The following is a 43,388-nucleotide window of genomic DNA, read 5'->3' on the forward strand; positions in this document are numbered from 1 at the left end:
CACCTGGAAAATGTAGGACATCCAAGACTCATATCCGTGGTTTGTTGTATGTTTGTTCGTGGTCGGCAATTCGGTATAACAAGCATTGCAAGGAGTTTTATGAAAAGCTTCTTTCTCAAGGGAAGGCGAAGAAATTGGCATTGATAGCGGTTTGTAATAAACTTTTGAGAATATGTTTTGGAGTGGTGAAGAATAAGACGAAATATCAACCGGATTATCAAAAAAACTTTAAAATTTTAACCTAAATAATTTGCAATTTAACATAGAACATCAGGGCTAGGGTAGTTGCCATTTCATCAAAGATAGAAATATCCACCCAGTTTCTCATTCCTCAGAAATCTAAGCACAGTTCATTAAAATTTATGTTTGGTTATCCTCTATTTTACATACTTGAAAAAACTTTGTAAGCTTTTATAAGTGAAACGGCTTTGTGAAACTTAAAACAATTGGTAGTCAAAAAAAGACTTAGTGGGCTCGTATTCAAAATTTAAGACTTTAAATTTTATAGTTAAGCGAGCTAAGTACTGCTATCATTTGCTGAGTAGAACGCCATTGCGAACGAAAATATTTAAAATGAGATGCAAAGCTTTAGCGATCGATAGCGTTAAAAAAAGTCAGAATTATTTCAATCTTTTTTCTAATACTATGCCTAGATCCCTACAGGGATGACAAACTTTATGGATACAACATCATCTGTGAAAACTGTGAGAAATAAAATAAGTTTATGTGTAGTTTAAAATAGCATCAGTAATTTACATACAACCTTCTTCGTTTTGCATACATCCACCTCGTGATTTCTGCTCAACTTTGTATCAGTAAAAATAAAAAATATGAGCTTAGAGCAAATAAGATTAGGAAGTCAGGGATTGGTAATTCCCAAATTAGGATTAGGATGTATGGGAATGACAGAGTTTGAAGGAGCCAATATGTACGGAGAATCCGATGAGAATGAAGCGATTGCTACCATTCACCGTTCTTTTGAATTGGGAGGTAATTTTTTAGATACTGCAGATCTTTACGGCCCGTTTAAAAATGAACAGCTTATTGCAAAAGCAATCGGAAGCGATCGCGAAAAATACATTATTGCGACAAAATTCGGATGGGAAATCGATGATCAGGATAAAATAACTTGGGCAATCAACGGATCCAAAGAGTACGTAAAAAAAGCCGTTGAAAAATCATTGAAAAACCTGAAAACAGATTATATTGATCTGTATTACATGCACCGTTTGGATAAAAATACGCCGATTGAGGAAACGGTAGGGGCAATGAGCGATTTGGTAAAAGAAGGCAAAGTAAAATATATCGGTTTATCGGAAGTATCTTCGGAAACCGTAAAAAGAGCACACGCGGTACATCCGATTACGGCTGTTCAGAGTGAATATTCTTTGTTTGAAAGAACCGTGGAAGAAAAAGGAGTTTTACAAACATTGGAAGAATTAGGAGTTGGTTTTGTGGCCTATTCACCGCTTGGGCGTGGCTTTTTATCCGGGAACATCCGCTCTGTCAACGATTTGCCGGAGCATGATTTCAGAAGAGGAATTCCGCGTTTTCAGGAGCAGTATTTCCACAAGAACATCGAATTGGTAGAAGCGATAGAAAATATGGCAAAAGAGAAAAATGTAACTTCTTCACAATTGGCATTAGCGTGGATTATGAGCAAAGGTATTGTTCCGATTCCGGGGACAAAACGCAGAAAATATGTAGAACAGAATATTGCATCTGTCGAAATTCAACTTTCTGAAAATGAATTGCAAAAACTCGAAAGTATCGTACCTTTGGGAACCGATACGGGAGCTCCTTATGACGAATTCAGCATGGGGCTTTTAGATTATTAATATTACATTTACATCATGAAAACGATTGCCTCTGTTTCAGCTTTTCACCGCCTGTTGTCGCTTCCTCAGCCGAAGCACCCTCTGGTGAGCGTTATTAATTTATCGGAAAGTATTTTTATAGAAGATGAAATTTGGAAAGGTTTTACCAATCGGTTTTACTGTATCGCTCTGAAACGTGAAGCGACCGGAAAAATGCGGTACGGACAACAGCATTATGACTATGATAAAGGAGTCCTGAGTTTTACGGCTCCCCATCAGGTTCATTATTTGGATTTTAACTCGTTCGATTGTGACGGAAAAGGATATTTATTGATTTTTCATGAAGATTTTTTGCTGAAACATCCATTGGCACAAACCATTTCAGGTTTTGGATTCTTTTCCTATGCGGTAAATGAAGCATTGCATTTATCGGAAGACGAAGAAAATGATTTGGTTGAAATCTTACATAAAATTGATAAGGAATGCCAGCATATCGATCATCACACTCAGGAAATCATTCTGTCTCAAATCGATTTATTGCTGAATTATTCCAACCGGTTTTATGAAAGGCAGTTTATCACCAGAAAAAACGGAAACCATCAGCTATTAGCGAAGTTTGAGCAATATTTAAATGAATACTTTGATCAGGAACAATCTGCTCAGAAAGGTCTTTTAACAGTTCATCAAATTGCGGAAGTCATGAATCTTTCCCCAAATTATTTAAGTGATCTTTTAAGAATTCATACAGGGCAGAATACGCAGCAGCATATTCATGAAAAATTAATCAGCAAGGCAAAAGAAAAGCTTTCTTCCACACAATTGTCTGTAAGTGAGATTGCGTATGTACTTGGGTTTGAACATTCGCAGTCATTCAGCACGTTGTTTAAGAAGAAAACGAATATGGCGCCATTGGAGTTCAGAGCAAAATTTAAGTTTAATTGATAAGGATGGAAGCTGGAAGTAGGAAGCTGGAAGTTTTTATGCTCTGAAAAGCAATACAGAATCATATTATTTTTCAGTCTAATGGTGACTTCCAGCCTCCCTCTTCCAGCTTTTTTTACTGTTTACGGATTCGGTACAGTTTTCCGGCATCAGTCACCGTATACAGCGCATTATCCAATCCTTGGGTAATATCTCTGAAACGCTGGTTTTCTGTTGCTAAAAGCCTTTCTTCGCCCACAACTTTATTGTTTTCGATCACTAATCGAGCTACATGCATTCCGCTTAATGAAGCTAAGAAAAGATTGTTTTGCCACTCAGGAATTGTATTGCCTTTGTAGAAAGTAATTCCGCTTGGTGAAATCACAGGATCCCAATAATAAACAGGCTGTTCTAAACCATCTTTCTGCTGAATACCATCACCAATAGTTTCTCCAGAATATTCAATTCCGTAAGTAATGGTTGGCCATCCGTAGTTTTTTCCGGCTTGCACTCGGTTAATTTCATCGCCACCTCTAGGCCCATGCTCACTTTGCCATAAGTCTCCGGTTACGGGATGAATCGCAATTCCCTGTGGATTTCTGTGCCCAATACTATACAACTCTGGCAGAGCACCCGATCCTGTAAATGTAGGATTTCCCGGAGCCGGCTGACCGCTCGTTGTAATTCTTAAAATCTTACCGACTGCCGCTGTTACCGATTGTGCTAAAGGTCGCGTAGACAAATCGGAACGTTCTCCTGTGCTCACAAATAAATTTCCTGTGCTGTCGAACAAAATTCTTCCTCCGTAATGCAGGTTTCCGACATTAGCCGAAGGAGTAGCTCTGTAAATAACCGTCGGATTTTCAATAATTGTTTCATCATTTGAAAGCCTTCCTTTTGCTACTGAAGTCATATTTCCACCTGAAACATTTTCGGAGAACACCCAGTAAACCATTCTGTTAGAAGTAAATTGAGGGTCTACACACAATCCCAATAATCCGCCTTGTCCGCCTGAATTTACGGCAGGAAGCCCGGTAATGGGATTACTCACTGTTCCTGTGGTGGTTACAATTCGCATAGTTCCTGTTTTTTGGGTAATCAGCAGTCTTCCGTCCGGTAAATTGGTAATGCCCCAAGGGGAAGTAAGGGATGAAGTTACAATCTCGCTCACATAAGGAGTATTTGTTTTCACGCCGTTCGCCCGGGTTTGTCCAGCAAAAGCAGGTTGGTAATTGGTATTGCCGGGATTAGTTTCTACAGGCGGTAGGGCAGGGCCATTCTGTTCACCGTTTTCGTCAATATTATCATTACAACTTGCGAAAAGCAATGATGAGGCAATCATTACATGGTAAGCTTTCATTTTCATAATTCAATTTTTTGATGATTTTGATAATTAATACGGGTTTTTTGATGCAAATTACTTGCCGTAATTCACTTTTGTGTGGTTTTTAATAAAATTCATTCAATCGATTGCATTTATTTTTTTGCTTAAATATTTAGCAGTAAATAAAATAGACCTCAATCTTGGCGGATTAAGGTCTTATAAAATATAAGCTTATTTTTTTTCAGTTATTGTAAAAATTCTAATGCTTTAGAAACAAAAGCATCATGATTTTGAAAAAATGAAGCATGTCCGGAATCCGGAAAGATCAATAATTCTGAATGCTCTAAATTCTGAGCCATATTCTTCGCATTTTGAACCGATACTGGCAAGTCGTTTTCACCATGCACAATTAGTACAGGATTTTTAATCTGTTTGATTTCCTCCAGAGCGTTACTGTTGGGTTGAGCCCATTCTAAAACGGCCGTCAGCTGAGATAGGGAAGTGGCATCATTCAGAGCAATATCTCTATCTGTGGTACGAAGCTGAATTCTGTTAAAAGCTGCTTTTCCGGCGGCAATACTTTCTGCAGAATTCGTAAATCCAAACTGAAGAAAAGATTCTTCCGGTTTTAATCCGGCTGCTCCGGCGATGATATTTGGAAGGTTTGCCAATCCGATGGCACCTTTTGGTCCGGTTCCTGTTAAAATAACTTTATTAATTAAAGAAGGCTTGGTAAGCACCATTCTTTGAGCCACGAAACCGCCCATTGAAAATCCCATAATATTGATTTTGTTTATATGTAGCGCTTCCACAAAATCTATGGCATCATCTGCCATGGCCTGAATGGTATTTGGTGTTGTACCTTTTGAAGAAGCGACTCCTTTATTATCGAAAATAATGACTTTATATTTTTTTGCCAATCCGTCTGTTACTGCCGGATCCCAGTCGTCCATAGAACCTCCCAAACCGGGTAAAAGCACCAAAGGAATACCGTTATCATTTCCCAAAATACGGTAGGCAAATGTATTGCCTTTAACCTCAACAAATCGTGTTTTGGCGTTCTGATGATTTTCAGCCTGAATTTCCTGAACGGTCATTTCACTTTCTTCTCTGCAAGACATGGATAATGTTGTGAAAAGAGTAAGACATAAAACACTTGTAACTGAGATTTTTCTAATTGTTTTCATTGTAGTTTGTTTTTGTTTGATTATGATGCAAACTTAAAACAGAAGGGAAAGGAAAGCACGCAGAAAGATGTTCAGATAGACAATTTCAAGGCTCAACCGGACGCATGAAAAGTTAAAATCTTTTATAAAAGATAATTTTAACATCAAAAAAACAATTATGGCATAAATATTATTGTATTAATAAGGAAAAGCACTAAAGATGAAACGTATTAAAGAAAATAAAGAATTAATCAGCAGATATTTAACATTAAGTGTTAAACAGCATTTCGGAGTTGATGTAGATGTAAGGAATGAATATACTTTTGCAGAAAATCTAGTTTCTAAAAAGATGATTATCGCCACCACTTTTACCGAAAAAATAGTAGCAAATCCGGAGCTGAAAATGTTTTTATACTCATTAATCAATGAATTGAATAATGAAAAATGCAGCGTTGATTTTATAAGGGAAAAGTTTGATCACCTCAGAGAATCTGATTCTGAAGAAATGGAGAAAATTGTGTAAAATAAATCCCCACCAAATGGCAGGGATTGATAGGTGGAAAAAATTTAATTAAACTTTTTCTTTCAAATATTTTTCAACCTTATCTTCAAGGTCTTCCAAATTAAAAGGTTTTGCAACATAATCGTCTGCCTGAGCCTGCTCGGCTAAAGCTACAATGTCGTTATTTGCCGTTACATAAATCACAGGAATATTTTTAAATTCTTCATGGTTTTTCAAAAGCTTGGTTGCTTCTACGCCACCGATTTTCGGAATCCAGTTATCCATCAAGATAACATCGGGTTGATACTGAGCCACTTTTTCCAAAATATCATGTGAAGTTTCTGAAATTTCGACCTGATAACCATTCTCTTCAAAAATGATGGTGATCACTTCCAGAATTGTTGTGTCATCATCAAAAATCAAAATTTTCTTTTTACTCATTTTAGGTATATTTAACTTCGTTAGGTTTCTTTATTTTTATAATTGATTAATATAATTCGCTAAATTATTCGGTTTAATGATTAAATCATAATCAATTTCATCTACTGCATGCTTCGGCATATAATCTACTTCTGCGGTTTCAGGATCCTGAATCCATACTTTACCGTTATTTTTTTTTATGTAGCCCAAACCTTCGACTCCATCGGCATTAGCCCCAGACAAAAGTATGCCAATCATGCTTTCCCCAAAAATTTCTGCTGCCGATTTAAAGGTGACATCAATAGACGGTCTCGAATAATTCATCTTCTCTGAACTGTCCAGTGACATCGTTTTTTTATCTTCAAATAACAAATGATAATCCGCTGGTGTGATGTATAATTTATTATTCTCGATTTCTGTCTTATCTTCTATTTCAATAACTTCCATTGGCGAAAACTGCTGAAGCAAAGTCTGCAAAATATTGCTTGAATTCGCTTTTCGGTGTACCACCAATAAAATGGCAAAATGAAGATTGTTATCTAAATTTTTTATCATTTCCAGGATCACCTGCAGGCTTCCCGCAGAACCTCCGATAATGATTAATTCTATATTTGTGTTTTTTGTTTCCATTGTTAAATTATCTTAGCTATGGTCTACCTTTTTCCAGATTTTCTGATCGTCTATTTGATTGAAATTTTTATCTAATTTAGAAAATCTTAATGTTTCTTTTGCGCCTAAAGCTAAAAAACCTAAATTTTCTAAACTATTATCAAACAAACGGAAAACTCTTTCCTGCAACCCTCTATCAAAATAGATCAAAACATTTCGGCAGATAATCAGCTGAAAACTGTTGAAAGAACTGTCTGAAACCAAATTGTGGGTAGATAAGATCAACTTTTCCTGCAAAGCTTTATCGAATCGTACACTATCATAATTCGCCGTATAATAGTCTGAAAAATCTTTTTTTCCACCGGATGCGATGTAATTTTCAGAATATAATTTCATTTGCTGCAAAGGAAAAACTCCGGCTCTTGCCGTTTCCAACACAGAAGGATTTAAATCTGTTCCGTAGATCAGCGATTTATGATAAAGATTGGCTTCTTTCAGTAAAATCGCCATCGAATAAGCTTCTTCACCCGTTGAGCAGCCCGCTACCCAAATTCTAATTAGAGGATAGGTTCCCAACTGGGGTAAAATTTTTTCCCTTAGTGCTTTAAAAAAGTGCGGATCACGGAACATTTCTGTCACGTTTACTGTAATTTCTTCTATGAAACGCTTTAAATATTCAGGATCGTTAAGTATGGTGTATCTTAATTCTGCAAAGCTCGTAAATCTGTCAATCAAACAGATACGGTTTACCCTGCGTTTAAAAGACGCACGGCTGTATTCGGAAAAATCGTAGCCATACATTTCATAAACATCTTTAATCAGGTATTCTACTTCTTCATCTTTTACGATACTAGGTTCCAGCATTTAGAGTAATTTTTCAATAGCATTCATTAACAGATCTACATCTATCGGTTTTGAAACATAGTCCTGAGCGCCTGCATCCAAGCATTTTTGGCGATCTTCCGGCATAGCCTGAGCGGTAACAGCAATCACCGGAATATGGCTGATAGATGGTGTTTCTCGCATAATTTTAATCGCCTGATAGCCATCCATTTCCGGCATCATCATATCCATCAATACGACCGTAAAATCATTATCATTTTTCAAGACCTCAATGGCTTCCTGCGCCATCGTACAGCTTTCAATCTGAAATCCACGTGCTTTTAATGTTAATTTTAACGCAAATATATTTCGTGGATCGTCGTCCACAATTAAAACTTTCTTATTCATCAGAACTTTTGCTGTTTAACTTTCATACAACCAAACCCTAAGCAGAGACAACAACTGATCGATATCTACAGGTTTTGAGATATAATCGGATGCGCCTGCTGTGATACATTTTTCACGCTCCCCAATCATTGATTTTGCTGTGATCGCAATAATCGGAAGCCTTGTATATTTTGGCATTTTTCTAATTTCCCTAATAGATTCATAACCGTCCATTTCCGGCATCATCATATCCATCAGAATGACATCTATATCCGGGTTTTCTTTTAATTGCTGAAGGGCATGTTTCCCGTCCATTGCCACCACAACTTCAACTTTATATTTTTCTAAAGCTTTCGTTAAAGAGAAAATATTACGAACATCATCGTCGGTAATTAAGATTTTTTTACCGCTTAAAACTTCCGTTAATGAACCCAATACTTTATTTCGAACATTCTCTATCGAGCTGTTTTTTTCCTCAACCAAATGTAAAAACAAACCGACCTCATCCAAAATTCGCTGATAAGAATGCGCTGTTTTCACCACAATAGAATCAGCATACTGCTTGATTTTCAGCTCTTCAGATTTAGTTAAATTATGTTCTGTAAAGATAATAATCGGAAGGTTTTCCAATCCTTCATAACTTTTGATTGATTCAATGATCTGGTATTCGTTTCCTTTTGAGGCTCCGATGTCCAAAATTACGCAATCTACGTGATCTGTCGTTAATGCTTTTACGCTGTCTTCAACATTATTTTCTACGGATAAGGAAATATTGAAGTTGCTCAAGAAGTAGGAGAGTGCGCTCGCATGTTTGGCATTTTCTTCTACAATTAATACTTTTTGCGGACCTTTTTTCAGGGCTTCTTCAATTTTTCTGAAAACATCAGTCATTTGATCCAACGCTACAGGTTTGTTGATGAAATCAATTGCTCCCTTCATCAGACTTTCTTTTTTCACATGCAAAACAGACATCATGTGAACCGGAATATGTTTGGTTTCAGGATTAGATTTTAATTCATCCATCACTTGCCAACCGTCTTTTACAGGCAGCTGAACATCCAGCAAAATAGCATGCGGGCGATATTGTAAAGCTGCAGAAAGACCGTGATCGCCTCTTACTTCAACTACCGCTTTGTAATTCTGTAAATGGGCGTATTTCAAAAGGGCTTTTGCGAAATTAGTATCGTCTTCAATGATTAAAATAACTTTATCATCCTGTTGAAGATTGTTTCGGTCATCTTCCACATTATCAGGGATTTCAAGCATGTTGATTGGCTCGGAAACTGCAACTTCCTGATCTCCTAAAATATGCTGAATTTCTTCTACATCTTCACGAATGGTTTCCACCAAATCTTTATCCGTTTCGATAGGTTCAACTTCAGCAATTGCTTTGATTGGAATAATCAGGCTGAATTCACTTCCCTCATTTACCTTACTTTTCAATATTAATTCTCCGCCTAATAATCTTGCAATTTCACGGCTTATTGATAATCCAAGACCGGTTCCTCCAAATTTTCTTCTCGTGGAGCCATCGGCTTGTTGGAAAGCTTCAAAGATAATTTTCTGTTTGTCTTCTGCAATCCCAATTCCTGTATCTTTTACCGAAAAGATGATGAAATCTTTCTTTTTAGAATCTTTTTGGATATGTAAATTGATGCTTCCTTTTGTGGTAAACTTCAACGCATTCGACAGTAAGTTTCTCAATACCTGATCTACTCTTAAGCGGTCGGTTTCAATTACCTTTTTAACGTCTTCTTCAATGTTGATGTTGAATTGAAGCTTTTTCTCCTGAAATACGGGATTAAATAAATTTTTAAGGTCTTTCACCACATCATCGATCACCACATCCTGATATTCCAGCGTCATTTTACCGGATTCGATTTTGGCTAAATCTAAAATTTCATCAATCAGGGTTAATAAACTACTTCCCGAACTTTGAATAACTTTTGCTGATTCAATTTGATCTTCATTTAAATTTTCATCAGGATTTTCTGCCATCAATCTTGAAAGAAGAAGAATTGAATTTAAAGGCGTTCGTAGTTCATGCGACATATTCGCCAAGAATTCGGACTTATATTTTGTGCTGAGCGCGAGTTCTTCTACCTTTTTCTGAATCTCATTATTACGCTCGGCAATCATGTGATTTCTTTCTTCCAGTAATCTAGAACGTTCTTCTAATTCTGCATTTGCCTGCATTAATTCTTCCTGCTGCACTTTCAGTTCTTCCTCAGATGCCTGTAATTTCTGAGTCTGAGCTTCTAATTCTGTATTTAAATTCTCCAGTTCTGAATGCTGAACCTGAAGTTCTTCAGACTGAGCCTGTGTTTCCTCCAATAATTGCTGCTCTTTTTCGCGACCTTTTGCTGCACTCAGAGCAATGCCGATATTTCTGCTGCATTCCACAAAATAATCAACTCGATCTTCCTCAAAGTTTGAAGTTGAGCCTAATTCTAAAACACCGATGCTGTGCCCATCAGATAAAATAGGAATCAATAAAATACCGTAAATTTTGATAGTGCTGCTTGCAAAAGTTACGACAAAATCGTCTTCATGAAGATTATTATAAACCTGAGGTTTTTCATTGATAAAGACTTGCCCGACCATTCCTTCTCCAGGTTCGAAAGAACGTTTCATATTACCTTCCAAACCAAACGCTGAACTTAATCTTAAAACACCTTCGTCATAAAGATACAGCGAGCCGTTGATGCAACCTCCGTATTCAATCAATTCATTCAGAGATTCTTCTGAAACTTCTTTTACAGATTTATTTCCGACCAAAGATTCATTTAAAATGGCAAGCCCTTTCTGGCGCCAATCGCTTTTATTAATGGTATCGAACGAACTTTTTAAAGATTCTGTCATATTATTTAATGACTCCACAAGGTCGCCCAGATCATCCTCAGAATTATCAACCACTTTTTGGCTGTAATCTCCTTTTGCAACACGATTCGCAATTTGTTGAATGGCACTTACACGTCTGGCCATTTCAAGATCTTTTGCTTTCAGGGCTTTTTCCAATTTATCACGACGAATAAGATCGGCACGTAGTTTAATATAGAAAAATGCCGTTACAAAGACCGCAGCAAGCGCAGAAAAAATAATAAATAAAACGGTTGTATTTGAAGATTGGTTGAGATCTTTTGTCTTTATAGCCAGCTGTGTTTCTTCATATTGCGAAAAATCTTTAACGATTTGTCGGCATTTATCCATATAAGATTTGCTCTCAACAATTTGCTGTTGCGTCATCATTTGTCCTTTTCTGCGGTTTTCCACAAAAAGTTTCATATTAGCCAAGTTGGCTTCTACATTTTTTTCAAGAGAGTCTAACAACTTTTGCTGATGCGGATCCTGAATATCTAAACTTTTCACATATTCAAAAGTTTTAGAATAATCAATCAGACTTCTTTTGTAAGGCTCGAGAAAACTTTCTCTTCCTGTAAGCTGATAGCCACGATTTCCGGTTTCAGCATCCAAAAGGGCAACCAAAACGTCTTTTACAGCGGTTACTGAACGTCTGCTTTTTCCAACGCTTTCGCGATGGGTCATTTGGTTTTGAATACTTAAATAAGAAGCTATTGAGCTTGCTATTAAGATCAAAAGTGAAAATCCTACTCCAAACTGAAGATTTCGTATGATTTTTTTCGGCATGGAAATTAATTTAATGGTAATGTGAAATAGAATGTTGAACCTTCGTCAACAATACTGGAAACTCCGATGTGACCGTGGTGCTGCTTGATGATTTCTGAGCAGATAAAAAGCCCGATTCCCATTCCCTGAAACTGAAGGGAGGACTCTTCAACACGATAAAATTTATTGAAAACAGCTTCCTGTTTAAAATCAGGAATTCCGATTCCGAAGTCGGTAACATTTACTTTTACTTCCTGCTCTTCTTCGTCTACAAAAGTGGTTACAATAACCTGGTTGTTTTGTGGAGAATATTTGATGGCATTCGTAAGGAAATTAATGAGAACTTGCTCAATTCTGATCTCATCAAAAGGAATTAAAATATCAGGAATGAAGCCGTCTCGTTTTATTTTTACCTTATTTTCATCATGGGTCTGCAAAATAGTTTCAATAGCATTGCTGATAACGTTTTCAAGACTGGCCGGTTTTTTATTGATCTTTAGTTTACCGTTTTCAATTTTAGAAACATCTAAAAGATCGGTAATCAAAGTATTAAGTTTTTCGATCTGATCATGAACTTTTACCATAAATCCTGCCTCGGCACTTTCTTTTTCAAGCTTTAATTTTCGGTCTAACAGCTGAACGTAAGCTTTAATACTTGTTAAAGGTGTTTTAAGCTCATGGCTCGCAATGCTCAGGAATTCATCCTTTTCCTTTTCTACTTTTTTCTGATCATCAATATCGGTGAAGGTTCCCACCCAGTTTTTAATACTATTTTCATCTCGAGCGGGCGTTACTCTCAAAAGATGATAACGATAATCTCCCGTCTTTATATTTTTAATTCGAACTTCAAGTTCCAGAAATTTTCCTTTCTTTTTACAACGTTCAAATTCTTCTTTAATATTGAGGTCATCGGGATGCGTTTCCGGAAATTCCTGTTCAGCGTTGGAATAATCAAACCATTTACAATTTACAAAATCTACGATGCCTTCTTCGTTTAAGGTAAAAGCGATTTGTGGCAAAGACTCCAGCATCAGATGAAAATGATCGATTTGAGATTTCATGATTCCCTGCGATTCTCTTCTTCCTTTCACTTCAAGTTCCAGGCTTTGTTGCGTTTTTTTCATCGCCATATTCTGTTCCTGAAGGTTGTAAAATGTTTTTACCTTCAACATTAGAATTTCGGGATCTACAGGTTTCGTAACATAGTCTTTTCCTCCTGAAGCATATCCTTTGGTGATAAATCTTTTCTCGGTATTTACTGCCGATAAAAATATGATAGGAACTTCTTTCGTTTTGCTGTATCCCGCAAGAGTTTCTGCCACTTCGAAGCCATCCATATCCGGCATCTGAACATCCAGAATAATTAAAGCATAATTGTTTTTTAAAGCTTTTCCCAAGGCTTCTTCACCCGAATCTGCGGTGTCAACTTGAAAATCCTTAGATTCCAGTAATTTTTTTAGTGAATAAAGGTTGCTATGGTTATCGTCAACGATTAAAATCATGAGTAGGTTGTCAAAAATTATTTTAGGTATACTTGTTCAAAAATACTGACAATTATCGGAAAAATAGATATTTTTTAGTCTAATTATCGATAGGTACCACGTTCATAAACTTTTATTTGATATTTTATAGAAAATTTACTTCAAAATATTTTTTATTGAATTAAAAATATATTTCATGCAGCTATTCAATCGTTTAGATATAAAACATCAATGAGCAGTAAAAAAAAATATGAAAAAAATTCTCAAAACTCCCTATTCGCGGCATAATGTTTGAATAGAGAGAAGCAACACTTTTTTCACTTAAACATATATTATTAAATTAAAAACCTCCGATTTATGCGGAGGTTTATTTTATTATTTATACCTTTGCAGGGATTCTCATGTTTAATTTGAGTTTTCATGGTTATTAGTTTTTATCCCCGTCGCAAGTCGGGGATTTTGTTTTTTATAACGAGGAGGTTTTAATCGATTGATTCCGAATTGATAAGTTAAAAAACTTGGGGATTACGCGAAAAGTTTGTATCCATAAAGTTTGTCATTCCCGTAGGGATCTCACCATAGTTTTAGAAAACAAGACTAGAACGATTCTTTATTTTCTCTTTAACGCTATCAAGCGCTAAAGTTTTATATCTTATTTTAAATATTTTCGGTCGCAATGGCGTTCTACTCAGCAAATGATAGCAATATTTAACTCGATTAACTTTAAAAATTCAAAGCTGTTCCACTTACAAAAGACAGTAAACTGACAGTTTGTAATAGTTTATATTAAAAATGAAAACGTATTAACCATTGTTTTTCAGTACGCTAGGAATCATTCCGTATTTTCTTTTAAAAGCAGCTGAAAAATGCCGCGGATTTTTGTATCCCACCAAATCTGAAACTTCACTGACATTCATACTGCCGTTGAGGAGCATGTTTTTTGCCTGAGTCATTTTAGCGGCGTTCCAAAAATTAAAAACTGTGGTTCCGAAAAGTTCTTTAAATCCTTTTTTTTAAAGTAAATTCGTTGGTTCCTACATGATGAGCTAATTCTATAAGAGAATGATTTTTATCTAAATTATTAACAATAAATTCTCTTACCGCATATATTTTTTCTTCATCTTTTTGTATAAGTGAAGATTTTGAAGTTTCATTGGAGAAAAGCTGCTCAAGTTGTAAAAAAAGAAGTTCGCTTATTTTGGCTTCGAGATAATTTTTTTTGAAAAAGGTGTGCAAACCGTTGAATTTCTTGGTTCTGAGTTAAATTGAAGAGATTTTAAAAGATTTTTCCTTTTAACCTAAAAATAAATAATTAGAAGAAAGTATGATATATTCAAATAAAGTAAAATAGTCATTTGCAGCAGGAATTGTAGTGTCTTTATGTTGGCTGATAGGAGACATTTTCGTTGCCGGTTTTGATTCAAATCCTGTCGATTACCCTATTTTTTAGAAAACCTATGCCGATCAGGTAGATGTTACTTTTGCCACCTGAATGTTGGAAGGTTCTACATCAAGATTAATGTTTGGTGCGTTGATTGGCGCATTAACGGGATCTTTGCTACTTCCCGCAACATGACTTGTTTTTCAGTTTTTTAAAAATAGAACAAAAGGATATGCCATTTTTACCTATTGCATTTTGTTGGTGGGAGCAGTTTTGTCTCCGTTGGGGCATGCCGGATTTTTCTATGTAGGTGAAATTTACAAAGCTATTTATCATACAGATGCAGCCGCCCATCCTTATCTTCTGAAAACGGGAAGAGGCTTTATGAAAATGCTGAATATCGCCTGGGTGCAGCAATTGGCGTTTTGGCAATCGGTTGGATTACTTTTGCGGTTTGCATTCTTTTAAACAAAAGGTTGCTTCCAAGATGGATGGCCATTCTTACCCCCTTTGTGTTAACTTTATTCATCATTCCTTTAAAGCAAATATTACCACTTCCGTATTCAGGATGGGTAGGCGGGGCGATTTTCAATATCGCGTACCTTATATTTTTCAGTACGTTGTTGCTTTTATTCAGAAAAAAGCTTTTGGAAAGAGAGGAGTCTTTAAATTAAATACAAATGATCAAAAACTTAAAATAAGAAACTTCTTTCAGTCCAAAATCTAGCGTCTGAATGGTAAATTAAATTTTTTAATCTTTTATTTAGAGTCAGCTGTCTCATTGATGACTCGTGGTTAGCAGGAATAAAATATTCCTGCTTTTTAGCTTTATAATTAATTTTTAAGAAATATCCGTTTAAATAAATTTTTATATCTTGACAATTCTAATCGGAAAATTTTTTCACCTTTTTCGATTTATTTCTGTATTTACTGAATTGTACAATCTGTGAAATCACTCAGATTTTAAAAGTGTTAAAACTTGCTCTATTAATTATTCTTGAATAATTCATGCAGAAAATAAAAATTGATATAACCACTAAAATATGATAATATGAAAATAGGTTTAATTGGATTTGGAAAAGCAGGAAAAGCGGTCGCTAATGTGATCTTGCAACATCCTGATTTTTCATTAGAATGGGTTTTAAGAAGCAGTAAAACCATGGAAAATATTTCTGCGAAAGAATTTCTTGGCATAGATTCTTCAGATCCTGCCCAGATTTTTTCGCAGCAAAACATAGATATTAATACACTATTTGAAAATCATTCGGTTGATTTTATTATTGATTTTTCCAAAGAAGAAGGAATTTATACTTATGGAAAAGCTGCTGTTCAGAAAAATGTGAAAATTATTTCTGCTATTTCACATTATAACGAAAATGAAAAAGATTATTTAAAAGAGTTGTCAAAAGATGGCGTTGTTTTTTGGTCGCCGAATATTACTTTGGGAGTAAATTATCTACTATTTGCAGCGTCGTTGTTGAAAAATATTGCTCCTGAGGTTGATATTGAAGTGATTGAAGAACATTTTAAAGCAAAAGCCGGAATTTCAGGAACTGCCATGAAAATTGCAGAAACACTGGATATTGAAACAGAAAATATCAATTCCGTAAGAGCAGGAGGAATTGTCGGGAAACATGAAGTTATATTCGGATTCCCTTATCAAACGGTTCGTTTGGTTCATGAATCGATTTCGCGGGAAGCGTTTGGTAACGGAGCTTTATTTGTTGCTAAAAATCTTATTAATAAAGAAAACGGACTTTATAATTTTGAAGATATTTTAAAACCTTATTTTTTTAATGAAACAAAAAATAACTAAGAAGAATTGTGAATATTTTTCTAAAATTTACTAGAATTGATTAAAACTTAAAAAGCAAAAGAGACTACAAAACTGCAGTCTCTTTTAATTTAAATATAGTATAGTTAAGATTCGGTGGCAACTAGAAAATAATTGTTTTGTGCGGGTTCTTTCCCGAATAAGCTTCTGAAAATGTTCTGAAATTCATGAATATATTTACATCTGATGTTATTTCCGTAAATTTTCAAGCCTTCAACAATTTTGTTCGAACTTAGATCAATATCATACTTAATAAAGGTTTCAGGTCTTTCATATCTTATTCTCAGTTCTGAACTGTAAGTTCTTGAAAATCCGAATTTTTCAAGCCATTCTTCTGTGATTTTAATCGGCGTAACTGCCTCTGCAGGAACGGAAAAACCTTCATTATCGCTCTCAATCTTTACAAAATATTGTTTGTTATCACTTTGGAAGATTTCCGTAACAGTAAAAATTTGATTTTTATATTCCACAAGGTTTTTAATCTTAAGATCCATGACATTCATAATACTTTGCTTTTTAGGTTGTTATATTTCCTGAATAGGAGAAATTTGGTACTTAGTATGTTTGCAAATACTATGCCTAGGATATTAATATTATTTAAATTTTAAATTATTTTTTAGTTTGAAATACAGATAAATTGTTAATATTTAGTTTAAATAATTGATTTTTAAATGTTTGGTAAAAATGCCCAAAGTTAAATTTGTGGTATGTGTGTGGTATTTTTATTTCGGTCTTCAAAACTTAAGAAACATCTTTTACACTTAAATTTAAATATTCAGAGGGAGTAATTTTTTCTATTTGTTTAAAGACACGATTAAAAGTCGACTGATTAGAAAATCCTGCTTCCGTATAAATATACATAAGTGTAATTTTCTCCAAATCATTTTCTTTCATTAATTTTTTCACATAATTAATTCTGTATGTGTTTAAATAATTATTAAAATTCGGAAAATTATTTTGTCGTATTGCCTTTGATATATAGCTGCTATTGATGTTTAATTCTGCCGAAAGTTTAGAAATATTAAAGTTTGGATCTTTATAAAGCTGTTTTTCTTCCATGAAATTTTCAATTTTATTAAAAATTTCCTGATCGAGAATTTCTGTTTTTTCTGAAATAATAGGTTTTAATTCTTGTTTTTGCTCGATTTCATGTTCAATTTCAACCCTTCTGATTTTGTCTTTATAGAAAATAATTAATGCAATTACTGCCACATTAGAAAGTACAAGCAGTGTATCTGTAATTCTAATGTCTTCTTTGCTGTGTAAAGGGAAGTTGAAGTTGATATTTTTTGAAATGATAAATCCGATTAAGATACAGGAAATGACGAATCCGCTATAAAGAATAACATATTTTCTTGAAAAAAATACATAAGCACCAAGAGGAATTGGCAATAACCAAACAAAACTTGCCACAGAATTTTCCCAGAAAGCAAGCATAATATAAAAATCATACAGAGATGCAAGAATAATATACACATGAACCAGCTTATTAATGGAATATTTTTTTCGGTTAACAATAATATAGGAATAAATAAGGATGAATAAGCCTCCGGCAGTATACCACGGCATAATATCATCATGAATAAAAAATCCAAAAATAATTGTGAATATAAAAAGTACCGCTGCCATTAAAAGAATGTAGTAATGGATGAGTTCTCGTTTATATTTTTCTATCTTCTGAGCCTTTGTATACTCTTGTATCATTTTTTGTGCCTTAATAATTTTTTTATTGTGTGTTTTTTAGCTAAATACGAAAATTGACTGCTTTAAGTATTTGATAAATAAAGTTTTAATTTTAATAAGTCATTTTCCTGATTTTCATTAATCATTGCAGAAATTGATTTATCTCTCCTTTTATCTTTGCAAAATACTTCCCCATCATAAAAAATTTCATGTGAAAATATTATTCTATGATTTTAATTTTCGTGAAAAAATTTAACTGTTTGCAAAGATAAGAAGATTCAAATAATTATATAGAAAACACAAAATATTCTCCTTTTTATTTAACAATTTATAAAGTTCAAACATGAAGAAAACAAAATTATCTCTTATCAGCTTTTCGCTGATTTTTCTATCTGCCAAAATGTATTCTCAGGTTGGCATTAATACAGCTTCACCAAAAGCAACTTTCGATGTTGTAGGAAAACCAGCGATGGCTACGGCTGCCGATGGTGTTATTGCTCCAAGATTAACAGGAGACCAATTGAAAGCTAAAGATGCAGTTTATCTAGCCGACCAAACCGGAGCTTTGGTATATGTAACACAAGCGGTTACCACTGCGTCTCCCAAAACAGCAAAAGTTGATAAGCCAGGATATTATATGTTCAACGGCGAAACCTGGAAATTTGCTTTTGGTGGAAATAACGATGATGATATCGTAATTGGTGAATTGATATATTATCACGGTAGTATTCCTGCTAATACTTCCGGAGCTAATGTTTTGGCGAGCACTTACCTAAGTGATCTTCCGGTATTAGGAAGTGTGTTAAGATTGGACGCTCAATTCGATGGAAATTCATCAGGAACCGGAGCAATTACCACCTTTAATCCAAGGCTTTATAATGTAAGTTCGGGTGATATCAAAATGTGGGTTTCAGAAATGTCTACCCATACCGGAGATTCGGATAACGGAAATATAAAACTATCTCCCGGAGCTTTCAGACAGTTTGATGATGGGGTATATTTATCGCAAACTCACAACGAAACGGTGACTTTTGATATCACCATGCAGGAGCCGGAGCCAAGATGGTACAGGGTATATTATGCTTTCAGGGTAGATAATAAATCTACTGCGGGAAGCAGCAATGCCACTACTTCAGATACAAATACTTCAGATAACACAAGAGAATTATTTTTGTCTGTGCAAAGGTTATATTAATGATAAATGATATTGGTTTTAAGAGGCAATTTTTTAATTGTCTCTTTTTTTGTGATGCTAAATGGATTAAATTTTGCTTAATTATTAAATCTATAAGAACTTTTTTTTGACAAAGTTTTCTAAATTTATTATCATTGTAACTTAAAATATTTCCACAAATGATAGAAGATTTTCCGTTCTATTTATCTCTTATTGTTGCCATCATATTGCTTATCATGTTGGCGAACAAGATAAAAGTTGCCTATCCTGTATTACTCGTGATTGCAGGTTTGCTCATTAGTTTTATTCCTGGAATTCCTACCATAAAGATAGATCCGGAGCTTATTTTTATTATTTTTCTGCCACCGCTTTTGTACGAAGCCGCTTGGGCAATTTCATGGAAAGAACTCTGGAAATGGCGACGTATTATCGGAAGTTTTGCCTTTGTCGTTGTTTTTCTAACAGCGATTACAGTGGCTTTTGTAGCTAATCATTTTATTCCCGGATTTTCTTTGGCTTTAGGTTTTTTATTAGGTGGAATTGTTTCTCCGCCAGATGCCGTAAGTGCAAGTGCTATTCTGAAATTCGTGAAAGTTCCTAAAAGAATGTCATCTATTCTGGAAGGAGAAAGTTTACTAAACGATGCTTCTTCCTTAATTATTTTCCGTTTTGCAATGGTTGCAGTCGCGACAGGTCAGTTTATCTGGCAAGATGCGGTCTTAAGTTTTTCATGGATGCTTGTTGGCGGTATCGGAATCGGACTGTTATTAGGCTATGTTTTCATGAAGTCTCAAAAGATTCTTCCTACAGACGCCAATATGGATACCATTCTAACGATCGTTGCGCCCTACGTTATGTATATCGCAGCCGAAGAAGTTCACAGTTCTGGAGTTCTGGCGGTTGTAAGTGGCGGTTTGCTGCTTTCAAATAACAGATTTTCTTTTCTCGGAACCTCTTCTCGTTTGCGTGGAGTGAATGTTTGGGAAAGCTTAGCCTTTGTTTTGAATGGTTTAGTCTTCGTTTTAATCGGGCTCGATCTTCCGGAGATTACTTCTGGTATTGAAGGAGTAAGCTTATCTTCTGCCATTGGTTACGGTTTGTTAATCACAGTGGTTTTAATTGTTGTAAGAATTCTTTCCGCTTACGGAGCTGTGATTGTTACGCTCGTTGCGCGAAACTTTATCAGTGTAGCAGATACAAGAAGTCCAGGGTTTAAAGCGCCGATTATGATGGGGTGGACGGGAATGCGAGGTGTGGTTTCTTTAGCTGCAGCTCTTTCAATTCCTACCCATTTATATGCTGGCGGCCCTGCTTTTCCGCAGAGAAATTTAGTGTTATTTATCACTTTTGTAGTTATTCTTACTACGTTGGTTGTGCAAGGTCTTACGCTTCCTTATTTAATCAAAAAGCTCAATTTACCATCTTTTAATGATTATTTGTCTGATGAAGATGCAGATAATGAAATTAAAAGAGGTATTGCGAGGCATACATTAAATCATATCAAAGAAAATCATAATATATTGTTTGAAAGAAGTCATTTCTTACAGCAGATTCATGAAAAATGGCAGGGTAAAATTGATGAAGATGGCGATATTCAACTTTCTCCCGAAGTGCGTGAAGCCTATCTTGATATTTTAAATGCACAGAGAATGTGGCTGATAGAGCAAAATCATAACAATACAGATTTAAATGAAGATGTCATCAGAAAACATTTAATGAAAATCGATTTAGAGGAAGAAAGAGTACGGCTCGTTCATTAATGATTGTTTAAAATATTCATTAAATTTTCCAGATATTCATTTTCTTTCAATACTTTTTGATAAGATTGTTTGGCATAAGCAGGAGAAAGTTCGTAATTCTCTGGTTTTATGCTAAAGTCTTCATTTTCTATATATTGGTTTAAATGACGCGTGTAATCTTTAATCCATTTATTGATCTTTTTTCGTTTTATTTTACAGATTGTACTGTTTTTAATTTTTTGTAAAGAATTCAATATAAACGATTTATCACCATGGAAATTAATCACATTAGCCATATTGATAAAAGATAGGTTGTGCTTATCCTGTAATACAGAATGTTTGTCGTCTTCAAAAATCATGATTGTAAGGTTTTAATAATTCGATAAATTTTTCGAAACACTGAAATATATTGCTGAAGAATCAACAGACGGGTATTGAGGAATATTTTTTCAAGATCAGAATGATCTCTCTCAAGGATGTAAAATTATAAGTTAACATGACATTATTATTAAGTGGATATGGTGTTAAAACTGTATCTTCAAAAACCTAACCAAAATAATTAGATTTTCTCACATGAGGTATCTTTTGTGAAATTTATTTTAACAAATGTAATGAAAGGTTAATATTTTGAATTAAATCATCCTTTCTAACCATCAAAAATATTTTTGCCAAACAATTGATTATCAGGTTTAATGTGAATCAATCGAATAAAAGTTGAAATATATTCGATAATTCATCAAAATTTAATTTGTATAAGTGAAAATTATTCATAGTTTTGTGAAATATTGACACGATTCTAAAAACATAACACGTTTCCATTTCATTTTATCAAATTTGATAAAAAATCAGCATTTTTAATCTTAAATTAAATAGCTGTCTTTACCCAACGGGCCAGATGATATTGTTTCTGGTCCATTTTTATTTATTTTCTGCTGAATAGCTTTTATAATGTTTTACATTTGTACGGGCATTATTCTTTTAAATTAATCATTAAAATAGGATTGTAAATGGAGCTCAGACAGATACGTTATTTTCTGAAAGCAAAAGAACTTCTTAATTTCACAGAAGCAGCCAATCATTTATTTATAAGCCAAAGTACTCTTTCGCAACAAATTAAACAGTTGGAAGATGAATTGGGAATTCCTTTATTTAATAGAATTGGGAAACGAATTTCTTTAACGGAGGCGGGAATTGTGTTTGCAAAATACGCTGAAAAAAGTCTCCTGAAATCTCAGGAAGGTTTTCTTGCCATGCAGGATTTGAAGGGCTCGAAAAGCGGTGAACTCAATATTGGGGTCACGTATGGCATGCGTTCTACTATGATTTCTGCTTTGATTCGTTTTTCGAAAGAATATCCTGGAGTGCGTGTAAATATTGTTTTCGCAACAACATCTGAGTTATTAGACCAGCTTCATCACATCAAATTAGATTTTATTTTAACTTTTGCGGAGGGAAATAGAGTAGAATTATTCAATTATACGCCGCTTTTTACCTCACCGATGGTTTTGGTAACGGCAAAAAGTTCAGCATCCATTCATCATAAAAGTATCTCTTTAGAAACGATTGCAGAATTACCTTTAGCAATGCCTACAAAAGGTTACAGCACGACAAGATACATTATGAAAGCTTTTGAGGAAAATAATCTTGAACCTAAAATTTTAATTGAAATTAATGATATTCCGGCTTTGTTGGAGCTTGTGAAAAGTGGCAACTGGAGCTCTATTTTGGCGCAGACAACCATTACCGAAAAAGATGATTTGGTAACAATTCCTATTGAAGGCGAAAACATGATTCGTACGGCGATGGTGATTTCTCTGAAAGATGCTTACGAAAAACAATCGATGAAAAATTTTTATCAATATTTAAAAATCAAATAAAAACCTCTCAAATATTGAGAGGCATGATAAAATTGACTTTATATTGAATGTAAATTCAATCGTTATTTATTATTTTCCAGCCATTTCAGACGGCGCTCATCTGGCAAATGTTTTACTTTGAAATTTTCAAAAGTTGCCGTAAAGCCTTTTCCATCGGGGCAAGCAGCCATTAAACCAACCATAACCGGAGAATTATCCTGTAAGTGAGCATTTCTCATCATGACATAATTTTTATCGTCAAACGAATAAAATATTTCTACCGCATCGAGTCTTCGTACGGCTTTTATCCAGACCGCAGGAGGTGTTTTCTCAAGAGTAATTACGCTCCAGTCGCTGGTTGTGTGGGTTACAACGGTGCTTAGGTTATATTTCCCGTCTACAAATTCTACTCCGGCTTTTATGTAATTCTCTTTATCGATTCTCAACATCAATCCCATTTGGTCGAATCTTGTTTTGTAATCGCCAGTTATTTTCACTTTAGCTTCAAATTCACCGCCATAAGTCGTGTAGTAAAACGGAGCATCGTCTACTGTAAAACCATAATGAGAGATCCTCCAGTAATCACTTTGAGGTGTTACAAATAGAGACAGGCTGTTGTTTTTGATTTCCCATTTTTCAGGCTCATTAAACCATGTCATTTTTTCTAAAGTCTGTGCAAAAGCGTTTTGCATTGATGCGGCGAGACAAATACTTAAAAATATGCTCTTCATTTTTTATCTAAACGTGAATTATTAACTTCGCAAAATTAAAACGAAACCTCTTCATCGTCAATACTCATAAATAACCATTTTATGGAAATATTCGAAACCTTAAATCAGACTTTATTGCACGAAAACTGTGATCCGAAGAATGAATGTCAATTAGATATAAATGTTTACAAACAGATCGCTTCTATCTACTCTCATATAGAAAATTATATTTCGGTTTTAAGTGATATGCAAGCCAATAAAAGCATTGTTTTTAAATCTAAAACAGCAATAGAACTTGGGCTGAGATTTGACGAAAATCCTACAGAGATTGATTCTATCTGGGAAGAAGAAATTTTAAGTAAAATTCATCCGGATGATAAGCTTAAAAAATATATTCACGAGATGAGATTTTTTAAACTCATGGAGGAAACAGAGCCTGAAGAAAGATCAGAATTTAATGTGGTTTCCAGAATGAGAATGAAAGACAAAAATGATGAATATCAATTTATTCAGCATAAAATGTTTTATATCTATTCTCCTTACAACGGGAAATTACGATTTGCCATTTGCCTTTACAATATAGCCTTGGAACAATCTATTGAGTTGCCATCGGAATTTTTAATCATTAATGCGGTGAAGGGTGAAATTGTAGCAGAAGATAAATTGAATTATAAAAATATTCTTTCTCAAAGAGAGTTGGAGGTTTTAAAATTTGTTGGGGAAGGCTTCACGAGCAAGGAAATCGCAGGAAAATTATGTATCAGTATCAATACAGTAAGTCGACATCGTCAAAATATTTTAGAAAAATTAAAAGTAAAGAATTCTATCAAAGCATTTAAAGAAATTTCTTTAAAATAAACAGGATATCACTTCAATATCACATTTTAGAGATTTATTTAAAATTCTTGGAAATATTAATAATTAAATAGTTGTTTAATTGAAAAATGAGGGTGTTCTTTACGTCAATTTTACTGCATTTTTATAGTTCTTGATGAATAATATTAATATGTTTAAACGATGAATTTTATTAGAGTTAAATTGATTTTTAAAGCTAAATTTTAAACTCAATACATAATTCTAATATTAATTTTTCATCAACAAAGTTTAATCCTAAAAAAACAGTGCTTTTATTTCCTATTTAAACGATTGGATTTATTGAAATCTATAACGTATTGATTTATAATTTGAAAAATTTTCTAAATAAATATCAAACTTTAGGGAAATATTAATTAATAATGTTAAAATATTGAAGGCATAATAAATTTTCATGAAAAATAACACCTCATCAATGTGAAATAATACTATATTTGTTCTCTAAACAACTAATAAAGATTAAGGATGAGTATTGACTTTACTACGGCTACTTTTAGGGATTTTGAGAATATTCCGGAGCATAATATTTCTCAAAGAGCAGAGATTTTTTATGAATTTTTGAATTACATGAAATCCAACGGACACATGAATTACAGATTGCAAAATACCACGGGTACCAATTCTGTAGTAAATGTAGACATCGAAAACGAAAAGAGAGATTATGTGAGCTTTGTTTCGAGCGATTATTTAGGATTTACACAGCATCCTAAAGTGAAACAGGCGGCAATAGATGGGATTCAGAAGTATGGAACCGGAACGGGGGCGACACCGCTTATCGGAGGATATTTTACTTACCACAATGCGTTGGAAGAAAAAATTGCGTCTTTCTTTGGAAGAAAACAGGAAGAAGCGGCAATTTTTACTACGGGATATACGGCCAATAGTGCGACTTTGCAAGTTTTAATGCAAAAAGAAGATTTGGCTATTTTAGACATGGCGGTACATGCAAGTGTACATGAGGGATGTGCTTTTACCAACAAAAAAACGTTTCCTCACAACAATTTGGAAGCTTTGGAACACATTTTGAAGACATCTGAGAATCTGTACCGTACCAAGCTGGTCATAGTAGACGGCGTGTATTCACAAGATGGTGATACATCTCATATCAAAGAAATTTATAACTTAGTAAAAAAGTATAATGCATTCTTAATGGTAGATGATGTACACGGAGTAGGGATTTTAGGAAAAACGGGAAGAGGAACTTTAGAAGATACAGAAATGTTGAATAAAGTGGACATTATTACCGGTACCTTTAGTAAAACTTTTGGTAACTTAGGAGGATATGTAATTGCGGATAAAAAAATTGCTGCCATTTTGAGATTTCAGTCTCGTCAGCAAATTTTCTCAGCAACAGCACCTCCCTCTTCATTAGGGATCATTAAGGCAATTGAGCTTATTGATGAAGAACCGGAATGGAGAGAAAAACTTTGGTGGAATATTAATTATTTCAAAAAAGGATTAAATGACTTAGGTTTGGATACAGGAATCACGTGTTCTGCAATTATTCCTGTAAAAATTGGGGATCCGCATGTAACAGGTGATGTAGGAAGACTACTAATTGAAAAAGGTGTGTATACCAACCCGATTTTGTATCCTGCCGTACCAAGAAAAGATGCCCGTATCAGGATGAGCGTAACGGCCAGACATGAGAAAGAGCATCTTGATAAAACGCTTAATGCGTTTGAAGATATCAACAATAAATTGCATATTGCAAAAAAATAATAATATATGCCTAGAAAAGTAGTGCAAGGCCCGATTAGGGATAAAGAAAAAACGAAGCAAAAGTTATTGGCTGCAGTTGGAAAAATTTTAAGAGTGAAGGGTTACTCCGGTCTTAAAGTTAGCAAAATTGCAGCCGTAGCAGGCTTCGACAAAAAACTTATTTATGAGTATTTCGGAAGTACCGAAAAATTAATTGATGAATACATCAGATCTCAGGATTACTGGAGTAAAATTAATGAAGGGATTGAGGTAGATTTATCAGACGGTGGTCAGGAACTTTCAAAATTAGCAGTATTAAATCAGTTTGAAAGTCTTAAAAAGAATAAAGAACTTCAGAAAATTATTCTTTGGGAGCTTTCCGAAAGTAAACCTATTTTAAGAAAATTAGTAGATCAACGTGAGGAAGCAGGAGGTATGTTATTCGAACATATTACCGATCCTCATTTTGGCGAAAAAGCAACAAGATTCAGAGCTATTATGGCTTTAATTATTTCTGGTGCTTACTACTTAAATCTTTATACAGGCTACAATGCTAATAAATTCAACGGAATTGATCTGAAAACAGATGAAGGACGTGCTGAAATTGAAAAAGCTATTGTAGAGCTGATTGATTTTGCTTATCAAAAATAAATGATGAATAAAAATTTTCCAGATTGGTCAGAATTTAAGTGTTTAATAGTAATTTGAAAATTTAAAATTTTTAAATTAGAACTATATTTCTTATTTTTGACCAATGGAAAATTTTATTGTATCTGCTAGAAAATATCGCCCTCAGGAGTTTGACACTGTTGTGGGACAATCTCATATTACAGATACTCTAGAACATGCCATTGAAGAAAATCAGCTGGCGCAGGCTTTGCTGTTTTGTGGCCCTCGTGGAGTAGGGAAAACTACTTGTGCGAGAATCTTGGCAAGAAAGATCAATGAAAAAGATGGTTCTGTTTCAGAAGATGGTTTTGCTTACAATATTTATGAACTAGATGCTGCTTCGAATAACTCAGTTGATGATATTCGTGAACTAATTGATCAGGTGCGTTTTGCTCCTCAGGTCGGTCAATACAAAGTATATATTATAGATGAGGTTCACATGTTGTCTTCTGCGGCTTTTAATGCTTTCCTTAAAACATTAGAAGAACCGCCTGCTCATGCCATATTTATTTTGGCAACCACTGAAAAGCATAAAATCATTCCTACCATTCTTTCACGATGCCAGATTTATGATTTTAAAAGAATTGTCATTGAAGACATTCATAATCATTTAAGAGGTATCGCTCAGAAAGAGAATATTCATTATGAAGATGATGCTTTATATCTGATTGCTCAAAAAGCGGATGGCGCATTGAGAGATGCATTGTCTATTTTTGACAGGCTTTCTACCTTTTCCCAAAAGAATATTACACTGGCAAAAGCTGCCGAAGTTTTAAATATTCTGGATTATGATCAATATCTGAAAGTGGTTGATCTCGCCAAGGAAAATAAAATTCCGGAAGTTCTGTTTGCTTTCAATGAAATCGTGAAGAAAGGTTTCGATCCTCATATCTTTATTGCAGGTTTAGGAAATCATTTCAGAGATTTGATGATGGCTCAAAATACTTCAACCATAGAGCTGATCGAAGTTGGAGAAAAAACAAAGGCTAAATTTGTTGAGCAGAGTCAGAAATGGAGCCCGCAACAACTCATCGATGCAATTGAAATCTGCAACCATGCGGACATCAATTATAAAAACTCCAAAAACCCAAGACTTACAGTTGAAATTGCTTTAATGCAATTGGCTTCTTTGACGGCTAATTCAGACGTTACAAAAAAAAAAAGTTCCTGATATTAGCTCCGTTTCTTAATGAAACGCAGGAAGTGAAGCTTCCAAAACCAGAAGTAAAAAAGGAAGTTCAAGCTGAAAAACCAGTTTCAGTTGCTGTGGAAACAGTTCAGGAAGTCGCGGTTAAAAAAACAACTTCAAAACCTTTATCAAAACCTGGAATTTCATCAGGGTTCAGTATCAATTCTTTTTTAACAAAAGATGAAACAATAACTGTCAAAGATGAATCACTGGCTGTAAAGACCGAAAATTTACCTCAAAATCATTTTACCGAAACCGATCTTCAGATGGAGTGGAATTTGTTTTTAAAACAGATTCAGTTCAAGGCATCTTTTATTTTTAATGCAATAAAGGGTTTTAAACTGATAAAGATCGACGAAAAAAATATTCAGGTTCTATATCCTTCAGATTCTGCAAAAGTAGAGTTTGACAAGATCAGCGGAGAGTTTTTTAATCATTTTAAAAGAAAGGTTCAAAACTACACCATTGAAATTAATTACAAAAGAGATTTTGAAAATTTAAAGGTGGAAGTAATGACCAAAAGGAAAATTTTTGAAAAACTGATCGAAAAAAATCCATTATTAAAAGATTTAGATGATCTAATGAAGTTCGACTTATCATAATTTTTTATATATTTGTCAAATATTTGTACGAAAAATCATTTTTCGGCAATAACAGAACAATTGAAAAGCCCGTAAATAGGAGATTCACAATATAAAAGTGGAAACAACTACTACACATAAGTCTAATGTAAACCTTTTTGGTTTTGAAACTGCTAATTATTTTAGCGGTTATTTTGGCTTTTCATTTAGTTATTTTAGAAATTTCAGAAATTATTACCGATTTTATTGGTACTGCAGCTGAATTTCTTTCCAAAAAATAATACAGGAATAATAGAAGGTTCTCTTTAATTTCCTACTTCCATTAAAAATTTTTAACGGCATTTTTTGAAAAGAATTATAAATTAAATTTTATAATACTAATCCCTATTGATATTATTTAACCACAAAAAAAATTAGAATTTAAGAATATGAACTTACAAGATTTAAACAACGATTGGATCAATGAGTTTTCAGAACCATTGATGATTGCAGGACCATGTAGCGCGGAAAGTGAAGCTCAAATGTTGGAGACTGCCAAAAGAATTAGAGAAACCAATGCACAGGTGCCTATTTTCCGTGCAGGAATCTGGAAACCCCGTACAAAACCGAACGGCTTTGAAGGAGTAGGAGTAATTGGTTTGAACTGGCTAAAAAAAGTGAAGGAGGAGTACGGTTTCAAAACAGCAACGGAAGTTGCGAATGCGCACCATGTTTTTGCAGCGTTGGAAGCGGATGTTGATATTCTTTGGATCGGAGCACGTTCTACGGTGAATCCTTTTACCGTTCAGGAAATTGCTATGGCTTTGAGAGGAACAGATAAGCCTGTTTTTGTTAAAAACCCGGTAAACCCAGATTTAGCGCTTTGGATTGGTGCTTTGGAAAGGCTTTTGGGGCAGGATATTAAAAAATTAGGGGCAATCCACAGAGGTTTCTCAACATACCAAAAAACCAAATACAGAAACAACCCGAACTGGCAGATTGCTTTGGATTTTAAGAGCCAGTTCCCGAATATTCCTATGTTGATCGATCCTTCTCACATTTGTGGAAACAGAACAGGATTGGCAGACGTTACGCAGGAAGCAATGAACGTTGGTTACCAAGGTGCCATCATTGAAACACACTGTAATCCGGATGAAGCTTGGAGTGATGCTTCGCAGCAGATTACGCCTGAAGTTTTGGCAGAATTGATCGGGAATTTAAAGATCAGAAATGCAGGAATTGCAGGTTTTGATGATGAAATGGGAAGACACAGAACGCTGATTTCTGATTTGGATTTCCAACTGATTGAACTGCTTTCTCAAAGAATGAAAATTTCAGGAAAAATAGGTAAGCTGAAGAAAGAAAATGACATTGCGATCTTCCAGCCGGAACGTTGGAAAGTGATTACAGAATACGCTGGACAGAAGGCAAAAGAAACAGGAATGTCTCAGGAATTCATCGAGAAAGTATTTAAAGCAATTCACGAAGAATCTATTGAGGTTCAGAATAATATTATGATCAATGAATAATTAGTTTAGAGGGTTTGAGAGTATGAGTGGTTGAGGTTTTTTTCAAGTATTTAATTTATTGTTTTTGCGGTTTATATAGATGTTTGTCTAATTTTATCTAAAAAAACTAAAGCAAAATTAAGTATCACTAACACAAGATAATATATTCCCAAACTCTCTGACTCTTCAACTCTAAAACTCTCCAACTCAACTAAAACACTCCAACCTAAAATTCCTTATATTTGCAGCATCTTAATATATGAAAGGAAAAATCATTAAATCTACGGGAAGTTGGTATCAGGTTTTAGAATTGGAAACCCAGAAAATTTTCGAGGCCAGAATTCGAGGGAAATTCAAATTAATAAAAACAAGACTTACCAATCCGCTTGCTGTAGGAGATTTTGTTGAATTTCAGCTGGAACAGGATGATATTGCCTGGATCACGAAAATTGATCCTCGAAGAAATTACCTGATCAGAAAATCTGTAAACCTTTCAAAAGAAGCGCACATTATTGCTTCAAATATTGATTTGGCTTGCTTTATTTTTACTTTAAAACATCCGGAAACTTCGTTGGGTTTTCTTGATCGTTTTTTAGCATGTTGTGAAGCTTATAATATTACTCCATTGATTTTATTCAACAAAATTGATGTTTTGCATGAAGAAGAAATTGAAATTGTAAAAGATGTAGAATTTCTTTATCAGCAAATTGGCTATGACTCTTTAGAGATTTCGTCTTATTCAAGGTTGAATTTAGACCAGCTTCAAGAACTTTTGAAGGACAAAACCTCTGTATTTTTCGGACATTCCGGATGTGGTAAATCAACCTTGGTGAATGCTTTGCAACCCGATTTAAATCTTAAGACCTCTGAAATTTCAGATACTCATTTAAAAGGAAAGCATACGACCACATTTGCGCAAATGCACTTTTGGGATTTTGGTGGAAACGTAATCGATACTCCAGGAGTTCGTGAATTTGCCATGATCGACATTGAAAAAGAAGAAGTACAGCATTATTTTCCTGAAATTTTCAAAAAGAGAGAAGAATGTAAATTTCATAACTGCCTTCACATCAATGAACCGAAATGTGCCGTTCTTGATGCTTTGGAAACCGGAGAAATCCAGCATTCGAGATACGCAACGTATATTAAGTTGATGGACGAAGCTGAAGAAGCAGCTCAAAAATAATATATGATGAATTCGGGAAAGCCTATTCCTGTTCACAACCTGTCTTATCAGGATTTTCAGCTGACCACCTTAGAAAATGGTTGTGCTGAAAATTTTAATGATATTCACCGTCATAATTTTTACGAAATCCTTTGGTTTTTAGAAACTAAAAAAGACAGTTCGCTTGAATTGGATTTTGAAACGTATGATCTTATTGATAATCAAATCTGTATATTGGCTCCCGGACAGGTTTTCAATATGAAGCTGCAAGGAGAGAAGGGGTATGTTTTTGCCATAAGCAAAGAGATTTTTCAGGAGATTTGTGATGTTGAAATGGTTTTGATTGACGGAATTAAGCCTTTTCAGCTTGCTTTAAAAGTTAAAAATACCTGCGAATCATTGGTTGCTCTCATGGAAAAAGAATATCACGATGAGTATCGCATGAATCTTTTGACATCTTATCTAAAATCTTTTTGTATCGTTATTACGGGTGAATTACTGTCTCAGGAAAATATTTCCGGTGATAAACAAAGAATTCAGGAATTGATTAAGCTTATTGAAGAAAACTATCTTTTAGAAAAAGAAACTCCGTTTTACGCTGAAAAACTTAATATCAGTTCGCATCATCTTAATGATATTGTTCGCTTGGGACGAGGGACAACGGTTAAGAAAATGATTGCCCAGAGATTGTTGCTGGAAGCGAAAAGAGAGCTTAGTTTTGGAACTTGTACGGTAAAGGAAATTGCGTTTAAACTCGGTTTTAATGACGCTTCTTACTTTTCACGTTTCTTCAAAAAACACATTGGTAAAAGTCCTGAAAGTTTTAAGTCAGAAAAATGATAAAATGCTATGTTGAATCTATCATTGAAGTGAATTTTACTATTAAGTCGAATTTCATTAATATTTTTTCTTCAAATCATAATCCTCACTTTGTACTAGGATCTCTTCAGTTTCTTTATTGAATCATCTTCTTTTTTATAAGAATTTTGCCATCGAAAATTCCACTTGTTGGATAAATGTATCGATTTAAAAATTTTTTATGAGGAACCTTAGTATTATTGTATTTATTTTAGCTCTTTTAAACACTTTAGAATCTTTGAGTATCGACCTGTATCTTCCTGCTTTTCCAAGTATGGCAAAGATTTTCATGACAGACATCGGGCATATCCAGATCTCAATTTCTATATTTTTTGCAGGTTTTGCGATTGGACAACTTTTGTGGGGGCCATTATCCGACAAAAAAGGAAGAAAACCGATGTTATATTTCGGACTTTTGCTGTTTATTTTCGGAGCGGTTGCGATTATTTTTACTAAAAATATTTATGTATTATGGATCATGCGTTTCATCCAGGCTTTTGGTGGAAGTGCAGGAATTGTGATTGGGCGTGCCATTGTAATTGATTTGTATGACAAAGAAAAAGCAGTCACTGTATTTTCCAAGCAATCTCAAATCAGCGGCATTGCACCTATTGTTGCACCTTTATTGGGCAGTGTTTTCCTGAGATTTTGGGGCTGGAACAGTGCGTTTACCTTTCTGTGCATTTTGGGAGCCTTAACTTTATTATTGGTTGTAAAATTTGTTCCTGAAACGAATTCTAAGATCACATCACCTAAAATAGAGACGGATGAAGTAAAATTAGCAGATCAGTTAAAAATCATTATTTCAAACCGCGAATTTATCTGTAATACCATTATCGGAAGTATTGCCTTCGCGTCTTTAATCATCTATATTTCAAATGCTCCTTTATTGTTCATGGAAATTCATGGTTTTGCCAGCGAAACGTTCAGCTTTATTTTTGCCTTCAATTCGATGGCGCTTATTCTGGCGGCTTATATGACTCCGAAATTAACGAAGAGAATTATGAATACCAAACTGTTGTTATTTGCTTCTATTGTGTTGTTTTCAATGAGCAGCCTTCATTTATTGGTTTCAATAAATAATTTAAGTGTAGGATTAGAAATAGCGGTTTTATTTCTTTCATTAATAGCTATTGGTTTACTTTTTCCACTTACGACAGCACATGCATTATCTCCGTTTAAAGAAGGAAGAGGAACGGCGGCTGCTTTAATGGGTTTTATGCAGCTAATGGTTACGTTTCTAATTTCTGCTTTGGTTGGTTTTTTAGAGTCAAAATCAATTATACCGATGATCATTGCCCGAATTGCCATTTCAATGATTGCAGTATATTTTGCCTATCTTATTTTTTCGAGACAAAAAGTGGTGGCATAAATAGTGACATCGAGGTTGATTAATTTAATGATTTGGCAGGATAAATTAATTTTAAAATTTATTCATATTTATCTTATTGATTGAATTTGAAACAAGGGTTTGTTGAAGTTCTAAAAGTTGTTGGGTTTTATTGAAAAGTATGAAAAGAATCTTCTGAAATGCCTATCAATAAAAAACCCAGCCGAAGCTGGGTAAAAACTAATAACCATGAAAACTCAAATTAAACATGAGAATCGAATTAGAAGAAACAATTACTGTGCCAAACTTTTGTTCATGATTTCTTAATAAAAGTTATTTTTATGTTAAAATTATTTTAAAATTAAAATCAAAGATATTTTTTGTAATTTTGCGGCATTAAAAAAATATACATTTATGTCTAACATTACATTTACAATGATTAAGCCTGATGCAGTTGCGGACGGACATATCGGAGCTATTTTAGGGAAGATTTCTGAAGGAGGTTTTAAGATCAAAGCATTGAAATTAACTCAATTGACTGTAGCTGATGCAAAAAAATTCTATGAAGTTCACGCTGAAAGACCATTTTATGGTGAATTGGTAGAATTCATGAGTTCTGGACCAATCGTTGCTGCTGTTTTGGAAAAAGAAAACGCTGTTGAAGATTTCAGAACATTAATCGGAGCTACAAACCCTGCTGAAGCTGCTGAAGGAACAATCAGAAAAATGTTTGCAAGAAGCATCGGAGAAAATGCTGTTCACGGTTCAGATTCTGACGAGAATGCACTTATCGAAGCTCAATTTCACTTTTCAGGAAGAGAGATTTTCTAAGAAAAACAAACTTCAAAATATAAAAACCGTAGAATTTTCTACGGTTTTTTGTTTATAAATTATTCTCGATCGCACCTACTTTTTCTCGGTACAGTTCAATCGGCTTATCAAGCAGAACAGCAATTACGGTCATATTTTTATCAAGTCTTTCTTTAGGAATATCAATGTAAATTATCCCCGGTCTGTCGCTCCAATACAGTTTATTATAAATTTTATGGTTGATAATCGAACCTTCTCCTACAATGCGAATTCGGGCAATTCCGTTTTTTATTCCTTTCAAAGCAATCGGTCCGGTTGGCGTACCTTCCACAAATAAATATACCGTTTGTTTGTCCTTCGAAAGCGTACTCATCCCTGAATAATGTCCATTTGGTAATCCTTTTTCAGTTTCAAATAAAGCCTCCGAATTTTTACTGGTCCAATTGAGGGTTTCCAAATTGGTTTTGGGTGTTTTATTGATCTTCATATCCAATCCGTCACTCGTCAAACCTGAATTTTTAAACATATTATTCCCTTCATGCAATTGATCGGCAATTTCATAAACAGCTACTTTTGTACTACTATTTTCTAAAACTTCCGAAAGTGACCGTTGATCTTTTTTTGGATTTGAAAATTGAAGTTTATCCTTAAAATCAATTTCCAACACGGTAACATCCTGATCAAACTTTGAATTTGTTAGATTAAATGTATAATTTCCTTTATTATCAGATTTAAAATTGATTTTTGAATTTTGATCACCGATAATTGTCGCTGAAAGTGGAGGGATATCTAAACCATAAACCTTAACAAAATCCTTTGCTTCTTCAAGATAGAGGAATAATTTTTTGCCATCTTTTGAGAATGAAGATTTTCCTTTATAATTTTCAAACGGTAATCCGCGTCGGGTTCCGTAGATCGCTTCTTTATTTTTTGATGTCCATCTTGCTAAATTCTTTAAAATTTCAACTTGCTTTGTCGGAATTGTACCATCAGATTTCGGTCCGATATCCAGCAGTAAATTTCCACCCATACTAATGACATCTGCGAGCGTTCTCACAATCATGTTTGGTGTTTTATAATTGTCATCAAACGGCTGATAACCCCAGGCGTCATTCATGGTGTAGCACAATTCCCAATACTCACTTTGAGGATTTACAACAGGAATTCCCTGCTCTGGAGTTTCGTAATCACCATGCGTATTGAGTCTGGAATTAATAATAATATTTGGATTAAATTTTCTTAGATTTTCTAGCGTTTTCGGAGCCTGCCATTCTTCAGAAGTGTGCTCCCAATCGCCGTCAAACCATAATAAATCGGGTTTATATTGAGAAGATAATTCGTTTAATTGCCCTTGATAATAACTGACAAATTTTTGCCATCGTGCATTATCATTTTTAATTTCGTAGCGTTTTTTTGTTCTGGTATTTACATCATAATAAGGATGACTCCAATCCGGAAGTGAAAAATAAAGTCCTGTTTTTAACCCTGATTTTTTTAATTCTGAAATAAAAGGAGTTAAAACATCTTTTTTTGCCACAGAATTTTTAGTAATTGAAATCGCTTTTTCCTCTTTCGTATTCCAAAGAGAAACGCCGTCATGATGTTTTGTCGTAATCACGGCATATTTCGCCCCTGAATTTTTTATCAGCTGAACCCAATTTTCCGGTTGATATTGTGAAGCTGTAAAACCATTCAACTGTTTCATATAATTATCATGGTTGATGTAGTTGTTGAAAAACGACCATGATTCTGAAATTCCATCAACTGAATAAATTCCCCAATGGATAAAAATTCCCAGTTTGGCATCTTGAAACCATTCCATTTTTTGTTGATCGAACGATGTTTTTTGACCATTTATATTTTGGAATGATAAAAATAACCCTAATAAACTAACTGTAATTTTGCCTTTCATTTATGCTTTATTTACCAGACTAAAATAAGCAAACGCTATCAAAATTTTAATTTTAAATGCAGATATTTATTTAAAATCGTAAAAACAGTATCATTTTTATGTTGAAATTGAATTATATTTAGCAATAGTATTCATTCGGTTTAGTATTTTAACTTAATTGAAAATTGGAATACTTCTTGCAATTATTCACAGAAAAACAATTTATGAAAATTCCAACATTATTAATGGCGAGTTTGGTTACAGTAAGCCTATCGGCACAAACCACAAAACCTATTACGAAAAAAGGTAAAAAAGTGGTGAAGAAAGTAAAGACCGCTGAGACTCCAAAAACACAACCGGCACAGCCAATCGCCAAAAAAGATACCGTAATACATCGCTCAGGATATTGCCCTGCCTGCGGAATGGGATAATTTATGAAACCACACTTAGGATTGGCAATGATGGGAGAGGCAGATTTTGTTTCTGCTATTTTACCCTTGTTGCAAAGCAATGAAATTGATGTGTTGGAATGGTCTTTTGATACACTTTATAATACCGATGAGCCAGAATGGCTAAACGAATTACTTGATTTTTATTCTGAAAATAACCGTTTAATCGGTCATGGTGTTTATTATTCGTTATTCGATGCAAAATGGACTGATCGACAGGAAGATTGGCTTAAAAAACTGAAATTAGAAACTCAAAAGCGTCATTATAATCATATTACGGAACATTTTGGGTTTATGAATACGGAAAATTTTCATCAGGGAATTCCGTTGCCGCTTTCTTTGCATCAAAAAACATTGCAGATAGGAAAAGACAGACTTTCCAGGTTACAAAATGTTTTAAACATTCCTGTAGGTATAGAAAATCTAGCTTTTTCTTTTTCTATTGATGATGTGAAAGAGCAAGGTGAGTTTTTAGAAAAATTAATTGAAGATATTGATGGCTTTCTAATTTTGGATTTGCATAATATATATTGTCAGGCTCATAATTTTGATGTTGATATTCAGGATTTAATCAATTCTTATCCTTTAGACAAAGTAAAAGAAATTCATCTTTCTGGTGGAAGTTGGCAGAAAAGTGTGTATGGGAAAGAAAAGTTGATTAGAAGAGATACGCATGATGACGCAATTCCTGAAGAACTTTTTAATGTTTTACCTTACGTTTTTTGGAAATGTAATAATGTAGAATATGTCATTATTGAGCGATTAGGAAGTACGATAACGACAGAGATTGAAAATGAAAATTTCTTTGATGATTTTAAGAAGGTTCGCGAAATAATTAATGTTTCAGATTTTCAGTTGAATTCAAAAAAATGGAATAAACCTGATTTAGCATTAACGGAACCTTTGGAAGATCTATCCTTATATAAAGAGCAGGTACTTCTTACTAAAATGCTGTTTGAAAATGAAAAACCAGAACTGATAAAGGAACATCCTTTTTCCTATTTTAAGACAGAGAATTGGGATTTAGAAATGCTTAATACCGCTAGAAATATTATAAAAAAATGGAATCCGTATTAAGCTAAATGTTATTTTGCCTAGATTATTTTTGTTAAATTGAATGAAATCAAGCAATTAGTTTATTTTACTTTATTAATTATAGGATTTCATTATATTTTATTTGAATAAAAGTATCCGTATTTCTACGGAATCTAAAATCCGTATTTCTACGGATGTTTAATCTATAAATTATGTAGACCTTTACATCAGCATTAGACAAGGGAAATTTAAGCATTTCAAGTCTTCAAAAAACTAATAACCACGATAGCTGAGATTTTCTAAGGGAAAAAGGTAGCCTTTTGGCTGCCTTTCTTTGTTTAAAAAGTAGGCGGAAGTCAATTTGCCAATATTTTTTACCATTTAGATAAATTCTCAATATCTTTCATATCTGAATTTTCAAATCATTTCACTATTTTTGGATCATGATTAAAGCAAGAAATATCCATAAATCTTATGGGAATTTAGAGGTATTAAAAGGTGTTGATATTCATATCAAAACGGGAGAGGTGGTTTCTATCGTCGGAGAATCGGGAGCGGGAAAATCTACGCTGTTGCAGATTTTAGGAACGCTTGATTTACCAAGTAATTCTAAAAAATTTGATACCGAAATAGAAATCAACGGAAAATCTTTCATTAATATGAATGATAAACAGCTTTCTAAATTCAGAAATGAAAATATAGGATTTGTGTTTCAGTTTCATCAGTTGCTTCCGGAATTTACCGCGCTGGAAAACGTTTTGCTTCCAACAAAAATTGCTGGATCTAATGAAAAAGAAGCAATTGAGAAGGCTTATGCTTTGTTTGAAGATTTAAAAATCGAGCAGAGAATTCATCATAAACCCAATCAGTTATCGGGTGGTGAAGCGCAAAGAGTGGCGGTTGCAAGGGCTTTAATCAATTCGCCGAAAATTATTTTTGCAGATGAACCGACCGGAAACCTTGATTCTAAAAATGCAGATGATTTACATCGATTATTCTTTGATTTAAGGGATAAATACAATCAAACTTTTGTGATTGTAACGCACAACCCGAATCTTGCCGAAATTACCGATCGAAAATTAGTCATGAAAGACGGAATGATTATCGAATAAAAATTTCCTAACAAATGATGAAACACTTTATTTTTTTATTTCTTTTCTTTATTTCCTGTTCGAAAATCGAATCTCAGGCAACAACTGCGTCAGATTTTTTACCAAAATCAAAAATACAGGAAATCAAAAATTATTTAAAAGGGAAAGAGTATAATCAAAATTTAGCAGTTTTCATCAATTTTAAAACACATTCTGGGAAATATCGTTATTTTGTTTATGATTTAAAAAATGATAAAATTCTCCAAAAAGCTGTTGTTGCACATGGTGAAGGTTCGGTAGTAAAAAACTCAAGTGCTTTGCAATTCAGCAATACGGACGGTTCTCATCAATCTTCTTTGGGGAAATATGAAATTCGTGAAAGTTATAATGGAAAATTTGGAAAAGCCTATCGATTAAAAGGTTTAGATTCTACAAACAGCAATGCGATGGATCGGGCGATTGTCCTTCATTCTTATTATTGCGTTCCCGATAAAGAGTCTGCAGATTTGTCTTGTTTAAGTTTTGGCTGCCCGATGTTGTCGAAAAACGCATTCAATGAAACGGCTAAATATTTAGACCAATCAAAGAAAACGATACTCTTATACGCCTTTTATTAAATTAACCCTAATTCCTGAAACCTTTTACCTTAAAAAATATGTCTATAAAATTCCTAGCCGAAGACGACCGACCCCGCGAAAAATTTTTACTGAAAGGTAAGAATTCGCTTTCTGATTCTGAGCTATTGGCAATCATCATGGGAAGTGGAAACAGGGAAGAAACGGCGGTGGAACTGGCAAGAAAAATTTTGGCATCGGTTGATAACAACTGGCATCAATTGAGTTTACTTTCGATAAAAGATTTAATGAAATTCAAAGGAGTGGGCGAAGTAAAAGCTATTTCAATTGCTACGGCATTGGAAATCGGAAGACGGAGAGCCAGCCAGGAAGTGATGGAAAAACCAACCATTTCAAGCAGTAACAGCGCTTATTTGGTGTTGAAAAATCATTTGTCAGATCTGAGAACGGAAGAATTTTGGGCAATTTTTCTGAATCAAAGTAATAAAATCATTCATATTGCCCAATTAACACAAGGCGGAATCAGCCAGTCTATTGTGGATGTAAGGATTTTATTTAAAACGGCATTAGAACATTTTTCAACAGGAATTATCATTGCTCATAATCATCCTTCAGGAAATTTAAAACCGAGTAGGGAAGATATCGAGATTACCCAAAAAGTAAAAGAAGCGGGAAAACTTTTAACAATCCAGCTTTTAGACCATTTAATTATTACGCAGAATTCCTATTTTAGTTTCTCAGACGAAGGATTATTATGATTAGAAGATTGAAATACCACGAAATTGATTTCAAAAAATATACAGAATGTTTAGAAAATTCGGAACAGCGGAAATATTCAGCGACTAAAGATTTTCTGGATATTACTTCAGGGAAGCAATGGGAAATACTGGTTTATAATGATTATGAAGCGGTAATGCCGGTTCCTTTTGTTAAGAAATTTGGTTTTAAATTGATTATTAATCCTAAACTTTGTCAACAACTAGGTATTTTTTCTAAAGAAGATGATGTAACAATTAATGATGCTTTTTTAAGTTTTTTTGAAAAGAAGTACAATATTTGGTATTATGCTTTTAATGCTGAAAATAAATTTTCCAAACAATTAAATCAGAGACAAAATTTTCTTATTTATCCTAATGATTACGAATCTGTAAGGCAAAAATATTCACCAAAAAGAAAAAGAAAATTACGGTTGGATGAAGAGGTTTTAGAAAATTCTGAAGTGCGAGAAGTGACGATGGCGGAAGCTTTTGGTTTTATTTCTAAGAATACAATCGGAGCAAAAGATGAGAAAGATAAAAATGAATTTTTAAAGACTTTTACGGATTTTGAAAATGCTCAACATCTTAAAATTGTTGCTTTTTTCTATCATGGAAACATCATTAATGCTATTGCTGTTTTTTCAGATGATAAAACACTTGCGCTTTTAGGAACGTTTAATGATAAAGAATATGTGAAATTATCGGGTTCTTCGGTCATTATAGATCATATTATTTCACAAAATATTCAGCATAAAATTTTTGATTTTGAAGGAAGCGAAGTTCCTGCCATTGAAGAATTTTTCCGGGGTTTTCGTCCGGAATTACAGAAATATTCTACAATTTTTAATGCTAAAAAAGATCTTTTAAAAGGATTTTTAAATTTTAGATTTTATAAAACTAATGATTCAACTAAAAAATACTACGGTATTAGGAAAAAATAAAAAAATTGTAAAGTTTTTACTTGCAATTTATCTGTGCATTATGTCCTATTATTTATATACTCATCAGTATTACAATGCTGATATCGAAGCGTATATGGGTTTGGTTTACAAGGCTAATTTTCCTGATATGAAAATTGAGGAAATTCATAAAAAAGTTTACGACGAATTAAAGCCCAAAAGACCTGAAATTACTCAAGTTGATGAAAATCGGGTAGAAGAAGCTGATGGAGAGAGTAGTTATTATAAGATTTTATCTGAAAATCCGAAAGTGTATGAAGAAGAAATTCAGTTGTTTACGGTGAAGCCATTCTATAATTTTATCAATTCTATTTTCTTTAACCTTGGGTTTAAGGCTGCTACATCTACGTTTTTAATAACTATCATTTCGTATGTTCTTATTTTAATACTAATTTTTTCTTTTCTGTTAAAAACGGTAAAAAATGACTACGTTGCTTTTGGGTTTACCATATTAATATCCTTGTTTAAGCCACTTTTAGATGCTTCGCGACATGCAACTCCTGACGGTTTGTCTTGTTTGCTTTTACTATTAAGTTTTTATTTTGTGGCAATAAAAAGAAACCTGTTCATAGCTACTATTGTTGGTATTTTATGTATTTTAACAAGACCGGAATACTTTATTTTCTACAGTTTTTTATTAGGGATACTTTATATTTTTAGATCTGATTTTAATTTTAAAGCTAAAGAAATTGTATTGGCATTTGTCTATTTTGCTTTAACTTTTGGAATTATCCAGTATTTTAATCAAATTCCATGGTCAGTTTTATTTATGAATCAGTTTACTAAAGTTCAATTGTATCCAATTTCAAATCCTGATGCCTTTAATTTTGGAGAATATTTAGCCTGTATAAAAAGTAAATTATTAATAGAATTTAATACTTCATACTTCCCATTATTATTAATTTTCATTATTTTAATTCTTGATTATAAATTAATTTTAAATAAAAACAGAAAGGCGTTTATTTTTCTAAGTTTGTACGCTGCGATTTATATCACTGTATTTGTGAGGTTTATCATGTTTCCGAGTTTGGTAACAAGAATGATGGTTGGTTTTTATCTGATTATCATTTTATCTTTAATTACATACCAAAGCTCTAAATCACAAATAATAGATAAGACAGCATAGAAATTATAAAATTATCATTAATTTTGCACATCAAATTATGGCTAGCTTTTCAGGATATCTACCGTATGCATTCGCATTAATTATTGCAATACCTTTTCTGGTTTTGCTGAGACAGTTTGTACATTCTTATATCACACTCAAAACCCAGGAAATAAAGCTTCTTTCCGTAAAGTCGAACTCCGAAAACAAAGCGCAAGCTTATGAAAGGATGACGCTTTTTATGGAGAGAATAAAACCTTCTAATCTGGTTCAGAGGTTTGATAAAGAACTGGCCGTTCACGAATTTATTTTCCTTACAGAAAAGACCATTCAAGATGAATTTGAATATAATTCTTCTCAACAGCTGTATTTAACAAAAAATTCGTGGCAGAATATTGTTGATTCTAAATTGGCGGTGATCGATTTGCTTCACAAAACTTATGAAGGAATGAATAGCAATGCAAGTCTTGAAGAATTTAAAACGGTTTTTATCGTAAATTATATGAATAGTGATGATTATATCGCTTCAACGATGGAAAACCTGAGAAGAGAAATTTTAATAGTAGCATAAACTAAACGTAAAAAATAAATAGATATAATGATTCCAAATTTTAAAGCACATCCGTGGCACGGAATTTCTGCAGGAGAAGATGCGCCAAATGTTGTAAACGTATTCGTGGAAATCGTTCCTTCAGATACGATTAAATATGAAGTAGATAAAGAAACCGGGTTTTTGATGGTTGATAGACCTCAGAAGTTTTCTAACATTATCCCGGCATTATACGGTTTCGTTCCAAGAACATATTGCGATACGGCGGTAATGAATTTAGCAATCGAAAGAGGCGCTACAGACGTTACAATGGGAGATCACGATCCGTTAGATATCTGTGTTTTGAGTTCTCACAATATTCATTCAGGAGGTTTGTTGATGAAAGCTATTCCAATCGGGGGTTTCAAAATGATCGACGATGGTGAAGCAGATGATAAAATCGTTGCGGTAATGATTGGTGACCACGCTTTCGGACATTTCAGAGATATAACAGAATTGCCTGAAGCTGAAGTGAAACGATTAATGCACTATTTCTTGACGTACAAAAACTTACCAGATGAACCTGCAAAATGCAGAATTCAGGAGGTTTACGGAGCAGAACATGCTAGAAAAGTGATCCAGGCTTCACAAGAAGACTATGCGAATAATTACGGAGGATAATATTCTTTGTTTTATGATATTAAAAGGATAAATGAATTTTTCGTTTATCCTTTTTTTATTTTTTAAGGTAATATCTACAAATACTTTTTCTCAACCTCTCAAACACTCCAACACTCAAGCCTAATAGGAGCTATTTCCCGCTTTCCGCACTCGCTATTTTTTTTGGTTCGGCGCGGCAGCGAAGCTGCCTCTTTACAAC

40 protein-coding genes and 2 pseudogenes are annotated in these 43,388 nt (G+C 33.9%); 28 read left to right on the forward strand and 14 right to left on the reverse strand.

Features of this window, described 5'->3' with window-relative positions; genetic code table 11:
* From ABEG63_RS19940 to ABEG63_RS19950, 3 genes and pseudogenes are all read left to right on the forward strand, one after another.
* Positions 1-245, forward strand: a pseudogene (locus ABEG63_RS19940) (IS110 family transposase); the annotation flags it as partial.
* A 585-nt stretch (positions 246-830) separates the two neighbouring features.
* Positions 831-1,838, forward strand: a complete 1,008-nt coding sequence (locus ABEG63_RS19945; RefSeq protein ID WP_346587117.1) for an aldo/keto reductase — start codon at positions 831-833, stop codon at positions 1,836-1,838.
* A gap of 15 nt (positions 1,839-1,853) precedes the next feature.
* Positions 1,854-2,759 carry a helix-turn-helix transcriptional regulator gene (locus ABEG63_RS19950; RefSeq protein ID WP_346587118.1) on the forward strand — a complete coding sequence of 302 codons (906 nt, stop codon included), beginning with the start codon at positions 1,854-1,856 and terminating at the stop codon, positions 2,757-2,759.
* Between the two features lie 115 nt (positions 2,760-2,874).
* Here the strand turns inward: ABEG63_RS19950 and ABEG63_RS19955 are convergent, their stop codons facing one another.
* Together ABEG63_RS19955 and ABEG63_RS19960 are read right to left on the reverse strand one after the other, a co-directional pair.
* Positions 2,875-4,104, reverse strand: a complete 1,230-nt coding sequence (locus ABEG63_RS19955) for a PQQ-dependent sugar dehydrogenase (protein ID WP_346587120.1) — start codon at positions 4,102-4,104, stop codon at positions 2,875-2,877.
* A gap of 203 nt (positions 4,105-4,307) precedes the next feature.
* Positions 4,308-5,249 (reverse strand): alpha/beta hydrolase, encoded by a 942-nt coding sequence (locus ABEG63_RS19960; RefSeq protein ID WP_346587122.1) that lies wholly within the window; start codon positions 5,247-5,249, stop codon positions 4,308-4,310.
* A gap of 199 nt (positions 5,250-5,448) precedes the next feature.
* Between ABEG63_RS19960 and ABEG63_RS19965 the strand changes: the two genes are divergently transcribed.
* Positions 5,449-5,751: a hypothetical protein gene (locus ABEG63_RS19965; protein ID WP_346587124.1), complete on the forward strand. Its 303-nt coding sequence runs from the start codon at positions 5,449-5,451 to the stop codon at positions 5,749-5,751.
* Between the two features lie 48 nt (positions 5,752-5,799).
* Here the strand turns inward: ABEG63_RS19965 and ABEG63_RS19970 are convergent, their stop codons facing one another.
* The 7 genes and pseudogenes from ABEG63_RS19970 to ABEG63_RS20000 form a co-directional block, all read right to left on the reverse strand.
* Complete coding sequence (locus ABEG63_RS19970; protein ID WP_312397357.1) at positions 5,800-6,171, reverse strand: response regulator; 372 nt, start codon at positions 6,169-6,171, stop codon at positions 5,800-5,802.
* A gap of 36 nt (positions 6,172-6,207) precedes the next feature.
* Positions 6,208-6,780 carry a chemotaxis protein CheB gene (locus ABEG63_RS19975; RefSeq protein ID WP_346587126.1) on the reverse strand — a complete coding sequence of 191 codons (573 nt, stop codon included), beginning with the start codon at positions 6,778-6,780 and terminating at the stop codon, positions 6,208-6,210.
* A 12-nt stretch (positions 6,781-6,792) separates the two neighbouring features.
* Positions 6,793-7,623 (reverse strand): protein-glutamate O-methyltransferase CheR, encoded by an 831-nt coding sequence (locus ABEG63_RS19980; RefSeq protein ID WP_346587127.1) that lies wholly within the window; start codon positions 7,621-7,623, stop codon positions 6,793-6,795.
* Positions 7,624-7,989, reverse strand: a complete 366-nt coding sequence (locus tag ABEG63_RS19985; RefSeq protein ID WP_346587129.1) for a response regulator — start codon at positions 7,987-7,989, stop codon at positions 7,624-7,626. It lies immediately after the preceding gene.
* Between the two features lie 15 nt (positions 7,990-8,004).
* On the reverse strand, positions 8,005-11,616 hold the full coding sequence (locus ABEG63_RS19990; protein WP_346587131.1) for a response regulator: 3,612 nt from the start codon (positions 11,614-11,616) through the stop codon (positions 8,005-8,007).
* A 5-nt stretch (positions 11,617-11,621) separates the two neighbouring features.
* The gene (locus ABEG63_RS19995) at positions 11,622-13,097 is read right to left on the reverse strand and encodes a response regulator (RefSeq protein ID WP_267406185.1); all 1,476 of its coding nucleotides are present in this window, start codon (positions 13,095-13,097) and stop codon (positions 11,622-11,624) included.
* A gap of 782 nt (positions 13,098-13,879) precedes the next feature.
* Positions 13,880-14,071 (reverse strand): annotated as a pseudogene (locus tag ABEG63_RS20000) (helix-turn-helix transcriptional regulator); the annotation flags it as partial.
* A gap of 647 nt (positions 14,072-14,718) precedes the next feature.
* On the opposite strand from ABEG63_RS20000, the gene ABEG63_RS20005 reads away from it, so the two are divergent.
* Together ABEG63_RS20005 and ABEG63_RS20010 are read left to right on the forward strand one after the other, a co-directional pair.
* A complete protein-coding gene (locus ABEG63_RS20005) occupies positions 14,719-14,925 on the forward strand; it encodes a hypothetical protein (RefSeq protein WP_346587133.1) in 207 nt (68 codons plus the stop codon).
* A 583-nt stretch (positions 14,926-15,508) separates the two neighbouring features.
* Positions 15,509-16,273, forward strand: a complete 765-nt coding sequence (locus ABEG63_RS20010) for a dihydrodipicolinate reductase C-terminal domain-containing protein (protein ID WP_346587134.1) — start codon at positions 15,509-15,511, stop codon at positions 16,271-16,273.
* Positions 16,274-16,377: 104 nt separating this feature from the next.
* Here ABEG63_RS20010 and ABEG63_RS20015 read toward each other — a convergent pair whose 3' ends face one another.
* Together ABEG63_RS20015 and ABEG63_RS20020 are read right to left on the reverse strand one after the other, a co-directional pair.
* Positions 16,378-16,785: a hypothetical protein gene (locus tag ABEG63_RS20015; RefSeq protein ID WP_346587136.1), complete on the reverse strand. Its 408-nt coding sequence runs from the start codon at positions 16,783-16,785 to the stop codon at positions 16,378-16,380.
* Between the two features lie 247 nt (positions 16,786-17,032).
* Positions 17,033-17,995: a helix-turn-helix transcriptional regulator gene (locus tag ABEG63_RS20020; protein ID WP_346587138.1), complete on the reverse strand. Its 963-nt coding sequence runs from the start codon at positions 17,993-17,995 to the stop codon at positions 17,033-17,035.
* A gap of 322 nt (positions 17,996-18,317) precedes the next feature.
* Here ABEG63_RS20020 and ABEG63_RS20025 point away from each other — a divergent pair, with 322 nt between their 5' ends.
* Together ABEG63_RS20025 and ABEG63_RS20030 are read left to right on the forward strand one after the other, a co-directional pair.
* Positions 18,318-19,169, forward strand: coding sequence for a hypothetical protein (locus ABEG63_RS20025; protein WP_346587139.1), 852 nt, complete (start codon positions 18,318-18,320; stop codon positions 19,167-19,169).
* A gap of 158 nt (positions 19,170-19,327) precedes the next feature.
* Positions 19,328-20,908 (forward strand): Na+/H+ antiporter, encoded by a 1,581-nt coding sequence (locus ABEG63_RS20030; protein WP_346587140.1) that lies wholly within the window; start codon positions 19,328-19,330, stop codon positions 20,906-20,908.
* On the opposite strand, the gene ABEG63_RS20035 is transcribed toward ABEG63_RS20030, so the two are convergent.
* Positions 20,905-21,246 carry a hypothetical protein gene (locus ABEG63_RS20035; protein ID WP_267406197.1) on the reverse strand — a complete coding sequence of 114 codons (342 nt, stop codon included), beginning with the start codon at positions 21,244-21,246 and terminating at the stop codon, positions 20,905-20,907. The genes ABEG63_RS20030 and ABEG63_RS20035 overlap by 4 nt on opposite strands.
* 648 nt (positions 21,247-21,894) lie before the next feature.
* On the opposite strand from ABEG63_RS20035, the gene ABEG63_RS20040 reads away from it, so the two are divergent.
* Positions 21,895-22,764 (forward strand): LysR substrate-binding domain-containing protein, encoded by an 870-nt coding sequence (locus ABEG63_RS20040; protein ID WP_346587142.1) that lies wholly within the window; start codon positions 21,895-21,897, stop codon positions 22,762-22,764.
* A 62-nt stretch (positions 22,765-22,826) separates the two neighbouring features.
* On the opposite strand, the gene ABEG63_RS20045 is transcribed toward ABEG63_RS20040, so the two are convergent.
* Positions 22,827-23,474 carry a DUF1349 domain-containing protein gene (locus ABEG63_RS20045; RefSeq protein WP_267406199.1) on the reverse strand — a complete coding sequence of 216 codons (648 nt, stop codon included), beginning with the start codon at positions 23,472-23,474 and terminating at the stop codon, positions 22,827-22,829.
* Between the two features lie 81 nt (positions 23,475-23,555).
* On the opposite strand from ABEG63_RS20045, the gene ABEG63_RS20050 reads away from it, so the two are divergent.
* The 10 genes from ABEG63_RS20050 (at position 23,556) to ABEG63_RS20095 (ending at position 34,137) form a co-directional block, all read left to right on the forward strand.
* Positions 23,556-24,311, forward strand: coding sequence for a helix-turn-helix transcriptional regulator (locus tag ABEG63_RS20050; RefSeq protein WP_267406200.1), 756 nt, complete (start codon positions 23,556-23,558; stop codon positions 24,309-24,311).
* Positions 24,312-24,791: 480 nt separating this feature from the next.
* Positions 24,792-26,048, forward strand: coding sequence for an aminotransferase class I/II-fold pyridoxal phosphate-dependent enzyme (locus ABEG63_RS20055; protein ID WP_346587144.1), 1,257 nt, complete (start codon positions 24,792-24,794; stop codon positions 26,046-26,048).
* 6 nt (positions 26,049-26,054) lie between these two features.
* Positions 26,055-26,678: a TetR/AcrR family transcriptional regulator gene (locus ABEG63_RS20060; RefSeq protein WP_267406202.1), complete on the forward strand. Its 624-nt coding sequence runs from the start codon at positions 26,055-26,057 to the stop codon at positions 26,676-26,678.
* A gap of 103 nt (positions 26,679-26,781) precedes the next feature.
* Complete coding sequence (gene dnaX, locus ABEG63_RS20065; protein WP_346587146.1) at positions 26,782-27,867, forward strand: DNA polymerase III subunit gamma/tau; 1,086 nt, start codon at positions 26,782-26,784, stop codon at positions 27,865-27,867.
* A gap of 32 nt (positions 27,868-27,899) precedes the next feature.
* Positions 27,900-28,487 (forward strand): hypothetical protein, encoded by a 588-nt coding sequence (locus tag ABEG63_RS20070; protein WP_346587148.1) that lies wholly within the window; start codon positions 27,900-27,902, stop codon positions 28,485-28,487.
* A gap of 407 nt (positions 28,488-28,894) precedes the next feature.
* A complete protein-coding gene (locus tag ABEG63_RS20075) occupies positions 28,895-29,974 on the forward strand; it encodes a chorismate mutase (RefSeq protein ID WP_326983970.1) in 1,080 nt (359 codons plus the stop codon).
* A 238-nt stretch (positions 29,975-30,212) separates the two neighbouring features.
* Positions 30,213-31,139 (forward strand): ribosome small subunit-dependent GTPase A, encoded by a 927-nt coding sequence (gene rsgA / locus ABEG63_RS20080; protein WP_267406209.1) that lies wholly within the window; start codon positions 30,213-30,215, stop codon positions 31,137-31,139.
* A gap of 3 nt (positions 31,140-31,142) precedes the next feature.
* Complete coding sequence (locus ABEG63_RS20085; RefSeq protein ID WP_346587150.1) at positions 31,143-31,958, forward strand: helix-turn-helix domain-containing protein; 816 nt, start codon at positions 31,143-31,145, stop codon at positions 31,956-31,958.
* 199 nt (positions 31,959-32,157) lie between these two features.
* The gene (locus ABEG63_RS20090; RefSeq protein WP_346587152.1) at positions 32,158-33,348 is read left to right on the forward strand and encodes a multidrug effflux MFS transporter; all 1,191 of its coding nucleotides are present in this window, start codon (positions 32,158-32,160) and stop codon (positions 33,346-33,348) included.
* Between the two features lie 372 nt (positions 33,349-33,720).
* The gene (locus ABEG63_RS20095; protein ID WP_266175093.1) at positions 33,721-34,137 is read left to right on the forward strand and encodes a nucleoside-diphosphate kinase; all 417 of its coding nucleotides are present in this window, start codon (positions 33,721-33,723) and stop codon (positions 34,135-34,137) included.
* Between the two features lie 52 nt (positions 34,138-34,189).
* Here the strand turns inward: ABEG63_RS20095 and ABEG63_RS20100 are convergent, their stop codons facing one another.
* Entirely contained in the window at positions 34,190-36,028 is a 1,839-nt protein-coding gene (locus ABEG63_RS20100) for an alpha-L-fucosidase (RefSeq protein ID WP_346587153.1), read from the reverse strand.
* Between the two features lie 203 nt (positions 36,029-36,231).
* Here ABEG63_RS20100 and ABEG63_RS20105 point away from each other — a divergent pair, with 203 nt between their 5' ends.
* From ABEG63_RS20105 to ABEG63_RS20145, 9 genes are all read left to right on the forward strand, one after another.
* The gene (locus ABEG63_RS20105) at positions 36,232-36,438 is read left to right on the forward strand and encodes a hypothetical protein (protein WP_346587155.1); all 207 of its coding nucleotides are present in this window, start codon (positions 36,232-36,234) and stop codon (positions 36,436-36,438) included.
* Between the two features lie 3 nt (positions 36,439-36,441).
* Positions 36,442-37,533 carry a DUF692 family multinuclear iron-containing protein gene (locus ABEG63_RS20110; RefSeq protein WP_346587157.1) on the forward strand — a complete coding sequence of 364 codons (1,092 nt, stop codon included), beginning with the start codon at positions 36,442-36,444 and terminating at the stop codon, positions 37,531-37,533.
* Between the two features lie 401 nt (positions 37,534-37,934).
* Complete coding sequence (locus ABEG63_RS20115) at positions 37,935-38,603, forward strand: ABC transporter ATP-binding protein (RefSeq protein ID WP_267406218.1); 669 nt, start codon at positions 37,935-37,937, stop codon at positions 38,601-38,603.
* A gap of 14 nt (positions 38,604-38,617) precedes the next feature.
* On the forward strand, positions 38,618-39,199 hold the full coding sequence (locus ABEG63_RS20120; RefSeq protein WP_346587159.1) for a murein L,D-transpeptidase catalytic domain-containing protein: 582 nt from the start codon (positions 38,618-38,620) through the stop codon (positions 39,197-39,199).
* A gap of 38 nt (positions 39,200-39,237) precedes the next feature.
* Positions 39,238-39,915 carry a DNA repair protein RadC gene (gene radC / locus ABEG63_RS20125; RefSeq protein WP_346587161.1) on the forward strand — a complete coding sequence of 226 codons (678 nt, stop codon included), beginning with the start codon at positions 39,238-39,240 and terminating at the stop codon, positions 39,913-39,915.
* Positions 39,912-40,856: a hypothetical protein gene (locus ABEG63_RS20130; protein ID WP_346587162.1), complete on the forward strand. Its 945-nt coding sequence runs from the start codon at positions 39,912-39,914 to the stop codon at positions 40,854-40,856. The genes radC and ABEG63_RS20130 overlap by 4 nt, the downstream gene beginning before the upstream one ends.
* On the forward strand, positions 40,816-42,000 hold the full coding sequence (locus tag ABEG63_RS20135; protein WP_346587163.1) for a hypothetical protein: 1,185 nt from the start codon (positions 40,816-40,818) through the stop codon (positions 41,998-42,000). Before ABEG63_RS20130 ends, ABEG63_RS20135 begins: the two co-directional genes overlap by 41 nt.
* A 37-nt stretch (positions 42,001-42,037) precedes the next feature.
* Positions 42,038-42,550 carry a hypothetical protein gene (locus tag ABEG63_RS20140; RefSeq protein ID WP_346587165.1) on the forward strand — a complete coding sequence of 171 codons (513 nt, stop codon included), beginning with the start codon at positions 42,038-42,040 and terminating at the stop codon, positions 42,548-42,550.
* A gap of 27 nt (positions 42,551-42,577) precedes the next feature.
* Complete coding sequence (locus ABEG63_RS20145) at positions 42,578-43,189, forward strand: inorganic pyrophosphatase (RefSeq protein ID WP_267406224.1); 612 nt, start codon at positions 42,578-42,580, stop codon at positions 43,187-43,189.
* Positions 43,190-43,388 lie beyond the last annotated feature (199 nt).

It is taken from the genome of Chryseobacterium sp. C39-AII1, assembly GCF_039672645.1.
Taxonomy (GTDB): Bacteria; Bacteroidota; Bacteroidia; order Flavobacteriales; family Weeksellaceae; genus Chryseobacterium.

Bases quoted from the DNA above. Each gene is read 5' to 3' on its own strand.
- ABEG63_RS19945 (WP_346587117.1), top strand. From the start codon at position 831: ATGAGCTTAGAGCAAATAAGATTAGGAAGTCAGGGATTGGTAATTCCC.
- ABEG63_RS19950 (WP_346587118.1), top strand. From the start codon at position 1,854: ATGAAAACGATTGCCTCTGTTTCAGCTTTTCACCGCCTGTTGTCGCTT.
- ABEG63_RS19955 (WP_346587120.1), bottom strand. From the start codon at position 4,104: ATGAAAATGAAAGCTTACCATGTAATGATTGCCTCATCATTGCTTTTC.
- ABEG63_RS19960 (WP_346587122.1), bottom strand. From the start codon at position 5,249: ATGAAAACAATTAGAAAAATCTCAGTTACAAGTGTTTTATGTCTTACT.
- ABEG63_RS19965 (WP_346587124.1), top strand. From the start codon at position 5,449: ATGAAACGTATTAAAGAAAATAAAGAATTAATCAGCAGATATTTAACA.
- ABEG63_RS19970 (WP_312397357.1), bottom strand. From the start codon at position 6,171: ATGAGTAAAAAGAAAATTTTGATTTTTGATGATGACACAACAATTCTG.
- ABEG63_RS19975 (WP_346587126.1), bottom strand. From the start codon at position 6,780: ATGGAAACAAAAAACACAAATATAGAATTAATCATTATCGGAGGTTCT.
- ABEG63_RS19980 (WP_346587127.1), bottom strand. From the start codon at position 7,623: ATGCTGGAACCTAGTATCGTAAAAGATGAAGAAGTAGAATACCTGATT.
- ABEG63_RS19985 (WP_346587129.1), bottom strand. From the start codon at position 7,989: ATGAATAAGAAAGTTTTAATTGTGGACGACGATCCACGAAATATATTT.
- ABEG63_RS19990 (WP_346587131.1), bottom strand. From the start codon at position 11,616: ATGCCGAAAAAAATCATACGAAATCTTCAGTTTGGAGTAGGATTTTCA.
- ABEG63_RS19995 (WP_267406185.1), bottom strand. From the start codon at position 13,097: ATGATTTTAATCGTTGACGATAACCATAGCAACCTTTATTCACTAAAA.
- ABEG63_RS20010 (WP_346587134.1), top strand. From the start codon at position 15,509: ATGAAAATAGGTTTAATTGGATTTGGAAAAGCAGGAAAAGCGGTCGCT.
- ABEG63_RS20015 (WP_346587136.1), bottom strand. From the start codon at position 16,785: ATGGATCTTAAGATTAAAAACCTTGTGGAATATAAAAATCAAATTTTT.
- ABEG63_RS20020 (WP_346587138.1), bottom strand. From the start codon at position 17,995: ATGATACAAGAGTATACAAAGGCTCAGAAGATAGAAAAATATAAACGA.
- ABEG63_RS20025 (WP_346587139.1), top strand. From the start codon at position 18,318: ATGAAGAAAACAAAATTATCTCTTATCAGCTTTTCGCTGATTTTTCTA.
- ABEG63_RS20030 (WP_346587140.1), top strand. From the start codon at position 19,328: ATGATAGAAGATTTTCCGTTCTATTTATCTCTTATTGTTGCCATCATA.
- ABEG63_RS20035 (WP_267406197.1), bottom strand. From the start codon at position 21,246: ATGATTTTTGAAGACGACAAACATTCTGTATTACAGGATAAGCACAAC.
- ABEG63_RS20040 (WP_346587142.1), top strand. From the start codon at position 21,895: ATGGAGCTCAGACAGATACGTTATTTTCTGAAAGCAAAAGAACTTCTT.
- ABEG63_RS20045 (WP_267406199.1), bottom strand. From the start codon at position 23,474: ATGAAGAGCATATTTTTAAGTATTTGTCTCGCCGCATCAATGCAAAAC.
- ABEG63_RS20050 (WP_267406200.1), top strand. From the start codon at position 23,556: ATGGAAATATTCGAAACCTTAAATCAGACTTTATTGCACGAAAACTGT.
- ABEG63_RS20055 (WP_346587144.1), top strand. From the start codon at position 24,792: ATGAGTATTGACTTTACTACGGCTACTTTTAGGGATTTTGAGAATATT.
- ABEG63_RS20060 (WP_267406202.1), top strand. From the start codon at position 26,055: ATGCCTAGAAAAGTAGTGCAAGGCCCGATTAGGGATAAAGAAAAAACG.
- dnaX (WP_346587146.1), top strand. From the start codon at position 26,782: ATGGAAAATTTTATTGTATCTGCTAGAAAATATCGCCCTCAGGAGTTT.
- ABEG63_RS20075 (WP_326983970.1), top strand. From the start codon at position 28,895: ATGAACTTACAAGATTTAAACAACGATTGGATCAATGAGTTTTCAGAA.
- rsgA (WP_267406209.1), top strand. From the start codon at position 30,213: ATGAAAGGAAAAATCATTAAATCTACGGGAAGTTGGTATCAGGTTTTA.
- ABEG63_RS20085 (WP_346587150.1), top strand. From the start codon at position 31,143: ATGATGAATTCGGGAAAGCCTATTCCTGTTCACAACCTGTCTTATCAG.
- ABEG63_RS20090 (WP_346587152.1), top strand. From the start codon at position 32,158: ATGAGGAACCTTAGTATTATTGTATTTATTTTAGCTCTTTTAAACACT.
- ABEG63_RS20095 (WP_266175093.1), top strand. From the start codon at position 33,721: ATGTCTAACATTACATTTACAATGATTAAGCCTGATGCAGTTGCGGAC.
- ABEG63_RS20100 (WP_346587153.1), bottom strand. From the start codon at position 36,028: ATGAAAGGCAAAATTACAGTTAGTTTATTAGGGTTATTTTTATCATTC.
- ABEG63_RS20105 (WP_346587155.1), top strand. From the start codon at position 36,232: ATGAAAATTCCAACATTATTAATGGCGAGTTTGGTTACAGTAAGCCTA.
- ABEG63_RS20110 (WP_346587157.1), top strand. From the start codon at position 36,442: ATGAAACCACACTTAGGATTGGCAATGATGGGAGAGGCAGATTTTGTT.
- ABEG63_RS20115 (WP_267406218.1), top strand. From the start codon at position 37,935: ATGATTAAAGCAAGAAATATCCATAAATCTTATGGGAATTTAGAGGTA.
- ABEG63_RS20120 (WP_346587159.1), top strand. From the start codon at position 38,618: ATGATGAAACACTTTATTTTTTTATTTCTTTTCTTTATTTCCTGTTCG.
- radC (WP_346587161.1), top strand. From the start codon at position 39,238: ATGTCTATAAAATTCCTAGCCGAAGACGACCGACCCCGCGAAAAATTT.
- ABEG63_RS20130 (WP_346587162.1), top strand. From the start codon at position 39,912: ATGATTAGAAGATTGAAATACCACGAAATTGATTTCAAAAAATATACA.
- ABEG63_RS20135 (WP_346587163.1), top strand. From the start codon at position 40,816: ATGATTCAACTAAAAAATACTACGGTATTAGGAAAAAATAAAAAAATT.
- ABEG63_RS20140 (WP_346587165.1), top strand. From the start codon at position 42,038: ATGGCTAGCTTTTCAGGATATCTACCGTATGCATTCGCATTAATTATT.
- ABEG63_RS20145 (WP_267406224.1), top strand. From the start codon at position 42,578: ATGATTCCAAATTTTAAAGCACATCCGTGGCACGGAATTTCTGCAGGA.